Source organism: Pantoea sp. B270 (assembly GCF_018726825.1).
Taxonomy (GTDB): Bacteria; Pseudomonadota; Gammaproteobacteria; order Enterobacterales; family Enterobacteriaceae; genus Pantoea; species Pantoea dispersa.
On the sequence record NZ_JAHCSX010000001.1, the window covers coordinates 2,341,999 to 2,399,669 of the forward strand.

The following is a 57,671-nucleotide window of genomic DNA, read 5'->3' on the forward strand; positions in this document are numbered from 1 at the left end:
GTTGTATTTAAATGTAAGGGCGTAAATATGGGAAAGGAGATTCCAGTGAAAGCAGGCAGTGATAATAAGCCGAAGAGAATCATTATTGCGCTCAGCTGCCATTTTGCGCTGACCGGTTTACGTGAGTTGTGCCAGCCGCTGACGGATTGCAGCGTACAAACGCTGCAGATTGCGCCGGAAACGGTAGCGGAAGAGTTGATGTTCAACCACGCCGATTTACTGATTACCGAACTGCCGCGTGACGCCGCCGGCCTGGCCGAGCTGCTGCTGATTCCGGAGTGGTTTAAAGGCCATACGCTGATTCTGCTGGATGAAGAGACCGAGCCAATGCGTCAGACGCTGGTGGCCGCCGGGTTCTCAACAGTGATGAGCAAAAACGATCGGGCTGAGGTACTGCAGCGCAGTATTGGCCAGCAGCTGCAGCGCAGACCGTCGCGCTACGATTACGCCGCACCGGGCCGCAATGCGCTGGCACGCGAAAAACGCGTAATGTGCGCCCTGCTGCGCGGCATGAAGCCAGCGCGCATTGCGCGTGAAATGGGCCTGCACCCGCGTGAGATCAGCCGCAGCAAGGTCAACAGCCTGGCGCGCAGCGGGTTTCCCACGCTGAACGCGATGCTGGCCTGCACCGGCCGCCGCCCGATTTAAGCAGTGGGAAAGCGCACGTCGTTAAAGCGTATATGAATTCGTAGGGTGCGCATTCATGCGCACCTGGACAGCGCAGCAACAACACGCACCAACCGTAGCGGCGCAATTCATTGCGCAATCTACTACGGTGCGGCTGGCGGATTCGCGCGATAAATCGCGCCGCTACGACACCTGCGGTCTGGAAACCGGGCATCTGAATGGCGCAGCCATAACACCGCTTCGCCACCTGCGGTCTTGAAACCGGGCACCTGAATGGCGCAGCAATAACACCGCTGCAACCGCTGCACTGAACACTCTGCCACCCGGACGGTAGAGCACTGACACTTTGCACCAACCGTAGCGGCGCAATTTATTGCGCAACTGACAGCGATGCAACAGCCAGATTCACGCAATAAACCGCACATCGCAAAGCGGTTATGAATCCGTAGGGTGCGCATTCATGCGCACCTGGACAGCGCAGCAATAACACCGCGCACCAAACAACGCGGCGAAATAATTAAACAACCATTAATTCACAAGGTAATAAAAATTACAGACCGGTCTTAATTGACACGCAACCATTAAAATATTAACCGCTGTCTCAGATGTTTTTTAATTTAATTCTTAAGACAGGGACTACAGAACACCGATGAACATTCGCATAGTGACACAGGAACTTTCGCTCTATTATAACTTCATCGCTTAGCAGCCACACCGCTAAAAGATAATAAAGCAATAATCTGATTACCTGCGCTGTTATCACTAATAGCCTGTAAGAGAAGACAGCTACATTATTTTTAAAGGACATTAACCCAGCGCACTACCGGGATAATGCCCATCGCCTTCTCCGTTTTATTTATCAGGGAAGAAGGTTATTAAACACAACGAAGGAAATAAACCATGATGAACAAAATGATGAAAACTGCCTGCGCCCTCGCTGTGCTGGCGGCCTCGGCCAACGTAATGGCCGAAAGCGTGGAACTGAAACTGATTGGCACCATTTCGCCACCATCCTGTAAGCCAACCCTGAGCGGCAGCGGCACGGTTGATTACGGCAGCATCCTGTCCGACTCGCTGAACCCAACCGGCTACACCACGCTGGCCGACAAAGAGAGCACTCTGACCATCGCATGTGATGCACCAGCCAAAGTGGCCATTCAGGCGGTAAGCGGTCGTAAAGACTCAACGGTTTCTGACGGTGCCGAAGGTACCAGCGGTGCTGCCGCACCGGTGAGCGCAGTGGGCCTGCCAGCCGGGTTTGGCGTAGTCGGTCTGGGCATCTCCAATGAGAAAAAAGTCGGCGCTTACGGCGTAGCAATCAGTGACGTTACTCTCGACAGCACCGCAGCAAAAGCTATCCAGTCTGATGACAAGCAAAGCTGGAACGACAGCAACGCCAGCTCGCTGTACAAAGCGGACGGCAGCACCAGCTATCTGAGCTGGAGTCAGGCCGGTGAGGTAGCGCCTGCCGCCTTTGAAACCATGAACGCCAAGCTGACGGTGAAAACCTATCTGAACAAAACGTCAGATCTGGATCTGTCCAAACCGGTACAGCTGGACGGTCTGACCACTATTGAGCTGGTCTATCTGTAATTAACCAGACGTTAATACGTACTGCTGACACGAAAATAATCATTCGTCTCGCTGTGGCGTAATAATTCATTCGTTCCTGTCGCTCTTGCAGCGAAAGGAAATAAAAGATTAATGGAAAAGTAATGATGAATAAAATGATCAAAACCACCTGCGCGCTGGCCGTGCTGGCTGCCTCCTGCAACGTAATGGCTGAAAGTGTTGAAATGCGTGTGACCGGAGCGGTTACGCCGATTGCATGTAAACCCGTTCTGGCTAATAACGGAATAGTTGATTTCGGTATGGTAAATGCCAACGTTTTAAGTGATGACGCCCTAACCTGGTTACCCCAAAAGGAAGTAGTATTAAATATTAGCTGTTCAGCGCCAGCAAAAATTGCCCTTCTGGCAACAAATGGTCGTCCCGGCACCACTCTTTCCGATATCGATGAAGGGGTAACCGGTGCATCTATGCCAATGGTACGTGGCAGCATCCCCACTTGGGGAGGTGTTATTGGACTTGGCAAGGATAATGAGAAGAAAATTGGCGCATTCACTCTTGTAGTAAATGACGCAGATATTGATGGTGAAACAGGTCAGAGAATCGCATCGGCAGACAGAATTGGATGGACCAATTCCAACGCCAAAAACTCATTCTTTGACGAAAAGGGTGCCATTCGTCATATATCGTGGGGTAAAGATGATATTAAAGAGCCAGCTGCGTTTAAAAATCTGACAACAACCATCAAAATATATAGCTACGTAAACAAGAAATCCGAACTGGATTTAACCAAGCCAATTAAGATTGATGGACAGGCTAACTTTGAAATGTTTTATCTTTAATCAACTCAATCATTTCCTCCAAAGGGAAAGTCACAAAAATTGAGATAAAGAACGCATTAATTTATAGGAATATACTCGTGAAAAAATACATCAAAACGCTTTGCACCCTGGCCATTCTGGCCTCCGTTAATCAGGCTAGTGCTGAAACCTTCCAGTTGGGCGTTACCGGCAATATCGCACCAACCGCTTGTACGCCTGTTATTGCCAGTAATGGCGTAGTCGATTATGGCACTATTAAAACTGAATCACTGAATAAAGATGACATTACCTGGCTGGATGAAAAAAGTGTTGACCTGAATGTCACCTGTAATGCCCCCGCTAAAATTGCGCTTTACGCGACCAGCGGTCGTAAAGGCAGTGCGTTAATTACAAATACTGAAGGTAAAACCGGCTCTGGCATCCCAATCGAACAGGGCACTTTGCCTGTTTACGCAGGTGTTGCAGGTTTCGGCATGGACGGTGACAAAAAAATTGGTGCTTATGGCATCACTTTTAACATCAATACTAAAGATGGGGCCAGGGCAAGCGGTACAATCTCAGGTGACAAAAGCAACTGGACCACTTACAACCCATACACCTTATATTCCAGATCCGGTGTTGACCAATATTTTTCTCTGCGCGACGGTTCGGATCCTGCACCAGCGGCCTTCACCACTGCCACCTTTTCATTACGTATCATGGGCTACGTTAACAAAGCTTCAGAACTCGATATTTCCAAGCCAATCAAACTCGATGGCCTGACCAATATCGAAATGGTTTATCTGTAATAACTGCTGTAATAACCCAGGCCGGAATAAACTCCGGCCTTATTCACCCACTTTATGATTCTTATATTGAATTAATAACCAAACTAGCCGGGAAACACATTATGCTGAATTTATTTACCCGCCGCACGGCATGCGCGGCCGCCCTGTTATTATCTGCCTCTCAGGCTTATGCCACCGGTATGGTACCGGAAACCTCGGTGGTGATTGTCGAGCAGGCCGACGGTGAAGGCGCACTGAATATTCAAAACACCGATCCAACGCCGGTATTACTGCTGACCACGCTGCAGGACACGCCGGACGATAAAGAACCGCTGCTGACCGTTACGCCGCCGGCGGCGCGCGTCGAGCCAGGTAAATCACAGCGCGTGCGTTTTATTCTTACCACCAAAGAGCCGCTGAAAACCGAACGCCTGAAGCGCGTGGTGGTGGAAGGCGTGCCGCCGCAGAAAAAAGACTCCAGCGAAGTCCGTATGACGGTGCGGCAGAACCTGCCGGTGATCATCCGTCCGGCCGGTCTGGCCAAAGAGATGGCACCGTGGAAACGCCTGAACTGGAAAATGCAGGGCGACCAGTTGACCGTCAGCAATGACTCACCGTACGTGGTGCGCCTGAACCAGGCGGTGCAGACGCTGCCCAACCGCAACGTCTACATGCTGCCGAACAGCTACGTGCTGCCGGGCCAGACATTTACCCTGACGGCGCAGGACGGCAAAAAAGCCGGCAATGCACAACAGGTACGCATCTCTCCGGCCACCACCTGGGGTTACAGCGTCGACACCTACGACGCGCCGCTCGCGCGCTAATGGAGTGAGCCGTGCCTGGAATTAACACGACACGACGTCTGCTGCCGCGCCCGCGCCTGCTGTGCGCGGTACTGTTCCCGGCGCTCTGCTGCTTCTCCGCTTACGGTGCTGAGGAGCTGGAGTTTGATAGCGCCGCGCTGGCCGCGCGCGGTATCGACCCGAAACTTGCGGCGCTGTTTAAAAATGCGCCACGCTTCCTGCCTGGCACGACCACGGTGGCGCTGCGCGTCAACGGCGCTGAACGCGGTCGGGTGCGCGTCACCTTCGATGAGCAGGGCGAGCCTTGTATCGATCGCACCTTCCTGAAAGCCGCCGGCCTGCTGGTGCCGCGCGGCGTCAGCGACGACGGCTGTTTTGATCTGAAAAGCGCCTGGCAGCAGGCGGAAATCAGCGCCGATCCCGGCGAAGAGCGGCTGTCGCTGCTGGTGCCACAACAGGCGCTGGCCGCGCCGGATCAGCATGATAGCTGGCAGCACGGCGGCGCCGCCGGCATGCTGAGCTACGACGCGCAATACCTCGATTCGATTGGCAAAAACGCCGGACTCAACTTTATGCAGGTCGGGCTGGAAGGCGGTTTTAACGTCAGCGACTGGATTGTGCGCAGCCGTCAGACGGTATCGCGCTTCAACGGCGAAGTCTCACTCAACCACCAGGGTGCCTATGCCCAGCGCAGCTTTACCCAGACTAAACAGGTGCTGCAGGTTGGCCAGATTAACCTGCAAAACTCGCTGTTTGGCACCGGCCAGGTGCTGGGGGTGCAACTTTTTCCTGAGCTCGGACTGGAGAAGCGCGGCGGCGCCGGGCTGGTGGAAGGCATCGCGAACAGCGCGTCAGTGGTCGAAGTGCGCCAGGCGGGCGTGCTGGTGTACAGCACCAGCGTGCCGGCCGGTCCGTTCAAACTGCAGGGTTTCTCCCTGCTCAATACCCGCAACGATTTACAGGTAACGCTCACGGATACCCAGGGCAATAAGCAGGAGTTCGTGGTGCCAGCTGCGTCGCTGCCAATGAGCAGCGGCAGCGCACCGGGCCTGTCGATTGGCGTGGGCAAAATGACGCAGCTGGCGGGCAACGCCGGTTCGCCGTGGGTGGCAACGCTGTCGCGCGGCTGGGAACTGAACGCGCGCAATATCTTTACCGCCGGCCTGATGACCACCGCGCAGTGGCGCGCCGCCGCCATCAGCCTCAACAGTCAGCCGTTCAACCGTACGCAAACCCAGCTGCAAATCACCGCCAGCCAGGATGCGCGCCACGGCGATCGCGGCGTGTCGGTGTATAGCGCAGTGAGCCAGAAAGTCAGCGAGCGCATCAGCCTGAGTCTCAACGCCTCCACCCAAAGCAAGGGTTACAGCGATATGGGCGATGCGCAGCAGGAGGAACGTCGTAAGCGTGATTACAGCAGCCGCGACCAGATCGGCGCTGGCATCAGCTGGGCCGGTGGCGATGTCGGTACTTTCTCGCTCGGCTGGGCGCGCAGCCGCACGTTCAACGGCGACAGCATCTCGTATCTGCGCGGCGGCTGGAGCAAATCGTTTGACCGTGCTTACCTCAGCCTTAACGTCGAACGCAGCGGTGGTGGACGCAACAACACACCAGAGCAGCGCGTTTATATGGCGCTCAATGTGCCATTTGGTGATTCAAAAACCGTCAGCAGCTACCTCAACCACAGCGATAAAAATGGTGCCCGCGCCGGTGCGCGTTACAACGATCGGCTGTCGCAGGATCGCAGCTGGAGTCTGTCGGCCGAACGCGACTTCCGCCAGCAGCGCGACAGCCTGAGCGCCGATATGGATATGGTGACGCCGGTCAGCCAGCTGAGCGGCAGTCTGAGCCGTTACGCGGAAGACAGCACCAGCTGGTCGCTGCGTGCCAGCGGTGGCGCAGTGGTGCACGGCGGTGGCGTCACGCTGTCGCCGTATCGCATCGGCGATACCTTCGGCATTGCCAAAGTTGGCGACGAGCGCGGCGTGCGGCTGGATACGCCAGGCGGCCCAACCTGGACGGACGGACGCGGCTACGCGGTCATTCCATCACTCAGTAGCTATCGCCGTTCTCAGGTGCAGATTGATGCACGTAGCCTGAAGAAGAACGTTGATATCGCCAACGGCGTACAGGAAACCAGCGCCGCACGCGGATCGGTGAGTTATCTGGCATACGATATCGTACGCAGCCGCCGCGTACTGGTGGACGTGAAGGATAACGTCGGCAAAGTCCTGCCGTATGGCGCCAGCGTGTTCGACGCCAAAGACAACTTCGTGACGGCAGTGGGCAGCGACGGCAGCATCTTTATTTCGGATGCCGGTGACGGTGGCCGCATGGAAGTGCAGCTGGGCGGCAAAACCATTTGCAGCTTCGACCTGAAGTTGCCCGCGAAGCCGCAGGACGCCGGACTGTTTGAAAACGCCAGCGCGCAGTGCAGCTAACAGGAGAGAAGAAGATGAAGCATCTGTTTTACCCGCTCGGACTGGCGCTGCTGCTTTGCCAGAACGCACTGGCCAGCCTGCCCACACTGCCTCAGGTGGCGCAGGATACGCCCTGCTCGCTGTCGCTCGGCACGCAGGAGGTGAATTATGGTCGCCAGACGCGCTATCAGCTGGCTGACGCTGGCGGCGGTCAGCTTACGCCAGGCAAGCGTGAGCTGCTGCTCGGCGTGGTGTGTCCGTATAGCCAGCCTATGAAGCTGGCATTGCGTGGCGATCGCGCGCTTGATGGCGCACTGCGCTGGGGTGAGCGCGGCAGCGTGCGGCTGCGGCTGTATGACGCGCGGCTCGACGGCCAGCCGGTCGCGCTGCTTCAGGAGCAAAATGGCCAGAGCAGCGAAAGCCTGCTGCTGCGTCCCGGCGAGCCGTTCAGCGCGGTGCAGAACGGCAACGTGGTGGAAGGTAAAGCCTTTACCGCGCAGCTGGAAATTGTGCCACTGCTGCCGGAGAGCGCCTCACGCGTGGCGCTGCAAACCGACAACGAAGCACGACTTACCCTGGAGCTGCTGCGCTAACCCCGCGCTGCACCGCTCCGCCATTCCCGCAACGGGCGCACTGATGCGCCCGTTTTTTACGCCATCACAAGGAGAACAGACATGGCACACTTCCGACTTTCCCCTCTCTCTTACAGCTGCGCGCTGGCGCTACTGGTTGCCAGCGGTGCGCAGGCGGCCTCGGCGTGGCAGGCGCTCGACGGTGCCAAAGTCGCGGCGACCAGCGGCTACGAATCACGCAGCGCGCGTGACTATCCGCTGCTGGCCAGCGGCGCCGGCAGCCTGCTCACCACCGCCGTGCCCGGCCTGAACTTCGTCACCACCGGTAGCCTGCTGTATGCGGCGCAGGCACTGAACGGCGGACGCATCGAACTGGATGGTGCTCATCTCGCCACTGACGGCGTGATGGCGCACGGCGCGAACCTCAGCGACGGACAATTCATCATGCGCGGCGGCAGCATCAGCACGCTGGGCGACAGCAGCGCCGGCGTGATGGCCAGCGGCGACAGCGAGGTCACCCTGACGGATGTCACGCTCAGCAGCCGCGGGCGCGATGCCACCGGCGTTACCCTCAGCCAGGGCCAGCTGACGCTGCGCGACAGCCGCATCAGCGCCAGCGGTCAAAATGGCGGCGGATTAGCGCTGGGCGGTGGCGGACGCGGCAATGCGCGCGCGACGCTCAGCGATGTCACCATTGAACTGAGCGGTGCCGGCACACGAGCGGCAATCGAGCTGGGCAACGGTACGCTGAACGGCAGCCAGGTGGCGATCAACGTCAGCGACCGTCATCGCGGCATCGAAATCTATAACCCGCAGGGCAGCAGCGGACGCGGCAGCGTGACGCTGAGCGACAGCCAGATCGTGACTGACGCCGGTGACGGCGTGTACACGCTGGGCGGCGATGTGCTGCTCAATAACGTTACGGTCGACACGCAAAGCGGTATGGCGGTCAACGTCAACAATCGCTCGACCGCCACGCTGCTCGGCGGCAGCTTTAACACGCACGGTGATAACGCGCACACGCTGTGGATCGCCTCGGAGAGCGCCTCCGCCCACGCACAGGACAGCCGATTCAGCAGCGAGGGCAACAACGCACATGCGTTTCACGCGCAGTTTGGCAACGCCACGCTGGATAATGTTGCGCTCAGCACGCAGGGAGCCGGCAGCTATGGTCTGTACAGCGAAGCGCAGGTTGATGCGCAGCATCTGACGGTTGAAACCCACGGCTCCGGCGCCATCGGCGTGTTTGCCGCGCGCGGCGGCAACATCAATCTGGCCAACACTCAGGTGCGCACCGCCGGTGATTCTGCCACCGGCCTGCTGGCCTATCCGGGCTCGGCGATCAGCGGTAAGCAGGTCGATGTTAAAACAGAAGGCGCTGGTGCGCACGGCGCCTGGGTGCGCTCTGGCAGTATGCAGCTGCAGCACAGCACGCTCAGCACCGCAGGCCAGCAGGCGGCGGGTTTGCTGGTGAACGCTAACAGCAACGGCGACAGCAGCACGGTAACGTTTGACAGTACGCACATCGTCAGCCAGCAGGGTGCGGCCATCAAAGTGACCAACAGCAACGCTGACATCACGCTGACCAACGGCAGCCAGCTGCAGGGCGGCGACGCGCTGCTGGACGTGGCGAGCGGTACGCTGCCGTCAGAAGTGACGCTGAACGCGGATAACCATGTAAGCCTGCAAGGCGACGTGCGCGCCGACGCCGCCAGCCGGGTGGCGCTGGCGCTAAGCAACGCCTCACAGCTGAGCGGCAGCGTTCAGGGCGCCGATAGCCTGACGCTCGACGCCAGCAGCAGTGGCAGCTCCGCGCCAGCTCAACGCTTAATACGCTGCACAGCGACGGCAACGTGAGCTTTGCCCCGCAGGCCAGCGGCTTCAGCACGCTGGATGTGCAGACGCTGAGCGGCCACGGCAGCTATCACCTGAACACCGATCTGGCAGCATTGCAGGGCGATCTGATTCGTGTCGCGGGTGCTGCCAGCGGCGATCATCGGCTGGGGATTAGTAACAGCGGGCGCGAACCGCAGCAGAGCGACGCGGCGCTGACGGTGGTGACTACCGGCGGCGGCGATGCCCACTTTGCGCTGGAGCACGGCGTGGTGGATGCCGGCGCGTGGCAGTATCAGCTGGAGCAGCGCGGCCAGGACTGGGTGCTGGCGCAGAAGCACGATGAGGACGAGCAGCCGCTGCCAACGCCTTCCGCCGCCACAGTCACCGCACTGTTTAACGCTGCGCCGATCGCCTGGTACAGCGAGCTGACCAATCTGCGTACCCGTCTTGGCGAAGTGCGCGACAGCGCAGCGCAGGGCGGCGCCTGGACGCGCGTCATCGGCAATGACTGGCGTATCAACGCGCGCAGCGGCGTGGCGTGGCGCCAGCAGATGCAGGGCGTGGCGATGGGCGTCGATAGCGCCAAAACCACCGGTTATGGCCAGCGCCTGCTCGGCGTGTTCAGCGGCATCAGCAAAAGCCGGCTGGCCTTCAGCGGCGGCAGCCAGGGCACCATCAACAGTTTCTATATTGGTGGCTATCACACCTGGCTGCTGAATGATGGCTGGTTCGCCGATGCGGTGGTGAAAGCCAACAACTTCAGCAACCGCGCCGACGCGCGCATGTCCGATGGTAGCAAGGCCAGCGGCAGCTATCAGACCGCCGGATTTGGTGCCTCGCTGGAGCTGGGCCGCAAGTTTAACTATCAGAACGGCTGGTTCGCCGAGCCATCACTGCAGTTCTCCTCGCTGTGGGTGCAGGGCAAAGCATATCGCCTGAGTAACGATCTGGCGGCAAAGGCGGCGTCTGGCGGATCGCGCCTGGCAACGCTGAACCTGACCGGTGGACGCGAGATGGCGCTGGAGAACGGCGGCAAAGTGCAGCCGTGGCTGCGCGCCGCCCTGGCGCAGGAGCTGGTGCGCGATAATGCCGTCAGCGTTAACGATCAACGCATGAACAGCAACCTGGCGGGCCAACGGCTGGAGCTCGGCGCGGGCGTTAACATCTCACTGACGCGCGATGTTGCGCTGTATGCGGACGCCAGCTGGAGCCACGGCGATAAGCTGGCATCACCGTGGAGCGGCAGCGCGGGCCTGCGCTGGCAGTTCTGATCCTCATCTGGCACGCGTTCAGCGTGCCTTTTGCTGCGGCGCCACTGTCTGGCTGACAGGGTGCCGCAGCGCGTTAAGCGACACGCCCTACGCGTCCACCGCCCTGCGGCTGAAACAGAAAGAACAGCCCGGCGCCGGGACTGATCACCAGCATACGCCCTCCCTTTTGCGGCTGCAGTTCCGCCAGCGCCAGCGTGCGCGCGTCATTGAAATCCGTCACCAGCGCCGGAAAATGCGCCATGCCGTTAATCTGCGCCCGGTACTCGCGCATCATACCGCGTCGCAGATGCAGCACATCATTATTGAGCCAGCGCGGCAGGCTGTTCGCCAGCTGATGCGCTGCCACCGGCCCGCCGGTATAAGCCAGTAAACGCACGCGGGCCTGGCGCGGCGGCTGAATAAAGTGGTGAATGAACCAATCCATGTATGCGTCTTTCATCCCTGCGCTTCCCCTGTGCTGACCGGCTGGCCTCAGGCTATTTTAAGGACTGGCAGGTTTAAGGTTAATGAGACCTGGCCTACGCGCCGGTCAGTGCAGTCTGACAAATGGGGGAGATTCTTAGTCGTTTGGGATTATCAGGCGTGCGCAAAGCAGTACCAGCATCAATACCGCTAAAAATGTACAAAAAAAACGCTATGCAATACACCCTTCACATCCGATAATGTTAACTTAACTTAACCCATGACTGACTTAAACACATCTCATGGTTAATTAAAGGTGACACATGGATATCACTCAACATATCGCCAGGCGCTTGCTGGAAGCCAGAACTGAAGCGGGACTCAGCGTCATAGCCGTGGCAGACGCAATCGGTGTGGTGCGGCAAACTTACAGCAAGTTCGAGCAGGCGCAAGGGGTTCCCAGCATTTCGCAACTGATCGCGCTTTGTAAGCTTTATGACAAACCGATTGGCTATTTCTCCGATCCGGATGAAGGCGAGTTTCGCTTTGCCATGCGCGCCGATGCACCGGATTTGCTTGATGCAAAATTGCGTAATGAACTGATTAATAAACTGAAAAATATTCACGCAATTGAAGACGCCGCAGCCGCTAAACAGCCGGAAGACCTGCCTAACTCGTTGCCCATTTTTTCCGCCAGAGATGAGGATTTATTGCGGGTTGAAGATAAAGCCAGCGAAGAGAGACGTCGCCTCGGCATCGGCGATGCGACCTGTGTCGGTGATATCGTCGCACTGCTGGAATCGTTCGACATCCGAGTTATTCCATTCAGTCACCAGGCTGATGAGGAGACTTCGGGGCTGCTGTCGGGTTTTTCTGCCTTTAGTAATAAGTACGGCACTGCAATTTATGTCAATAATCATCCTTCTATCTCGGTCGAGCGACAGATTTTCAGTATTTGCCATGAATATGCGCACATCATTTTTCACCGCGATGATTACACCGGACCGGCTAAGAATTACAAAACCCGCGGGAAAGCAGTCTCGCCTGAAGAAAAAGTGGCAAATCATTTTGCTGCCTGTTTCCTGATCCCTGAACATGCGTTGCGTAAACAGTTTCAGATGCAGGGAGGTGGATGGGCCTACGAAGAGACGGTGTTGCGGCTGAAAAGCATCTACAGGGTTTCTTTTGCCTGCATGGTCGACAGGCTAAGCAAATGCCGCCTGATTTCCCAGAAAAACGCTGGTTACCTGTGGGCCATCGTGAACCGTAAAGGCTGGAATCGCCATGAACCGCACCCGATTGCTGAGAAGCTGGAATATAAAGGGCGTTTAAAAGTACTGTCACGTAAGGCGTGGGAAGCGGGTTCGGCTTCCGAGTCATTTATTTCGGATTTACTTGAACTCAACAGAAAAGAGTTAAGCGTGCTCCTCGCAGGATGGTATGAAGAGCAGGAGGCGGGAGAGGATGCCTTTTGAATGCCCGCGCTGCGTTATTGACACCAATGTCCTGTCTGATTTTTACGAATGTGAATGCATCCAGTTGATATGGTCCCTGTTCCCCGGCGGAGTATGGATCGATCCTTACGTTTGCGAAGAGCTCAAGGCTAAATACGATCTGGATGTACAGCAGGAGCTGGCCAGATTGCAATTGCCTTACAACTTCACCAACGACTTTGAGCCTGAACATTATGCTGAAATGCAGGAAATCAAAGCGCGCAGGCGGGCATTGAAGCATGCGGATATCAGTTGTGTGATCAACGCGCGTGTCAATCAGGCAACCTGTCTCTCAGCAGACAATGCGGTTTATAAAACATGTCAGGAAAGACAAGTGCGTGTTGCCAGACACGGTGGCATTTTGCTTGAGGCCGTCAAAAGAGAAATGATTACAAAAACACAGGCGCTGGAGTTTTTTCAGGCTTTTCTTGATCGCGGCCTGACGATGAAGCCTTCAGTGCGCGAAGCACTAATGGTGCAATTTAGCTGAACCTGTGTGTAGATGATTATTTATCGAGCAGAAATTTGCCCTCACCCCGGCCCTCTCCCGCAAGCGGGAGAGGGAGCGGTCCGCTGCGGGTGGGGAATGCAGTGCATCACATGAGTTAACCAGGAGGGCGCAGCGGGTGAAAAGTATGCACCGCCCAGTTCCCTCTTCCCAACCGGCACTGGTCAGTTCCCTCTCCCGCTTGCGGGTGTACAGTCCGGGGACATCGTGAACACTTGTTCGGGGACATGGTAGACACTTACAACTAAGGCATAAGAACCCGTTTATGGAGTCGCTTATGCCCTGGGATGCGAGAGATACCATGTCATTACGTACTGAGTTTGTTCTGTTCGCCTCGCAAGACGGGGCGAACATCCGCGAGCTGTGCCGCCGCTACGGCATATCTCCCGCCACCGGCTACAAGTGGCTTCGCCGCTGGGATGAGGAAGGATCGTCCGGCCTTCAGGACCGCTCCCGCGCGCCCCGTCACTCACCCAACCGCTCATCTGACGACATCACTGAGCTGCTGCGTATGGCGCATGAGCTTCATCAGCACTGGGGGGCCCGCAAGATTAAGCGCTGGCTCGAAGACCGCGGGCACGGCATGCCGGCCTTCAGCACCGTCCACAACCTGATGGCCCGCCACGGCCTGCTGCCGGGCGCAGCGCCGGGCGTCCCGGCCACCGGCCGGTTTGAGCATGCGGCCCCGAACCGGCTCTGGCAGATGGATTTTAAGGGCCACTTTCCCTTTGGCGGAGGCCGCTGCCACCCGCTTACCCTGCTGGACGACCACTCCCGGTTCTCGCTGTGCCTGGTGCACTGCGCTGACGAACGGCGTGAGACGGTACAGGAGCAGCTGGTCAGCGTCTTTGAGCGCAACGGCCTGCCGGACCGGATGACGATGGATAACGGCTCGCCGTGGGGCGACACCACCGGCACCTGGACGGCAGTGGAGCTGTGGCTGATGCGCCACGGCATCCGGGTGGGGCACTCGCGGCCGTATCATCCGCAGACGCAGGGCAAGCTGGAGCGCTTTCACCGCAGCCTGAAGGCGGAAGTGCTGCAGGGGAAGTGGTTCGCGGACAGCGGTGAGCTGCAGCGCGCCTTCGACCACTGGCGGACGGTCTACAATCTCGAGCGCCCGCATGAGGCGCTGGAGATGGCGGTGCCGGCGTCGCGCTATCAGCCCTCATCGCGGCAGTACAGCGGGCGCGTAGCGCCACCGGAATACGACGAGGGCGTGATGGTCAGGAAGGTGGATATCAGCGGGAAGCTGAGCGTAAAAGGACTCAGCCTGAAGGCGGGCAAGGCGTTCAGGGGAGAGCGTGTGGGGCTGAAGGAGACGGGGGAAGACGGTTATTACGAGGTGTGGTGGTACAGCACAAAAGTGGGGGTGATCGACCTGAAGAAAAAGTCGATCACCATGGGTAAAGGATGTTAAAAGTGTTCACTATGTCCCCGAACACCTGTCTGCCATGTCCCCGGACTGTACAGCGGGAGAGGGTTAGGGTGAGGGAAAAACCACTATGAATTCAAACCATTAAACCGCCTGCGCGCACGCCCACGCTGAGCTCCACGCCCACTGGAAATTGTAGCCGCCGAGCCAGCCCGTCACGTCCACCACTTCGCCGATGAAATAGAGCCCTGGCACGTCGCGCGCTTCCATGGTCTTTGACGACAGCTGCGTGGTATCCACGCCGCCCAGCGTCACTTCGGCGGTGCGATAGCCTTCGGTGCCGTTTGGCTGCACGCGCCACTGGTGCAGCGTGGTCACCAGCTCGCTCTGCTGCTTGCTGTTAAGCTGCTTCAGCGTCACGTCCGGAATCTGCTGCAGCTCCTGCAATACTTCCACCAGCCGCTTCGGCAGGATCTTCGCCAGGCTGTTTTTCAGGCTGAGGTTGGGATGCGCCGCGCGCTGCACGTCAATAAAATCGTCCAGCGCGGTCTCCGGCGACAGGTTGACGGTGACAAACTCGCCCGGCTGCCAGTAGCTGGAGATCTGCAGCACCGCCGGGCCGGACAGGCCGCGGTGGGTAAACAGCATCGCCTCTTTAAACAGCGTGCCGTCCTGAGCGGTGATGGTGGTCGGCAGCGCCACGCCGGAAAGCGTGTTCAGCTGCTCCAGCAGCGGCTTATGCAGCGTAAATGGCACCAGCGCGGCGCGCGTCGGATGGACGCGCAGGCCAAACTGTTCCGCCACCTTATAACCGAACGGTGTTGCCCCCAGTCCCGGCATCGACAGACCACCGCTGGCGATCACCAGCTTGTCCGCGCGAACCGCCGAGCCATTCAGCTGCAGCGTGTAACCGTCGTCGTCGCGCGCCACGCTCAGCACTTCGCTGCGCAGCCGCAGCGTCACCTGGCCGGCTTCACACTCTTTCAGCAGCAGATCAACAATCTGCTGCGCCGAATCATCGCAGAACAGCTGGCCGAGAGTTTTCTCGTGCCAGGCGATGCCGTGACGATTAACCAGATCGATGAAATCCCACTGGGTGTAGCGCGCCAGCGCCGATTTGCAAAAGTGCGGATTATGCGACAGATACGCCGCCGGTTCGGTGTACAGATTAGTGAAGTTGCAGCGGCCGCCGCCGGACATCAGGATTTTACGCCCTGCCTTCTTGCCGTTATCCAGCAGCAGCACGCGACGGCCCAATTGCCCGGCCTGCGCCGCGCAGAACATGCCGGCCGCGCCTGCACCAATGATGATAACGTCAAACTTTTCCACTGCCTTAACCCACCTGATTTAAAGGCGCTGATTGTAGAGATCTGCGGCTTTTCGCGCCAGCGACAAAAAATTGCCGTAAATGTGTCATATTGTAACTTGCTCATTTTGCGGTCTTTTTGCCATTAATTACCTGCCGGATGACAAATTTAAGACAAAAAAGAGCTATATTTTTCTTTCCCATAGCGCACGTTGTCGCAGATAATGCGCCGCGTTCATGTCCTCCAAAATGGCGTAACGTTTATGCTACATCTGTTTGCTGGTCTTGACCTAAGCACCGGCCTGTTATTGGTTCTTGCTCTGCTGTTTGTGTTGTTTTACGAAGCAATCAACGGCTTTCACGACACTGCCAACGCGGTCGCTACAGTCATTTACACCCGTGCGATGCGGGCGCAACTGGCGGTTGTGATGGCCGGTGTGTTCAACTTCTTAGGTGTGCTGCTCGGCGGTTTGAGCGTGGCTTATGCCATCGTGCATATGCTGCCAACCGATTTGCTGTTGAATGTCGGTTCGGCGCATGGGCTCGCCATGGTGTTCTCCATGCTGCTGGCGGCGATTATCTGGAACCTCGGTACCTGGTATCTCGGCTTACCGGCGTCCAGTTCGCACACGCTGATCGGCGCCATCATCGGTATTGGTCTCACCAATGCGCTGATGACCGGCACGTCGGTAGTGGATGCGCTGAACCTGCCGAAAGTCATCAATATTTTCCTCTCCCTGATTCTGTCGCCGATTGTTGGTCTGATCATTGCGGGTGGCCTGATTTTCCTGCTGCGTCGCTACTGGAGCAGCACCAAGAAACGGGCTCGCATCCACATGACGCCTGCTGACCGCGAGAAGATCGACGGCAAGAAAAAGCCGCCGTTCTGGACGCGTATCGCGCTGATTGTCTCCGCCATTGGCGTGAGCTACTCGCACGGTGCCAACGACGGTCAGAAAGGCATCGGCCTGATCATGCTGGTTCTGATTGGCGTCGCGCCGGCGGGCTTTGTGGTGAATATGAATGCCTCCGGTTATGACATCACCCGTACGCGCGACGCGGTGAACCATCTGGAGCAGTATTACCAGCAGCACGGCCAGTCGCTGACGCACATCGTGCAGATGGCGCCACCGGCGGTGCCGACGCCGGAAGAGTCGCTCGGCGGCCCGCAGGAGTTCCATTGTGATAGCTCCCGTGCGCTTGATGCGATTAACCGTGCGCAGGGTCTGCTGGGTAATCTGCAGAGCTACAGCGATCTCACGCCTGACCAGCGCGGTCAGATGCGCCGTCTGCTGCTGTGCATCTCCGACACCGCGGACAAAGCCGCTAAGCTGCCGGAGACCAGCGCCGACGATAAGCGCTTCCTCAATAAGTTGAAAGGCGATCTGCTCGGCACCATCGAGTATGCGCCGGTATGGATTATCGTGGCGGTCGCGCTGGCGCTCGGCATCGGTACCATGATTGGCTGGCGCCGCGTGGCGACCACCATCGGCGAGAAGATTGGTAAAAAAGGCATGACGTATGCGCAGGGCATGTCGGCCCAGGTAACGGCGGCGGTGTCGATTGGTATCGCCAGCTACACCGGGATGCCGGTTTCGACCACGCACATTCTGTCATCGTCGGTTGCCGGTACCATGCTGGTAGATGGCGGCGGTCTGCAAAGCCGCACCATCAAAAATATCGCGATGGCCTGGGTATTCACCCTGCCGGTGTGTATTTTGCTGTCTGGCTCGCTGTACTGGATTGCGCTGAAGCTGATTTAACGCTTCAGAGTTGCAGGGTTCTGTCTTGGTGCGTTGCGAATACAACACAGCGCGCCGCGACAGAACCCGCTCCCCTTCTCAGTGCCAAATCGCTAAGGCGATCAGGCTCACCACCACCAGAAAACACAGCCCGCTGGTCAGAACAAACTGACCGCGCACCCGCTCGCAGCGACGAATAAATTCATCGTCGTGATGATCGCGATAGCGTTTCTCCCAGATATAGCGTACCAGCCGCACCTGCTTGCTCGGCTGACCGTGGGACGTAAAGAAACCGGCACCATCAACATACTGATACAGCAACGGATCGCACCCGCGCAGCACCGCCAGCAGTGAGCGCAACGATGAGAAGTAACGCGCCATATTCACCAGACAAACCACACACAGAGCCCAAAAAAGCGCGATAGTGCTGATCATGTTCCCCTCCCGGCTGGAGCCGCAATGACGTTACGTGCAGCGGGGAAAAGCTGCAGACGCCCCACGGGAAATAAGCCAGCCACAGATGAATCGAATTGCATTGTTGTTATGCGGACCTGAGCGCGCTACCCGGACGGGAGTGGCCCTCATTTTCAGTGTAGGAGATCTGTTTAAATTTTTTCCAGCGATGATTTTCGTTCAGCGCGAGCGAAAAAAGCGATAAGCCATGATCTGACTCACAGCCGGGCTTCGGTTTGCAGCATTTGCTACCTACTCTGGCTATACTCGGGATATAACAATTATTCGCCTGCGTGGCTGACATTGTGGTTGGTGGCGCTTCATCGCCGTTACGCGCAAAGGATTACGCCAGCCGAACGGCACAAATTCGGGTTGCCCCAGAATCTTGAGAAAGGAGTTTTATCATGGCTTATAAACACATCCTGATTGCAGTAGACCTTTCCCCGGAAAGCCAGTTACTGGTTGATAAAGCGGTATCACTGGCCCGTCCTTATGATGCAAAAATCTCGCTGATTCACGTTGATGTGAACTATTCAGATCTCTACACCGGGCTGATTGACGTCAACCTCGGCGACATGCAGAAGCGTATTTCGGAAGAGACACACACCGCGCTGCGAGAGCTCTCCACCAACGCCGGTTATCCGATTAGCGAAACCCTGAGCGGCAGTGGCGATCTCGGCCAGGTGCTGGTGGACGCGATTAAAAAATACGATGTCGATTTGGTGGTGTGCGGCCATCATCAGGATTTCTGGAGCAAGCTGATGTCGTCGGCGCGCCAGCTGATCAATACCGTGCATATCGATATGCTGATTGTGCCGCTGCGCGACGAGGAAGAGGAATAACCGCGAGGCGTGGGGTCGCCGGGACCGGGTTCGGTCGCCATCAATGGCGACCCTGCAATGAACATTAACGCTGTAGGGTCGGCATTGATGCCGACCTGTTTTATTGCCGCACCGCCTGAACCAACGGCGGATAAATATCAAAACGGTGGCTTTTGGTCACCACCGCCGATTGAGTGGCGACGCCGGCCAGCGGCGGTGCGTAATCCGGGCGCTTCACCACGATGCGCTTCTTCGCCAGACGGCGCGCCGGTTCGAGCAGCGCATCGGCATCCTCGTCCGGCCCCACCAGCGACTGAAACACCCGCATCTCCTTCTTCACCAGCGCGCTTTTCTGCCGGTGCGGATACATCGGATCGAGATACACCACGTCCGGTGCCGGCGTGATATCACTCAGTGCCTGCTGGCTGACCACATGCAGCAGCGTCAGGCGCTCGCGCAGCCAGCCGCCGATCTCCGCATCTTCATAGCCACGCCGCAAACCATCTTCCAGCAGCGCCGCGACCACCGGATGACGCTCCAGCATACGCACGCGACAGCCCAGCGCGGCCAGCACAAAGGCATCGCGCCCCAGTCCTGCCGTCGCATCCACCACGTCGGGCAGGTAATCCCCTTTGATGCCCACCGCTTTCGCCACCGCTTCGCCGCGTCCGCCGCCAAATTTGCGCCGGTGCGCCATCGCGCCGGAAACGAAATCGACAAAGATGCCGCCGAGCTTCGGCTCATCCACTTTCCGCAGCTCCAGATGCTGCGCTGTCAGCACCAGCGCCAGCGTGGCGCTGTCGTCCTGCTCCAGCCCCCAGCGCTGCGCCAAATGTAATAAGGCGCCGTCTCCGGCGCCTGTTTCATCCACTAAACCGATCTTCACAAGCAGGCTTATCCCTGAATTCCGTAGTGTTCCAGCATCGCATCCAGCTGCGGTTCACGGCCGCGGAAGCGTTTGAACAGTTCCATCGGCTCTTCGGAACCGCCGCGCGTCAGGATGTTGTCGAGGAACGACTGACCGGTCTGACGGTTGAAGATGCCCTCTTCTTCGAAGCGCGAATACGCATCGGCAGCCAGCACGTCGGCCCACAGATAGCTGTAGTAACCCGCCGCGTAGCCACCGGCAAACACGTGGCTGAAGGCGTGCGGGAAGCGGCCCCACTCCGGACTCGGCACCACGGCAACCTGTTTTTTCACTTCACGCAGGGTTTCGAGGATTTGCGCGCCCTGCGCCGGATCAAACTCGGTATGCAGACGGAAATCGAACAGGCCGAATTCCAGCTGACGCAGAATGAACAGCGCCGCCTGATAGTTCTTCGCCGCCAGCATTTTATCCAGCAGCGCTTTCGGCAGCGGCTCACCGGTTTCGTAATGGCCGGAGATGAACGCCAGCGCTTCCGGCTCCCAGCACCAGTTTTCCATAAACTGGCTCGGCAGCTCGACTGCATCCCACGGCACGCCGTTGATGCCGGACACGCCCGGCGCTTCGATGCGCGTCAGCATGTGGTGCAGGCCGTGGCCGAACTCATGGAACAGCGTGGTCACTTCATCGTGAGTGAACAACGCCGGTTTGCCCTGGACCGGACGGTTGAAGTTACAGGTCAGGTACGCCACCGGCTTCTGCAGGCTGCCATCGGCTTTACGCATCTGCCCGACGCAGTCATCCATCCACGCGCCGCCGCGCTTGTGCTCGCGCGCGTAAAGGTCGAGGTAGAAGCTACCACGCAGCTCGCCGCTCTCGTCGAACAGGTCGCAGAAACGCACGTCCGGATGGTAAACATCCACGTCGGTACGCTCTTTGGCAGTGATGCCATAAATACGCTTCACCACTTCAAACAGGCCGTTCACCGCGCGTGATTCCGGGAAGTACGGACGCAGCTGTTCGTCGCTGATGGTGTACAGATGCTGTTTCTGCTTCTCGCCGTAATAGGTGAGATCCCACGGATTCATGTCATCCACGCCAAACTCTTTTTTGGCGAAGGCACGCAGCTGCGCCAGCTCTTTTTCACCCTGCGGGCGCGCGCGTTTGGCGAGGTCGTTCAGGAAGTCGATCACCTGAGACGGGCTTTCCGCCATTTTGGTCGCCAGCGATTTGTCGGCGAACGAGTCAAAGCCCAGCAGCTCGGCCAGCTCGTGGCGCAGCGCCAGCTCTTCCGCCATGATTGGGCCGTTGTCCCATTTACCGGCGTTCGGGCCCTGATCGGAGGCACGGGTGGAATAGGCGCGATACATCTCTTCACGCAGCGCGGCGTTGTCGCAGTAGGTCATCACCGGCAGATAGCTCGGGATATCCAGCGTCAGCAGCCAGCCTTCCTGCTGTTTGGCTTCCGCCTGCGCTTTGGCCGCAGCCAGTGCGCTCTCCGGCATGCCCGCCAGCTCGGCTTCGTCGGTGATCAGTTTGCTCCAGCCCATGGTGGCGTCCAGCACGTTGTTGCTGTAAGCCGATCCCAGTTCGGAGAGGCGCGCGGCGATCTCGCCATAGCGTTTCTGTTTCTGTTTATCGAGGCCGATACCGGACAGCTCAAAGTCGCGCAGGCTGTTATCCACCGCTTTCTTCTGCGCGGTATCCAGCTGCGCGTAGCTCTCGCCCTCACGCAGGTTGCGATACGCCTGATACAGGCCTTCGTGCTGGCCCACCCAGGTGCTGTATTCGGACAGCAGCGGCAGCGTCTGCTCGTAGGCTTCGCGCAGTTCCGGGCTGTTTTTTACCGAGTTGAGATGGCTGACCGGCGAGAAGATGCGGCCCAGGCGATCGTCCACTTCTGCCAGCGGCTGGACTAAATTTTCCCAGGTGTAAGGCGCGCCCTGCGCCACTACGCGCTCCACCGCTGCGCGACAGTCGTTCAGCGCTTCAGTTACAGCGGGAACCACGTGCTCAGGTTTGATGGCGGAAAAAGGCGGTAGCGTAAAAGGCGTGAGTAACGGATTGGTCATAAGCGCAGTCCTTTCATCATGGAGTGGGGCCGCGCGCAGGGGCGCGGCGCAATTTTACTAACATGCGGCCAGACGAGGGGAAAATCAATGCCACCCGCAAGGGCAGAGAGAAAAACGCGCGATGAATCGCGCCGCTACAATAAGTGCACGTATCAGTAGCGACGCGATTTATCGCGCATTGTTGAAAAAAAAGCCCGCCAGACGGCGGGCCAGAGGTTATTTGATGGTCAGCTGATAATGGATCACATCATACGGCGCGACCCACGGTGGCAGCGGCTCGCGCTCGTAAATATCTTTCGCCAGCGCCCAGCCTTCCACTGCGCCGCCTTTACCGGTCAGTGACATGCCCTCCTGCAACAGTGGCGGCAGGCTGTCGTTGAACGGCACCTGATCGTGCGAAAAATCATTGATTACCTTGCCGCTCAGGGTGGTAACGCGGACGCTGACCGCCGCCTGCTGGTCCGGCAGCAGTTTGCCTTTCACGCTTTTCACCGCAAACCACTGCATGCCGAGATCTTTCTTCAGCGCTTTACGCTTCGCCACTTTCTTGTCCAGCTGCGCGTAACCTTTTTCAATCAGTGCGTTCAGTCCTTTGCCAATGGAAGCCTGCATGGTGGCGTAACGGCGCGCCATCTCTTCGCCATCAAGCAGCGAATCACCGCTTTGCAGCTGGGTGGTTAAGCCGGCAATCAGCTGATCCATACTGATGCTGAGGCCGATGTCTTTGACCATCTGCAGCTGCACCACCGCATTGCTGGCGATGAACTGACCCAGCGTGTAACCATCGCGTTCAGCATCGCTTTTCGGGGCAGAAAGTTTTGGCGCGGCGGCCGGTTGCTGCTTCGCCGCCTCCAGTTCCCGCGTCAGCTGCGCCAGGTTGTGCGCCTGCTGCTGTTTTTCGCTATCCAGCGCAGCGAGTTGTTTTTCACGCTCGGCCTGCTGCGTCTGCAGGGCGGTGAGCTTCTTCTCGCTTTCCGTCTGCTGAGACTGTAACGCTTTCAGCTGTTTGTCGCTTGCAGTCTGCTGCGCGGCCAGTTGTTGGGCGCTCTCAGCCTGTTGTGCGCTGAGCTGCTGTTTGCTTTCAGCCTGTAATGCCGCCAGCTTTTTATCGCTTTCCGCCTGCTGGGCGCTGAGCTGCTTTTTGCTCTCAGCCTGCAGCGCCGCCAGCGCCTTGTCGTTTTCTGCCTGTAGCGCCGCCAGCTTTTTGTCGCTTGCCGCCTGCTGGGCGCTGAGCTGCTTTTTGCTCTCTGCATGCAGCGCCGCCAGCGCTTTCTCGTTTTCGGCTTTCAGCGCTTTCAGCGCGTCGGCGCTCTGGGTGGCCGCTGCACGCGCGTCGCTGAGCTGTTTCGTCAGCTGGGCGCTGCCGGCACTTTGCTGCTGCTGAGCCTCTTTCAGCGCCTGCTGCAGCGTGGCGATGTTTTTCTCCTGCTGCTGCTTCTCCGTGCTAAGAGCCGCCAGCTTTTTGTCGCTTGCCGCCTGCTGGGCGCTGAGCTGCTTTTTGCTCTCTGCCTGCAGCGCCACCAGCGCCTTGTCGTTTTCTGCTTTCAGCGCCTTCAGCGCGTCGGCGCTCTGGGTGGCCGCCGCGCGCTCGTCACTGAGCCGTTTCGTCAGCTGGGCGCTGCCGGCGCTTTGCTGCTGCTGTGCCGCTTTCAGCGCCTGCTGCAGCGTGGCGATGTTTTTCTCCTGCTGCTGCTTCTCCGCGCTGAGCGCTGCCAGTTTTTTGTCGTTCCCGGCCTGCTGGGCGCTGAGCTGCTGTTTGCTTTCAGCCTGCAGCGCCGCTAGCGCCTTGTCGTTTTCCGCTTTCAGCGCTTTGAGCGCGTCAGCGCTCTGGGTGGCCGCCGCGCGCGCGTCGCTGAGCTGTTTCGTCAGCTGGGCGCTGCCGGCGCTTTGCTGCTGCTGAGCCTCTTTCAGCGCCAGCTGCAGCGTGGCGATGTTTTTCTCCTGCTGCTGCTTCTCCGCGCTGAGCGCTGCCAGCTTTTTGTCGCTGGCAGCCAGCTGCGCCTTTAACGCATCATCCGCTTTCACCGCAGGTGCCGCAGAAAGCTTTTCGAGTTCCGCCACGCGGAGGCGCAGACGCGTCAGTTCCGCACTGTGATCGGGCGCTGTGGCTGCTTTTTTCTCTGCCTTGCTGACGGTTTTCGCCGCCGGTTTTGCGGCCGGTTTTGCAGGTGGCTGTGGTTTTGCTGCCGGTGCCGGCGGCAGGGTGCGCGCTGCTTCGCTGAACGCGCGCAGCATGTCATCATCAGCCGCTGACGCGGCCTGTCCGGGTAGCAGTAAGGCCGCGCTAATCAGCACCGCCAGCAGATGACGCTGTGTCATCAAAACCTCCAGTCGCGGCTCCTTGCCGCTAAGAAAACAAAAGGCCTCATCTCAATATGTTAATTGAGATGAAGCCATCCACCGCGCGAGGTTGTCGCGCTGTTAAAAAAGGGGTCGGCTTACGCCGTTATTGTTAACCGGCCTGGCGAATAATCAGCTGTGACAGACGGGTTTTAATGCGGAAGCACAGTTCACGGATCTGGAACTGATAGCGCGGCATGACTAAATCGTTAATATCCGCGCCGATCGAATCTTTAATCTGCAGATATTTGTTGGTCTGCGCACCAATTTTCTGGAATTCCGCCTGGTAGCTGTCATAAGACGCCTGGCTGTAGAGGCGCATCGCATCCAGCTCTTTACGGCACTGCTGAATGTTGCTGGCGCGATCGTCAGCGAACGAGGCAGCGGCCGGCTGGGCTGGCGCTTCGGTTACAAACGGCTGGCCGTCAGGCCGTGCAGCGGATTCAGCCATCGGCTGAGCGTCGGCGGCGGGCGGCGTTACCAGGCTATGAACAGGCTGTTGTTTCGCGCAGCCGGCCAGTGCCAGCAGGCTTGCCACCGCGATACCAGTCATTTTTTTCATTATTGTCACCAGGAGTTATTAAGGATGCTTGAAGCAAAAAATTATACGGCCATGGCCGAAAAGTTTCCTTGCCAGAGACGCATTCCTGGCATTTCGCTCGCGACCGCTTCGTTTTCGGCTACTAACTTACTTAATCTGCGGTAAAATTTCGAGAGTCGAATTATCCCTAAGTGAAATTAGTTCTCTACCAGACCGGTCGCATTCCGCTAAAGCGACCCGGGCGCTGAAAACTTAAGCGGATGGTAAAACGTCAGCAATTTTTATGCGGCGCGGCTATAATCGCGCCACACACGATCTATTCGACTTCATTGATCCAACCGCGGACCCCTCTTTTTTATGCTGAGTTATCGCCACAGTTTTCATGCCGGCAACCACGCCGACGTGCTGAAACACACCGTTGAAAGCCTGATCCTCACCGCCCTGATGGAGAAGGAGAAACCTTTCCTCTATCTGGACACCCACGCCGGTGCCGGACGTTACCAGCTGAGCGGTGAGCACGCCGAACGTACCGGCGAATATCTGGAAGGCATTGCGCGTATCTGGCAACAGCCGGACGCACCGGCGCTGCTGAAGCCCTATCTGGCGGCGATTCGCAACCTCAACCCAACCGGCACGCTGCGCTATTACCCTGGCTCGCCGCTGATCGCCCGCCATCTGCTGCGCGACGAGGATAAGCTGCAGCTCACCGAACTGCATCCGACCGATTACCCGCTGCTGCGCAGTGAGTTCAGTAAAGATGCGCGCGCCCGCGTTGAACGCGCGGATGGCTATCAGCAGCTGAAGGCCAAACTGCCGCCACCGACCCGTCGCGGCCTGATCCTTATCGACCCGCCGTACGAAATGAAAAGCGATTATCAGGATGTGGTGAAAGGCATTCAGGAAGGTCACAAACGTTTCGCCACCGGCGTCTATGCACTGTGGTATCCGGTGGTGTTGCGCCAGCAGATCAAGCACATGCTGAAGGATCTGGAAGCCACCGGCATCCGCAATATTCTGCAGATCGAGCTGGCAGTGCGTCCGGACAGCGATCAGCGCGGCATGACTGCGTCCGGGATGATTGTCATCAACCCGCCGTGGAAGCTGAAAGCACAGATGGAAGAGCTGCTGCCGTGGCTGCACCAGAAACTGGTGCCCGCCGGCACCGGTCACTACAGCGTGACGCAAATCGTGCCGGAATAAGCGCTACACCTCAAATATCGCAAAATCATGCGCCAGTTCGGTGGCCGGAAACACCGACTGGCACTCTGCCAGCAGCCTTTCACGATCCTGCGATAAATAGCGCGAGCTAAAGTGCGTAGCGATCATGCGTTTTGCGCCAGCGCGCTGTGCCACGCTGGCCGCCTGCACCGTAGTGGAGTGGCCGCGCCCGTTGGCTTTTTCCGCCATCGCCGCTTCCAGCGTGGTTTCATGCACCATCACATCGGCGTTCGCCGCCAGCTGCAACGCCACCTCGGTGGGGCCGGTATCGCCGAAGATCGCCAGCACTTTGCCTTTGGTGGCCGGGCCAAGATAGTCGGCGCCGTTGATCTCGCGGCCATCTTCCAGCGTGATGCGTTTGCCCTGTTTCAGATCCTGATACCACGGGCCGCGCGGCACACCTTCCGCCTTTAGGCGCGGTGCGTCAAGGAAGCCCGGCTTATCATGCTGTTCGATGCGGTAGCCATAGCACTCGACCACGTGGTTCAGCGCATAAGCAGTGACGCGAAACTCACCGTTATCCAGCACCGGACCGGCCTCGATCTCGACAATCTCCAGCGGATAGCCGGTATAAGAGCCGCTCAGGCTGAGCGCAGTGTCGACAAACTGGCGCAATCCTTTCGGACCGTACAGCGTCATCGGCTCGGTCAGGCCCGCCATCGAACGGCTGGTCAGCAGACCCGGCAGGCCAAAGATGTGATCGCCATGCAAATGGGTAATAAAGATTTTTTCCAGCTTGCCGGGCTTAAGCGCCGATCGCATAAACTGATGCTGCGTCGCTTCACCACAGTCGAACAGCCAGGTCTCGCCGCGTTTCGATAGCGTCAGCGCAATGGCCGTAACGTTGCGCTGCAGGCTGGGCGCGCCCGCGCCGGTACCAAGAAATGTCAGGTGCATGATAAGTTCCTTTGAGCCAACCCCTTGCCGGCATTCAACCCTATTACATACATAGGTGCAAACTTTGCGCCGGTAACTGAAGCGGCGTTACACTCTATGCCAGTTTTCCTCCAACAGATGGACACAACGGATGACCAGACATTTTGATTACCTCGCCATTGGCGGCGGCAGCGGCGGTATCGCCTCCATTAACCGTGCGGCGATGTATGGCCAGAAGTGCGCGCTGATCGAAGCGAAAGAGCTGGGCGGCACCTGCGTCAACGTCGGCTGTGTACCGAAGAAAGTGATGTGGCATGCGGCGCAAATCGCCGAAGCAATTCACCTGTACGGTCCGGATTACGGCTTTGATACCACCGTTAATCGCTTTGACTGGTCAACGCTGGTGAAAAATCGCAGCGCCTACATCGACCGTATCCACACCTCCTACGACAACGTGCTGGGTAAAAACCAGGTGGAAGTGATCAAAGGGTTCGCGCGCTTTGTCGATGCCCACACGGTGGAAGTGAACGGCGAGACCATTACCGCCGACCATATCCTGATCGCCACCGGCGGTCGTCCCAGCCATCCGCAGGTGCCGGGCGCAGAGTATGGCATCGATTCCGACGGCTTCTTTGAGCTGGAGGCGCTGCCAAAACGCGTTGCGGTGGTAGGCGCAGGCTACATTGCGGTAGAGCTGGCCGGCGTGGTGAATGCGCTGGGCGCAGAAACTCACCTGTTTGTGCGTCAGCATGCGCCGCTGCGCAGCTTCGATCCGCTGATTGTAGAAACGCTGGTGGAAGTGATGCAGGCGGAAGGCCCAACGCTGCACACCGAATCGATCCCGAAAGCGGTGATCAGGAACGCTGACGGCAGCCTGACGCTGCAGCTGGAAAACGGCCAGCAGCAGACGGTGGATTGCCTGGTATGGGCGATTGGCCGCGAGCCCGCCACCGATAACCTCAACCTGGCGGTGACCGGTGTGGCGCTGAATGACAAAGGCTACATTCAGGTCGACAAGTTCCAGAACACTAACGTCAAAGGCATCTATGCGGTAGGTGATAACACCGGTGCGGTCGAGCTGACGCCGGTGGCCGTGGCGGCAGGCCGTCGCCTGTCTGAGCGCCTGTTCAACAACAAGCCGGACGAGCATCTCGACTACAGCAACGTTCCCACCGTGGTGTTCAGCCATCCGCCGATTGGCACCGTCGGTCTGACCGAGCCGCAGGCGCGTGAGCAGTATGGCGACGATCAGGTGAAAGTGTACAAATCGTCGTTCACCGCCATGTATACCGCGGTAACCCAGCACCGTCAGCCGTGCCGCATGAAGCTGGTATGCGTGGGGCCGGAAGAGAAGATTGTGGGTATTCATGGTATCGGCAACGGCATGGATGAGATGCTGCAGGGCTTTGCGGTGGCGCTGAAAATGGGTGCCACCAAAAAAGACTTCGACAACACCGTGGCGATTCACCCGACGGCGGCGGAAGAGTTCGTCACCATGCGCTAACACCGCCTCAGCGCCATCACCACAGCCCCCGCATGGGGGCTTTTTTGTTTGCTGACTACTCAACAGCGCGCATACCCGCTATGATTTTTGCTTTGCTGGCCCGGCGGCCAGCGTTTTGCGGTAACGGGATGACGTCAGCGCGTGAATATCATCAGCATAATTATGGAATCGGGCAAAGCCGCGGTCGACGTCGCGCTTTACACCCTGATTCCCATCATGGTGGTGATGCTATTCATCATGAAATACCTCGAAGTGAAAGGCGTGCTGGATTTTGTCGTGCGCCACGCCACGCCGTTACTGAAGCCGCTGGGGATTACCGGCCTGGCGCTGTTCGCACTTATCCAGTTAAATTTTGTCAGCTTTGCCGCACCGCTCGCCGCGCTGGCGATCATGGAGAAGCGCGGCACGTCAGACCGCCACATGGCAGCCACGCTGGCGATGCTGTTTGCGATGGGCCAGGCCAACGCCTTTTATCCGCTGATTCCTGACGGGCTCAACTGGAGCGCCGCGCTGCTGTTCTCCATCAGCGGCGGCGTGCTGGCGGCCGCCTCAACCTATCACTTTTTTGCCCGTAAACTTTCCGACATCGCGCTGCGCGATGAAGATCAGGGCGTGGAGAACAGCGACGCGAAGCCGGGGCTAATCGCCATCATCAACACCTCGGGTGCCGACGCCATTCGCCTTGCGCTCGGTTCGCTGCCGATGCTGATCCTTTCCTTGTCGGTGGTGGGCATCCTGAAGAGTGCCGGCGCCATTGAGCTGCTGACGCAGCTGCTGGCACCGCTGTTACACAAACTGCATATCGCCGAGGTGTATGTGCTGCCCGCGCTGACCAAATGCCTGGCCGGCGGCACCGCCTATTACGGCGTGGTTGCCGGTCTGGTCGAACAGGGGCAGTACAGTGCGCACAACATCAACGCCTCGGCAGGCCTGCTGATTCAGACCTTCGATCTGCCTGGCATCGGCATTTTCCTCGGTCTCTCCAGCCGTTTTCCGCGCCTGTTCCGCTTCGCCGTGCCCGGCATTTTGCTCGGCATTGCGCTGCGCGCCACGGCGCACAGCCTGCTGTTCTGATGCCCAACGCTTAATATTGACGTGATTCAGGCCGCTTTGAAAGCGGCCATCCCGACTCACGTAGCGAAAAATGACAATATTACATCCAGAGCAGCTCAGGCTTATTGAAGGTAACAAATTTCTCGGTAAAGAACCGACACTCATCAATAGCCAGATTAATTTTCATGGTAAGAACAATATTCTGGTATGTGAGGAGGGCGTAGTCCTGCAGGATTCCGTAGTGGATTTTCGGGCGGATAATTCAATCATTTATTTGAGCCAAAGTGCGATACCCTATATCGTTAAAATAATTGCATTCTCAAATTCGGTCTGCTTCATTGGCAGACATAATTACTTCAATGAAAAGTTAACGCTGATTCTCTCAGAAGAAAAAAATATCATCATTGGCAATCATTGTTGTCTCTCCTTTGGTATCTGGATGCGAACCGCCGATCCTCATCTGATATATAACATTGCGGATAATCAGCGCATCAATCATTCCTGTAGCATTTATATCGGCGATCACGTGTGGATCGGACAAAACGCTATAATTTTAAAAGGTTCATCGATCCACTCCGGCAGCGTAATTGGTGCCATGAGTCTGGTGGCGGGGAAAACGATACACTCCAATAGCTGCTGGGGCGGTAACCCAGTGAGAATGCTTAAAGAGAATATTGCCTGGTCCGGAGAAAGCGTTCATCACTGGACAGAAGCGACAACGCGTGCCTGGAACATGTGCGATACCGAACCAATGCAGTTTAACCATGACGACCATGCATTAAATATTGCCGTGATTGAACAGGGGTTTAAAGATGCCCGCACTGTTGTTGATAAATGCCAATATCTATTGAAGCATATCGTTAAAAACGAAAATAAAAATCGTTTTTATGGTTAAGGTAAATATTAGGGCTAACGATGTCAGCCAGTCCGTATTAACCAGCCGCAGACCGCCATTATTAACGGTCTGCGCAACCAGGTTACACGGCAAAGTTACGCATCCGCGCCAAACGCCAGCGCTTTCTGCGTTCGCAGTTCTGCCAGCCGGGCTTCCAGCGCGGCTTCGATGTGCTGATAGGCCGTGCTGCCGAGCGCCAGCCGCAGCGGCATCGTTTCCTGATCCAGCGTCGCCAGCGTGGCCGCCACGCATTTTCCGGCATCACCCAATATAGCAAAGTCACCCGCTTCAATCGCCCGACGGAACTGACCGGATGCGTTATCACGATAGGCGTCGAGCGGCGCGGCGATATCCAGCCCGCTGGCGAAGTTGGTGACGGTCGGGCCCGGCTCCACCAGCAGCAGCTCAATACCAAAGCTGGCCACTTCCTGGCGCACCGCTTCGACAAAACCTTCAATGCCCCATTTGCTGGCGTGATACAGGCTGAAATTGGGATACGCCACCTGGCCGCCCTCAGACGAGATCTGCGCAATGCGGCCCCCGCCCTGCTGGCGCAAATGCGGGATGACGGCGCGAATCAGCTGGATCGATCCGGTGAGATTGGTGGCGATCTGGCGTGCAATCTGCGCGTCGCTGAGCTCTTCCGCCGCGCCAAACAGACCGTAAGCGGCGTTGCTTACCACCACATCAATACGCCCGACACGGGCAAAGGCGGTGGCGATGGCGGGTGCGATACTGGCCGTTGCGGCCAGATCCAGCCGCATCACCAGCAGACGATCGCCATATTGCTGCTGCAAATCTTCCAGCGCCTGCTCGCGGCGCACCATTGCCACCACGCGATCGCCGCGCTCAAGTAAACGTTCACTCATCAGTCGGCCCAGTCCGCTGCTGGCACCGGTAATTAACCAGGTTTTCATTTTGCGCTCCTCATGTTGAAAACCTGATAATAGATCGCTTTACTGGTGGTCATAATCTCCCCAATTGCACATGACCTGGTGAGGAAATACCACCAATGAAACGCCCTTCCTGGCACGAACTGCAGGCGATCAAAACGCTGGGCGAGCAGCGCAGCTTTCGGCGCGCCGCCGAGCTGCTTGGCCTGAAGCGCTCTTCGCTCAGCCACCTGGTGAAAACGCTGGAGCACAACCTCGGCGTGCAGCTGTTTCAGCGCACCACACGCAGCGTGTCGCTGACCGACGTCGGTGAGCAGCTATTACAGCGCCTCGGGCCGCTGCTCAATCAGATGGATGAGGTGCTGCACGACGTCAGCCTGAGCCGCCAGCAGCAGTGCGGTACGCTGCGCATCAGCGCCAGCGATGTGGTGATTGGCCTGCTGCTGGATCAGGTGGTGCCTGAGTTCAGCGCGCGCTATCCCGGCATTCAGCTTGATTTCGCCGCCCAGGGCGCGCTGGTGGATATTACCGCCGCCGGGTTTGATGCCGGTATCCGGCTGATTGAAGATGTGCCGCAGGATATGGTGGCTATTGCGCTCGGCGGCCCGCTGACCTTCGTTACCGTAGCCTCGCCTGACTATCTGGCGGTGCACGCGCCGGTGCGTCAGCCGCAGGATTTACTGCAGCAACAGTGTATTCGTCATCGCCTGCCCGGGGGCAAACGCTATCGCTGGGAGTATCAGAGTGCGGAGGAAAGTCTGGAGATTGACGTGCCGGGTACGCTGACGTTAGACAATAACGCGCTGATGGCGCGCGCGGCCATCAACGGTTCAGGGATTGCGTTCGTGCCTTCGCTGTACGTTAGCGAGGCACTGCAGCAGGGGAAATTAGTGGAGCTGCTGGCCGACTGGCGCATTCAGTCGGCGGGAATCGCGCTGTGGTTCCCGCCGAACCGGCATCAGTCGATGGCGCTGCGGCTGTTTATCGACGCATTGAAAACCCGCCTGCCGCACTACCGCTGAATCAGCCCTGACGCTGCGGCGCTTTGTGCACCATGGTGTAGGCGTAGTCGACACCCATGCCGTAGGCACCGCTGTGCTCACGCACCAGATCCATCACCGCATCATAGGTCTCTTTGCGTGACCAGTCGCGCTGGTACTCCAGCAGCACCTGCTGCCAGGTCACCGGCACCGCACCCGCCTGCACCATGCGCTGCACGGAACGTTCGTGCGCATCAACACTGGTGCCGCCGGAGGTATCGGTCACCACATACACTTCGTAACCGGCTTTCAGCGCCATCAGAGCCGGGAAAGTCAGGCACACTTCGGTCCACAGCGCCGAGATGATCAGTTTTTTGCGGCCGGTTTTCTCTACCGCCTCGACAAATTTCGCGTCTTCCCAGGAGTTCATGGAGGTACGCTCAATCGGCTTCGATTCCGGGTGTACCGCCAGCAGTTCTGGCCAGATGTAGCCGCTGAAGCTTTCCGTTTCTACCGAGGTGTAAATCACCGGCACGTCGAAAATTTTCCCCGCTTTCGCCAGGGCGACGGTGTTATTTTTGAGCTGCTGGCGGTCAATATTGGCGACACCAAACGCCATCTGTGGCTGGTGGTCGATAAAGATCAGGGTTGAGTTCTGTGGGTCAAGCAGGTCGAGTTTAGACATGATATTTTCCTCTAAAGTGGTTTTAAATTTGTGTGTTGTGCTGCTGGAATAAACTTTAGAGAAAGCGCGGACAAAGAGATAACGCAAAGAATTTTACAACTTGTTCAAAGCGTTTTTAGAAGCTTGATTTAAATAGATTAATTAGTCAAAGCGCAGCGTTTTTGCTGGTAAAACAGCGGCTCACCGGCGTTGATTCTGCGCCTGCGACGGGCGTAATCTGTGCCGACAAAATCATAAAAACACCATCGCAAAATGATCGTACGTCCTCATCAACACTGGTTTCTCCGGTTGTTTGACTGGCACGGCTCAGTGCTGTCTCGCATTGCGTTCCGCCTGTCGCTTAACCTGCTGATGTCAGTGATCGCCATACTGGGTTATCCCTGGTATTCCACGCTCGGCATTCACCTGACCACCGCACCGTTCAGCCTGATTGGCGTGTCGATCGCCATCTTTCTTGGCTTTCGCAATAACGCCAGCTACGCGCGCTTTATCGAGGCGCGCACGCTGTGGGGCAATATGCACATTACTCAGCGCTCGCTGCTGCGCCAGGTGAAAACGCTGCGCGGACTGCGTGCGGAACAGGTGCAGGAGTTTATCGGACTGCAGCTGGCGTTTAGCTGGAGCCTGAAACACCGGCTGCGTAAAACCGATGCGCAAGCCGATCTGCAGCGGCTGCTGCCGCCCGCGTGGCACGCCGCGGTGCTCGGCCATCCGATGCCGACCTCACAAATCATGTTATGCATGGGCGAATGGCTGGCGCAGCGGCGTGATGAGGGATTAGTGACGGATATCGTCTGGCAGAGTATTGATGACAACCTTAACCATCTGTCGGCGTATCTGGGTGGCTGCGACCGGCTGGCCAGCACACCGATTCCCTTCGCCTACAGCCTGATTCTGCACCGCACGGTGTATCTGTTCTGCACCCTGCTGCCGTTCGCGCTGGTGGCCGATTTGCACCTGATGACGCCGCTGGTGTCGGTGTTTATTTCGTATACCTTTTTGTCGCTGGAGTCGCTGGCGGAGGAGCTGGAAGATCCGTTCGGCACCGCGCCCAATCACCTGCCGCTGGACGCGCTGTGCGTGAATATCGAACGCAATCTGAAAGCGATGAACAACGATTTCCCGCTGCCGGCAGCGAGCCAGCCGGACCGGTATTTTAATCTGACGTGAACAAGGTGCGCATGAATGCGCACCCTACAAAACAGCGCGCCACGCTGCTGTAGGGTCGCCATTCATGGCGACCGCAGCCCATCACACCTTATCCCAGCTTATCCAGCCAGCGGACATACGCCTGGTCCCACAGCGCGGCGGGGGTGCCGGCTTTACCGAGGCCAAAGCCGTGGCCGCCGCTGCTCAGTTCGATCAGCTCAACCGGCACGCGCATACGGCGGCAGGCGTCGCGCATCAGTTCGGTGTTATGAGGGTTGGAGGTATGATCGTCCTCCGCCTGCGCCAGAAAGGTTGGCGGGTAGGCGCGGGTGACGTAATTTTGCACTGACCAGTTGGCTTCCTGGGTCGGCGTGGCGTCATTGCCCACGATCATCTGGTGAGTACGGGTGTGCTGATACGGCGCTTCAAGGGTGATAACCGGGTAAATCAGCCCGACGCTGTCTGCGGTTGGCCGGATGTCATCCAGCGAATCCTGCGGTGAATAGGTGACGAAGTCAGGCCGCGCTGCCGCCATGCCGAGCAGATGGCCGCCGGCCGAAAAGCCCAGCAGGTGCACCTTGTTTTCCATCGCGCGCACCATGCGAATCGCGCGCTGCGCATCCTGCAGCGGCGCCATTCTGCCGGCCTGCCACTTTTCACCCGGCAGACGATAGCTCAGTACATAGGCGGTATACCCGTTGGCATTAAGCCAGCGCGCGACCGGCCAGGCTTCGCGCCCCATGCCGATAAAACGGTAGCCGCCACCAGCCGCAACGATCACCGCTTCGCCGTTGGGATTCTCCGGACGAAAGCGCTGAATGGCGGGAGAAACAATATTGGTCCACGAACCGTTAGCGCTGACTTTCAGCAGGCCAGACGGACCGCCGCCGCCCGGTGGGTCGTCCGGCCAGAGCGGAATAATATCATCCCGGGCAAACAGTTTGCCCGCCGTCATGGAGAGTACGGTTGCTCCGCTAGCCAACAGAAAACGACGCCGTGTAATCATCTTGCCCAGTAGCCGGTATGGAAAATGCGCCAGCCCGGAGGCGGCGTCTCATTATGTGATGCAGGTCCTGTTTCAACCTGGCGATAATGTACGCATTTCGTACAAAAAAGCCATAAAAAAACGCGCCAGAAAAGGCGCGTATTCACGAAGAGAAGGGAAAATTAATCCTGCTGCTGGAATTGAGTCATCACCGTCTGCTCACACTGCTGCTGATCGTGACGCAGCTTCGCCCGCTCTTCTTCGCCCAGCTCCAGCCAGCCGTTGACCACTTCCTGCGCGGTTTCCTCATTGAAGGAGGGTTTGTTCATGGCCGACGGTGACTGGCTGGCCGCCAGCTGTGACTTCATTTTCTCAGTGTAGCTCTGCATGGCACCGGTTTTCTGTTCTCCGCTAACAATGTGGCACAGCTGGCTGGCGTAGATATTCTCCTGCGCGTCGGCATCCGTATCATCCGCCAGCGCGCTAGCAGACAGCGACAGCCCTACCAGGGCGATAAGCAATGCTTTCATAATAAGCTCCCGTTATTTCCAGAAAATCACGTTTCGTCTTGCTGCGCGCGTGCCGCTTGCCGGGCAGCACGCCAGTTCAGTAGCGGCGTCACCGTGATGCCGTGCAGCACAATGCTGCATACTACCAGCGTCAGCGCCATGTCCATCATCTGTTCCGCCTGCGGGCCCTGCAGGCCGTGCACCCAAGCATAAGCAATATAATTGATACTGCCGATGCCGCGAATCCCCAGCCAGCCAATCAGCATCCGCCGCATAAACGGCATTTCGCAGCGCCAGGTGGTCAGCCATACCGCCAGCGGCCGCACCACCACAAACAGCAGCAGCGCCAGGCCGATGCCGGTGAGATTCCAGTGATGCGCCAGCGTGATGCCCAGCACCACCATCATCGCTGCCGCCAGCAGGCGTTCGATAGTATCACCAAACGACAACGCATCGCCGACCACCAGGCCGACCGATTTTACCGGGCTGCCGCCCTGCTGCTTCAGACGCTGGTTAGGATTGACCAGCACCTCTGCCGGCAGGTAGCGCTTCTCTTCCGGTAAATCTTCCAGTGGAAAGCGTTTAGTCACGCGCAGCTCGGCGCGACGTAAGCCGACGCCTGCTGCAAAAGTAGCGAGGAAGCCAGACGCATCCACCGACTGCGCCGCCGCGTAGCTCAGGGCGATCAGCGCCAGCGCGAGGAAATCATTGGGCGCCACGTCGTGATGCGCGCTGCGCAGATGGGTCGCCAGCTGGCCGATCAGCCGGCCGAGCAGGTAACCAATCGCCAGCCCGCCGCCAATCGCCCACACCACATCGCGCGCTGCCCAGCCACCCAGCAGCTCCAGACTGAAGGCGCCCGGATGCATCAGCAGCAGCGCTAGCATCAGCAGCGGCAGCGCCGAACCGTCGTTCATGCCGGCCTCGCTGGAGAGCGCCACGCGCAGCGCATCGTCATCGCGCGCATCGTTAACGGAGATCAGGCTGGCAAGCACCGGGTCGGTCGGGGCAACAATGGCACCAAACGCCAGCGACAGCGGCCAGCCAAAGCCGGTAATCCAGTGAATCAGGCAGGCCATGCCGCCGACGGTCAGCAACATCGCCGGGAATGCCAGCCGCAGCCCGACGCGCCACGCGTGCGCGCTCATCGGCAGACGCAGCTTGAGCCCGGTGATAAACAGCGAGGCGGCCATGGTGATTTCGGTGATATGGGCGGCGAGCTCGGCGTGGCCGATAATGTCGATTTGCAGCAGATTAAGCATCCACGGGCCGCACAGAATGCCCGCGAACAGGTAGAGACCAAACGACGTCACCGGCCCCCGGTGAATCCAGCCGGAAGCCAGTGACATCAAAAGTAGCAGACCGCCAGTGAGGGCGGTCCAGGCCAGGAAGTTCATAACGCTCCGTTTTTAAATAACATTCTCCTTTAAGCCTGGCACAGGATCGTGAATTAGTTTTGCAGATGGCGACTGGCGAGACGAATCAGCAGCGCAAGCACAGCGGCAGCCGTCGCAAGGCTGACCACGCCATTCCAGCCGAAATGGGCCAGCGCCAGGCTGCCGAGCGCCGCGCCGGTCGCCATACCGATAAACACCACGGTGAACATCAGCGCATTGAGGCGGCTGCGCGCTTCCGGCGCCAGGCTGTAGACCAGCGTCTGATGCGCCACCAGCGTGGCCTGCACGCCAAGGTCAAAGCCGATGGTGCTGAGGATAATCAGGCCAAGCTGCGCCGGCACCGGCAGCACCGGCAGCAGGAACATCAGGGCAAACGACACCATCACCAGCGTGGCGCCATACTGGGTGACACGCGCCGGGCCGATGCGGTCGGCAAAACTGCCCGCCAGCGGCGCGGCCAGCGCCCCGGCGGCACCGGCCAGACCGAAGGCCCCTGCCACGGCGCTGTCGAGATGGAAGCGATCGCTCAGCATCAGCGCCAGGGTAGACCAGAAGGCGCTAAAACTTACCGACAGCAGGCCCTGCGCCAGCGCCGCACGGCGCAGCGTCTGGTGATGCTGCCACAGATGCGCCAGCGACAGCAGCAGACGCGGATAGCTCACCGTGGTGCCCGGCGTAAAGCGCGGCAGCGCGCGCCACAGCGCCAGACTGCTCAGCAGCACCGCGGCCGCCGCCATCATGTACATGGTGCGCCAGCCCAGATACTCCGCCACCACGCCGCTCACCACGCGCGACAGCAGAATGCCGACCAGCAACCCGGTCATCACCGTGCCGACGGTTTTGCCACGGCTGCGCTCCGGTGCCAGCGCCGCCGACGCCGGCACAATGTCCTGCGCCACGGTAGCGGTTAATCCGGTAACAAAGCTGGCGATCAGCAACGCATTGATGCCGCCGGAAAAGCCGCACAACAGCAGCGCGGCGACCAGCAGCAAGCCTTTAACCAGAATGATGGTGCGGCGATCGTGGCGGTCACCGAGTGGGGCCAGCAGCAGAATCCCCAGCGCGTAACCGGCCTGGGTCAGCATCGGCACCATACCAACGCTGCCGATGCCGACATTGAACTGCTTACTGATGATATCCAGCATCGGCTGGCTGTAGTAAATCGATGCCACGCTGAGACCGGCACCGGCCGCCAGCGTAAACACCAGCGGCGCCGGCAGCTTTTCAGCAGGCATGGCAGAAGATTGAGACATGGCAGACATAGTGGTTTTCCCCCGTGATAATGCGCTTATTAAAGCGCGTTGCGGCCATACGCGGTAGACTGCTATGACACAGAACTGTTATGCATGGTACGTATGAGCACACTCACCAGCGTTGACCGCATCGAACTGATGCAGACGTTTATCCGCATTGTTGAAAGCGGCTCGCTGTCGGCGGCCGCGGCGCAGCTCGGCACCACCCAACCCACCGTGAGTCGCCGTCTGCAGGCGCTGGAACAGCGGCTCGGCCTGAAACTAATTTTACGCACCACCCATGCGCTGAAACTCACCGACGACGGGGAACGCTGCTATGCCCAGGCACGGCAGCTGGTGGCGACCTGGCACGCGCTGGAAGATGAGTTAACCGGCGCGAATGACGACCCGATCGGCACGCTGCGCGTGCGTGCGCCGCATGCGTTTGGTCAGGATCAGTTGATTGCACCGCTGATGGATTATCTGCAGCGCTATCCGCGCCTGTCAGTGGAGTGGATGCTCAACGACCGCACGCCGGACTTTGTCAGTGAAAACGTTGACTGCGCCATTCAAGTCGGCGCGCCCACCGATCCGTCGGTGGTGGCGGTGCTGCTGGCGGAAGTGCCGCGCTTTGTCGTTGCGGCACCGGCGCTGCTGGCGGCTCATGCGCCGGTGAAAGAGGTTACCCAGCTGACACAGCTGCCGTGGCTGGCGCTGACCAGTTTTTATCGTAACGAAATTGCGCTACAGCGTCTCAGCGACGGCCAGCCGATCAACCTGGCGATTGCCCCGCGCCTCGCCAGCGATAGCCTGTACGCGGTGCGCAAAGCCGCGCTGGCGGGCATGGGCGCCGCGATTGTGTCGTCATGGGTGGTGCAGGAGGATTTAGCCAGCGGCGCGCTGGTGCAGCTGGTGCCCGACTGGCAGGCGCCGCCGCTGCCGGTGTGGCTGACCTACCCGTGGGCCAGTTATTATCCGGCCCGCCTGCAGCATTTTTTCGCGATGATCAGGGACGTGATGCCGCAGCTGACCGGCACGCAGCCGGTGCGGTAAGGGGCCAGGTCGCCATGAATGGCGACCCTACGGGGCACTGCGGTTTTTTACAGGGTGCGCATTAATGCGCACCTGGTGCAATGGGTCAGCTCATGCGTGAAGGTCACGATTTCTTTTCAACCTTCGACATATTATCCAGCCAGCCCATCACAAAGGCCGACAGCACGAAGGTCAGGTGGATGATTACGTACCACATCAACTTTTCGTTGGCGACGTTACGCGCGTCCATAAAAATACGCAGCAGGTGAATCGATGAGATCGCCACAATCGAAGCTGCCACTTTGTTTTTCAGCGAGCCGGAATCCATCTTGCCGAGCCAGCTCAGCTTCTCTTTGCTTTCATCGATATCCAGCTTGGAGACAAAGTTCTCATAGCCGGACAGCATCACCATGACCAGCAGGCCACCAACCAGCGTCATGTCCACCAGCGACAGCAGCAGCAGAATCAGATCGTTTTCCGCGATGCTGAGAATGTTGGGCAGCAGGTGAAAAATTTCCTGAAAAAATTTAACCGTCAGCGCCAGCAGCCCCAGCGAAAGTCCAATGTAAACCGGTGCCAGCAGCCAGCGCGATGCATACATCAGGTTTTCGGTAAAACGTTCCATAAGTTCCCATTTATCAACAGACAAGCCATCGAGTATAACCGAACTTATGTGAAGTTATTTCAGTGCTTCTTCAGAAATTTCAGGCGCGGCCGGCAGCGGCAGCGACAGGCGAAACACCGCCCCGCCCTGCGGCCGGTTTTCCGCCCAGATGCGACCGCGATGCGACTCAATGATGGTTTTGCTGATGGCCAGCCCCAGCCCGACGCCCGGCACGGCCGACTCCTTGTCGCCGCGGGCAAACTTGTCAAAAATGCGCGTCAGATTCTCCGGCGCAATGCCCGGTCCGTTATCCCATACGGCGATCTCCAGCCGCGCTTTATCGCGCCAGGCACGAATGCCGTGCTGCGCGGCATTGCCGGCATACTTCAGGCTGTTTTCGATCAGGTTAGTAAACACCCGCTCCAGCATCGCGCTGTCGCCTTTGATCAGCACCAGCTCCGGCGGTAAATCCAGCGTAAAGTCGTGCCCTTTCAGCGACGGTCCCATGCTGCTTAGCGCGCCGCCAATCACCTCGTCCAGCGCCACCCACTCTTCGCGCAGATTCAGCCCGCCGGACTGAATGCGCGCCATATCCAGCATGTTACTCACCAGCCGGATGGTGCTCAGCGTCTGTTCGCGGATCTGATTGGCCTGGCCAACGTATTTCGACTGCTCGCTGGCGAGGTCCAGCATCAGCATCTCAGCCTGGCCAAACAGCACCGTCAGCGGCGTGCGCAGATCGTGGGACAGCGCCGATAGCAGCGCATTACGCAGCTGCTCGCGCTCGGCGGCCAGCCGTGACGCGGCTTCGCTGTGCGACAGCGCCATGCGTTCCAGCGCGTTGGCAATCAGCACCGTAAAGGTCTCCACCAGCCGCTGCTGTTCGGGAATCATCAGCTGGCGCAGGTTGTCCGGCTCAACCACCAGCAGGCCGCGGCAGTGTGCCCCGCTTTTCAGCGGCAGAATCTGGTACGGCACCGCCGGTAACGTATCGGTGCCGGCACCGGCCGGTTGCCCTTTGCTGTAGCTCCATTTGGCGATGCCGAGGTCGGGCGGCGTCCCGATGGTGCTTTCACCCGCCGACTGCAGCTCGCCCTGTTCGTCGGGCAGCAGCAGCTGGCTGCGCGCCTGCAGCGTCACCTCAATGACGCGCTGGCTGGTGGCAGCGATATCCTGCGGCGTCAGCGCGCTGCCAAGCGATTTCGCCATCTCATACAGATGGCGCGCGCGCTGTTCACGGTAGCGCGCCACCCGCGCCTGATAGCGCACGCCGGCGGTGAGATTGCCGACAATCACCCCGACCGCCAGCATCACCGCAAAGGTCACCAGGTATTGCAGATCCGATACCGCCACCGTGCCGGTGGGGGCCACAAACACCAGGTCGAAGGCCAGAATATTGATTACCGTGGCGAATACCGACGGCCAGCGGCCAAAGCGCAGCGCCACCAGCACCACCGCCAGCAGATAGATCATTACCGCGTTGGCGGTATCAAACTCCACCAGCCACCAGCGGCCGATCAGCGTCACCAGCACGCACAGCGCGATCGCCATCAGACACCCGCGCAGGTGCAGCCGCCATTTCTCGCCGCTGGCACGCTGGCCGCTCAGGGCCGCTGGCACATCGCGCACCGGCTCATCCAGCGCCACTACCAGCAAGTCAAGCTCCGGCCCCAGCTCGCCGAGACGCTGGGCAAAGCTGTCGCGTCGCCAGCGCCGCTGCGGCTGCCGGCCGGTAACAATTTTGCCGAGATTGTGCTCGCGCGCATAGCGCAGCACCGCGCGCGCCTCGTCCGGATCGGACAGCGTGGCGGTTTCCGCGCCCAGCTCCTGCGCCAGCTGCAGCGTGCGCAGAATGGCGCGCCTCTGCGCTTCCGGCAGTCGGTTGAGGCGCGGCGTTTCCACATACACCGCATGCCACTCGCTGCCGAGACGGGCAGCGAGACGGGCGGCGGTGCGTACCAGCTTTTCACTGCCGGTGTCGTCACCGATGCACAGCAGAATCGCGTCGCGCGTGTGCCACACTTTGTCGCGCCCCTGCTGATCGCGCCAGGCGCGCATCTGATCGTCTACCCGGTCGGCCGTGCGTCGCAGCGCCAGTTCACGCAGCGCGAACAGGTTGCCTTTGCGGAAGAAATTTTCGATGGCGCGCTCGGCGCGGTCGCCGACGTACACTTTGCCCTCTTTCAGCCGCTGACGCAGATCGTCCGGCGGCAGATCCACCAGCACCACTTCATCGGCGCTGTCGAAAAAGGGATCGGGTACGGTTTCGCGCACCTGAATGCCGGTGACGCCGCCCACCACATCATTCAGGCTCTCCAGATGCTGCACGTTGACGGTGGTAATCACGTCGATACCGGCATCCAGCAGCTCTTCAATGTCCTGCCAGCGCTTGGGATGGCGCGAGCCCTGTACGTTGGTGTGCGCCAGTTCATCCATCAGGATCACCGCCGGATGGCGCGCCAGCGCGGCGTCGAGGTCGAACTCCGCATGGCGCGACCGACCGGTGGCGCGCCGCGCCAGCACCGCCAGCCCCTGCAGCAGCGCGGCGGTCTCTTCACGGCCGTGGGTTTCGACCACGCCAGCCAGCACGTCCAGCCCCTGCGCACGCAGGCGCTGCGCCTCCTGCAGCATGGCGTAGGTTTTCCCTACGCCCGCACAGGCGCCGAAGTAGATTTTCAGTTTACCGCGATGGCTGTCGCTGTGATTGAGCAGCAGGGCATCGGGATCGGGGCGCGGTAATTCGTCGTGTATGTCGTTCAAAAATTGAGTTCCGTACGAACAATGAAACGGTCGCCATAAATGGCGTTACGCTGTGGTGCGGGCATCGAAACGGTCGCCATGAATGGCGACCCTACGTTTGTAGGGTGCGCATTCATGCGCACCGAATTCACCTCATCCCTGCAAATCATCCAGCGCCATATTCAGCCGCAGCACGTTCACCGTTTCTTCGCCGATAAACGGCAGCAGCGGGCGCTCGGTGTTGCGCGCAATCAGCGCCTCGACGTCTTTCAGCGTCATGTTGCGCGCTGCCGCAACGCGCGGTGCCTGCCACAGCGCCGCTTCAGGGGAGATATCCGGATCCAGGCCGCTGCCTGAAGCGGTTACCAGCTCCACCGGCACCGCTGCCGGCGCCTGCGGATTGGCAGCGCGCAGCGCAGCCACCCGCTCCGCCACCGCTTTATCCAGCGCCGGATTACTGGCGGCAAGGTTGCTGCCGCCTGACGCCTGCGCGTTGTACGGCGCGTCACTGGTGGCCGATGGACGGCCCCAGAAGTGCCCCGGCTGGCTAAACGCCTGACCGATCTGCTCTGAGCCACGCACCGCGCCGTCGCGCTTAATCAGCGAACCGTTGGCCTGTGACGGAAACCACCACTGCGCCAGGCCGGTGGTCAGCAGCGGATAGACCGCGCCGGTCAGCAGGGTAAGCAGCACTAACAATACTACAGCCGGACGTAACTGACTCATTTCTCTTCTCCTTACACCAGGCCCGACAGCGTCAGCAGCAGGTCGATCGCTTTAATGCCAATAAACGGCACCACTAAACCGCCTACGCCATAAATCCACAGATTGCGCCGCAGCAGCGCCGCCGCGCTCATCGGCCGATAGCTCACGCCTTTCAGCGCCAGCGGAATCAAAAACACAATTACCAGCGCGTTAAAGATCACCGCCGACAGAATCGCCGAGGCCGGTGAATGCAGCGCCATCACGTTCAGCATATTGAGCTGCGGATAGGTCACGGCAAACGCCGCCGGGATGATGGCGAAGTATTTCGCCACATCGTTGGCGATACTGAAGGTGGTAAGCGAACCGCGCGTCATCAGCATCTGTTTGCCGATGTGCACCACTTCCAGCAGTTTGGTCGGGTTTGAGTCAAGATCGACCATGTTGCCCGCCTCTTTCGCCGCCTGGGTACCGGAGTTCATCGCCACCGCCACGTCGGCCTGCGCCAGCGCGGGCGCATCGTTGGTGCCGTCGCCGGTCATCGCCACCAGGCGCCCTTCCGCCTGATACTGACGAATCAGCGCCAGCTTGGCTTCCGGCGTCGCTTCCGACAGGAAGTCATCGACACCGGCTTCTGCCGCAATCGCCGCGGCGGTTAACGGGTTATCACCGGTGATCATCACCGTTTTGATGCCCATCTTGCGTAGCTCGGCGAAACGTTCCTTGATGCCGCCTTTAACGATGTCCTTCAACGCCACCACGCCCAGCACCTGCGCGCCTTCGGCCACCACCAGCGGCGTACCGCCGGCGCGCGCCACCTCTTCCACCCGGGCATTAACCTCAGCCGGGAAGCTGCCGTGGCTGGCTTCGATATGACGGCGTACCGCGTCGACCGCGCCTTTGCGGATCAGGCGATCCTGTACGTTGACGCCGCTCATGCGCGTCTGCGCGGAGAACGGGATAAAGCTGGCGCCCATGCTGCTGAGATCGCGTTCGCGCAGGTTAAATTTCTGCTTCGCCAGTACCACGATGCTGCGCCCTTCCGGCGTCTCATCGGCCAGCGATGCCAGCTGCGCCGCATCGGCCAGCTGCTGCTCGCTGACGCCCGGCGCGGGCAGGAACTGCGTTGCCTGGCGGTTACCGAGCGTGATGGTGCCGGTTTTGTCCAGCATCAGCACATCGACGTCACCGGCAGCCTCCACGGCGCGCCCGCTGGTGGCGATCACGTTGGCTCCCAGCATGCGGCTCATGCCCGCCACGCCAATCGCCGACAGCAGTCCGCCGATGGTGGTGGGAATCAGGCACACCAGCAGCGCCACCAGCACCGTCACGCTAACCGGCGTGCCGCCCCAGGCGGAAAACGGCCACAGCGTGGCGGTCGCCAGCAGGAACACGATGGTTAGCGACACCAGCAGGATGGTCAGGGCGATTTCGTTGGGCGTTTTGCGACGTTTCGCGCCTTCCACCATGGCGATCATGCGGTCGAGAAAGGTTTCGCCCGGATTGACGCTGCACTGAATCACCAGCCAGTCCGACAGGATGCGCGTCCCGCCGGTCACCGAGGCAAAATCCCCGCCGGATTCACGAATCACCGGTGCCGATTCGCCGGTGATGGCGCTCTCATCCACTGACGCGCCGCCCTCCAGCACTTCACCGTCGCACGGGATAATGTCCCCGGCTTCCACCAGCACCACATCGCCTTTGCGCAGCGTATCGGCCGCCACCGGCCGCCACTGCGCACCATGAAACGGTTCCGCCAGTTTCTTCGCATCGCTGTGCTTGTTCACCCCTTTCAGGCTGTTGGCCTGCGCCTTGCTGCGCCCTTCCGCCAGCGCCTCGGCGAAGTTAGCGAACAGCACGGTAAACCATAGCCAGATGGCGACCGCCGCGGTAAAGCCGGCGCTGCCGTTCAGCTGACCCGCCGCCATACCGATGGCCAGCAGCGAGGTGAGCACGCTGCCGATCCACACCAGAAACATCACCGGGTTGCGAAACTGTACGCGCGGATCGAGTTTTTTCACCGCATCCAGCATCGCGGTGCGCGTCAGCGCCGCATCAAACAGCGCCAGTTGTTGACGACTCATGATTCCGTTATCCCTGAATAAGTTGCAGATGTTCCGCCACCGGGCCAAGCGCCAGCGCGGGAACGAAGGTCAGCGCACCCACCAGCAGCACGGTGCCCACCAGCAGTGCGATAAACAGCGGGCCGTGAGTCGGCAGCGTGCCGTTGCCCACCGGCTGAATTTTCTTCGCCGCCAGCGAACCGGCAATGGCCAGCACCGGAATGATGATGCCGAAGCGGCCGACCAGCATGCAGAAGCCCAGCAGCAGGTTCCAGAACGGGGTGTTGGCGCTGAGACCGGCGAAGGCGCTGCCGTTGTTGTTGGCCGCCGACGACACCGCATACAACACCTCGCTGAAGCCGTGAATGCCAGGGTTGGCCATACCGGCGCGTCCGGCTTCGGTCATCATCGCCAGCGCAGTACCCAGCAGCACCAGCGTCGGCGTCACCAGAATCGCCAGCGCGGTCATTTTCATCTCCCACACATCGATCTTTTTGCCCATGTACTCCGGCGTACGGCCAATCATCAGACCGGCGATAAACACCCCAAGCAGCACGAACAGCAGCATGCCGTACAAGCCGGCACCGACGCCGCCAAACACCACTTCGCCCAGCTGCATCAGCCACATCGGCACCATGCCGCCCAGCGCAGTGAAGGAGTCATGCATGGCGTTAACCGCACCGCACGACGCCGCGGTGGTGATCACCGCAAACAGGCTGGAGTTGAGAATGCCGAAGCGTGTTTCCTTGCCTTCCATGTTGATCGCGCTGTCGGCACCCAGGGCCAGAAAGTGTGGATTGCCGCGCAGCTCAGCCCACATCACCGCGACCACTGCCAGCACAAACATGATGCTCATCGCCCACAGCAGCATATGGCCCTGACGGCGATCGCCCAGCTGCTGACCAAAGGCAAAACACAGCGCGGCCGGGATCAGGAAGATGCTCAGCATCTGCACAAAGTTGGTCAGTGCCGTCGGGTTTTCGAACGGATGCGCCGAGTTGGCGTTGAAGAAACCGCCGCCGTTGGTGCCGAGCATTTTGATCGCTTCCTGCGAGGCCACCGGCCCGAGCGGCAGCGTTTGCTGCGCGCCTTCCAGCGTGGTGAAGGCATGATAGGGTTCAAAGTTCTGAATGCTGCCCTGGCTGACAAAAAACAGTGCCATCAGCAGGCTAATCGGCAGCAGCACGTAGACGGTGATGCGCGTCAGGTCGCGCCAGGCGTTGCCGAGCGTTTCCAGCGAACGGTTGGCAAAACCGCGCATCAGCGCAAACGCCACCGCAATACCGGTTGCCGCCGAGAGGAAGTTTTGCACCGTTAAGCCCGCCATCTGGCTGAAGTAACTCAGCGTGCTCTCGCCCGCGTACGCCTGCCAGTTAGTGTTGGTGACAAAACTGATCGCCGTATTGAGCGCCAGATCCCAGCTCAGGCCAGGCAGATGCTGAGGATTGAGCGGCAGCGCGCCCTGCCCCATCAGCATCGCCAGCAGCAGCACAAAGCCGAGCGCGTTAAACAGCAGAATGGCCAGCAGATAGTGCGGCCAGCGCATCGCCGCGCCTTCAACGCCGGCCAGACGCCACAGCACACGTTCACTGCGCGCCAGCAGGGGCTTATCCGCCACCATCAGCGCCAGCAAGCGGCCCAGCGGCTGCGCCAGCACCATCAGCACCAGCAGATAGCACGCAATCAGTAAAAACGCATTCGCCGCCATCAGAATGCCTCCGCATTAAGCAGGGCATAAATCAGGTAGCCCAGTAATAAAAATACCAGCACGATGCCGGCTATCACGCCCACACTCACAGCAACCTCCAGAGGATTTGGTAGTGCAGCAAGCATGCGCGGCGCGGCATAAAGAAGGGGTAAAAAGGCGCAGAGCGGGCGTAAAGAAAGTATAAAAACGCGGGCAGATCAGGCGCTTTCCAGCGCCCAGATGCGGTTCAGGTCAACGTTGTGCCACAAGCCGCTGTCCTCAGCGCCGGTGATGGTATCGGTGCAGAAGCTATCGCCGAGGTCCAGCGCTTCCGGCTTTACCTCGCGCTGCGAATGCAGCGACCAGAACACATGCACTTTGGGCTTCAGCAGCGATTTTTCTCCGGCCTGCACCACCAGCGCCACGCGCCCGGAGGCCAGCCGTACCAGCGAGCCCACCGGATAAATACCGATGGTGCGCACAAACGCGTGCAGCAGCGCACTGTCAAAGTGGCCGCGCCAGCTCAGCATATTGTGCATCGCCTCCGCCGGCGTCCAGCCTTTGCGATACGGGCGATCGGAGGTCACCGCGTCGTAGACGTCACACACCGCCGCCATGCGTGCGTACAGCGAGATCTCCTCGCCCTGCAGCCGATGCGGATAGCCGCTGCCATCGAATTTTTCATGGTGATGCAGCGCAATATCCAGCAAATCTTCATCCGCATGGGCTTCCATCAGCATTTGCGCACCGACGATTGGATGCTGGCGCATAATCGTAAACTCTTCGTCGGTGAGCTTATCCGGCTTGTTGAGGATGGTCAGCGGCACCGCGGCTTTACCGACGTCATGCAGCAATCCGCCCATGCCCACGCGACGCAGCTGCTGCTCATCCAGCCCCATTTTCTTGCCCAGCGAAATCATCAGACCGCACACCGCCATGGAGTGCAGGTAAGTGTAATCGTCATGATTTTTCAGCCGCGCCACGCTGAGCAGTGCGGTCGGCTCGCGGGTAATCGATCCGGCAATTTCATCGACCAGCTCAAGGGTAAAGGCAAGATCGAGGCCCTGCCCCATGCGCGCCTCGTTGAACATCGCCAGCACCTGCGGCTTGCCCTGATTGAAGATGCACTGCGCCTGATCCATCTCGCGGAAAAACGGCGTCTGCGGAATGTCTTTTTTCGGCTGCGGCGTGGCAGGCGCGCGCACCGACCGCTCGGGATCGATCCATACCTGCTGGATCCCCTCGTTACGGATCAGGGCGATCTGACGCTTATCGGTGATCAGCATCTGGTTGCGAATGCGTTTGTCCTTGATCCACCAGACCTCAAGCTTGTGGATAAACATGCCTGGCCGCAGCTCGTCAACGGTAATCAGCTTTATCACGATATCGCTCCTTAATATCAGTGGATGGTAAGGAGTGATATCGGCAGCTGAGCAAAAAATCTTCAGGGCGGCGTGACTGGTCGGGTCAGGCAGGAACGTTTAAGCATTGCGCAATAAATTGCGCCGCTACCGCGCAGTGCATTAAGCCACTTTAATGCCAGCCTTTTGCGCCGTTTTCTCTTCTGTGGCAACGGCAGCGTTGTGCCGATCGCCTACGCGTTCAATCGGGCCCATCACCAGCAGGAACAGCAGTGCCGCGACGACACAGTGCGCGCCGACGAACACCAGGCCAATGCTGTAGCTGCCGGTCAGGCCAACGATCACGCCAAACAACAGCGGCGTAATAAAGCCCGCCATGTTACCGATGCCGTTGAAGATCGCGCCGGCGAGGCCAACCGCTTCTTTGGGTGCCGTATCGCTGACCACGGTCCAGGTGCCCGCGCCCGCCGCCACGCCTTTGCCGAAGAAGGCAAACGACATGATGGCGATAATGCCGGCGTTGGAAGGGATCACCGCCGCCAGAATCAGCGAGGCGGCCATCAGCATGCCAACGATGTACGGCGTTTTGCGCGCCCACGACAGGCTCCAGCCGCGCGCCAGCAGCTTATCTGAGATGTAGCCACCGCTGATGCCGCCCAGAAAGCCAAACAGCGCCGGTGCAATGGTGGCGAAACCGGCATCCAGAATGTTCATGCCGCGCGCCTGCACCAGATAGATCGGGAACCAGGTAATGAAGAAGTAGCTAAGCGCGATGGTGCAATACTGGCCGAGGTAGGCGCACCACAGCATGCGGTTGGTGAGCAATGTTTTGAACATCGCTTTGCTGACCGGCGGCCGTGCGCGCAGCGTTTGCGCGGCGTCGATATCCACCAGCGCGCCGCCCTGTTCAATGTAATGCAACTCGCTGGCGGAAACGTGCGGATGCTGACGCGGGCTGCGCATATAGCCCGCCCAGACAAACACCGCCAGCACGCCGATGCCGCCGAGCACAAAGAATGGCCATTCCCAGCCATAACGCGACACCAGCCAGCCGGAGAGCGGTGAGAATATCGCCACGGCAAAGTATTGTGCTGAGGCAAACAGCGACGATGCGCGTCCGCGCTCTGCGCCCGGGAACCACATGATGACTGCGCGGGCGTTGGCGGGAAAGCTCGGCGCCTCAATCAGGCCCAGCGCGAAGCGCAGTGCAAACATCAGCGTCAGCGCCATGGTCATGCCACTGGAAAACTCACCGACAAATCCCATCAGCAGGGTCGAAACCGACCACAGCGCCAGCGTCACGCCGTAAACCTTTTTGGTGCCGAAGCGATCGAGAATCAATCCGCCGGGGATCTGGCCGATGACATACGCCCAGCTGAAGGCCGAAAGGATCAGGCCGAGCTGGATCGCCGACAGGCCAAACTCCTGTTTGATCGCCGAGCCGGAGATCGACAGGATCGAGCGATCGGCATAAGCGACCACTGACAGGAACAGAATCAGGCAAAGGATCCAGATACGCACATGGCTGTTCTGGCTGCGGTTTTTGCGTTGCAACATAGGCTGAATTCCTTGATGGAGGAGCATCCTGCCCCGAAGCGATGATGGTCAGGAATACCGCGCAGATTTCCCTGTTCAGCAACTATAGGAAGCCAGTGTTGCTCTGGTCATTGTGCGAATGAAGGAATCCGCGCGGCGAAACGGCGCGGGTTTTGGTCGCTGACACAAAGCCGGGTGCGGTAGCGCACAAAATCTTTAATCCGTGCTGGCTTTCGCCGCGGAATGTGCGCCAGCGCTGAGAAAAGAGTTTGCGCGATCACTATGAGCAGGCAAAGCATCCATGCGCGTCGGGCAAATTGTGCGCTGCACAGCAAATTACCACGCAGCAGATTGCCAGCTCTGCTGCCGGCTCGTAGGCTGAAAATGATTTCATTGAGCCATTTTCAACACCAATGAAAAATTTATTCTAATAAACAGCTTACTCTGGAGTCTGCGATGAAAACCCTCAAGGCGATACTGTTACTTGGCCTGCTGACCAGTTCAGCCTCCGCGCTGGCGGAGAAGATTGGCGTGTCGATGGCCTATTTTGACCAGAACTTCCTTACCATTATTCGTCATGCCATCGATAAAGAAGCCAAAGCGCGCGGACTGGATGCCCAGTTTGAAGATGCGCGCGGCGACGTTGGCCGCCAGACCGACCAGGTGCAGAGTTTTATCAGCGCCGGCGTGGATGCCATCATCGTCGATCCGGTGGATTCTGCCAGCACACCACAGCTGACCAGACTGGCGCAGCAGGCGAAAATTCCGCTGGTGTACGTCAACCGCACGCCAGGCGATAAAACCCTACCGCCCGGCGTGGTGTTTGTCGGTTCGGACGAACGCGAATCCGGCACGCTGCAAATGGAGGCGCTGGCTAAACTGGCGAATTATAAAGGTAACGTGGCGATCATGATCGGCAACCTGACCGATGCCGGCGCGCTGCAGCGCACCAAAGATGTCGAGCAGGTGGTGGCGAAATACCCGGGCATGAAAGTGGTACAGAAGCAGCCAGCAAATTATGCGCGCAACGAAGGCATGGACCTGATGCTCAACTGGATTGGCAACGGTGAAGCGATCGATATCGTCGCGGCCAATAACGATGAGATGGCGATTGGCGCGGCAATGGCGCTGGCAAAGAGCAATAAAAAGATTCTGGTGGGCGGCATCGACGCCACGCCGGACGGCCTGAAGGCTCTGGCGCAGGATAAGATGCAGGTGACGGTGTTTCAGGACGCCATCGGTCAGGGCAAAACCTCGGTAGACGTGGCGCAGAAGCTGATTAAAGGCGAGAAAGTGGCTTCACACGTGTGGATCCCGTTCGAGCTGGTGACCAAAGAGAATATGCAAAAGTACGTCGAGCGCAGCCAGTAGCAGACGGACACTGCCGGGGCGCGATTATGGCGAGCTGAGTTGCCTGGTGCGCATCAATGCGCACCCTACAGATATTCTGTGAACACTGTAGGGGCGCCATTTATGGCAACCTGGATTGCCTGGTGCGCATCAATGCGCACCCTACGGGTAGCCTGTGAAATTGCAGGGGCGCCATTTATGGCGACCTGGGTTGCCTGGTGCGCATGAATGCGCACCCTACAGATATTCTGTGAACACTGTAGGGGCGCCATTTATGGCGACCTGGGTTGCCTGGTGCGCATCAATGCGCACCCTACAGATATTCTGTGAACACTGTAGGGGCGCCATTTATGGCGACCTGGTTACCGGGCGCCCTGGTTCCAGAGCGACGCAACCATTACTCGCGCAGTATCGCCATGACGATGATGTCGTGGTACTCGCCCTCGCGCAGGCAGGCTTTGCGCTTCACGCCTTCCTGCTCAAAGCCCAGGCGCTGATACAGACGCAGCGCGCGCTGATTGTCGTGAAACACTTCCAGCTCAACGCGGATCACGCCCAGCCAGTTAAAAGCATAGTCGATACCGGTGCAGATCAGCCGCTCGCCGATGCCACGACCGCTAAACGCCGGATCGACGCCAATACCAAAACTGATGCTGTGACGCGTACGCGGCCGCTGTTCGGTAAACAGCGTCAGCTCGCCCACCATCTGTCCGTCGATTTCCGCCACAAAACCGATATAACCTTCGCTGTCCATACGCTCGAATTTTTTCTGCCAGGTGGCGACGCTGGGAAACGGCAGCTGCGTGGTCCAGCGATACACCTCGGGATGACTGTATAAACGTTGATAGGCGGCGGCATCGCCCGGTTCGCGTCCGCGAATCTGCAAATCCATGTCGATAATCCCTGTTCAGTTGCACTAAGCTGTTAACTCTCACCGATCGGAAAGAGTGGCCTTATGTTGTATCGTCGTTTTGAACGTTTTATCAATATTTTTCAGGATGCCCCCACCGATTCCCCACCCGCCAGCGTGTGGCCGTTTTACCTCTATTATCTGCGTCAGGTGTGGCCAAGTTTTGTCGCGCTGCTGATTGTCGGGCTGGCGCAGGCGCTGATCGAAGTGGCGCTGTTTAGCTATCTCAGCCGTATTATCGATCTGGTCAATCACACCACGCCCGCAACGCTGTTCAGCGATAACTGGCCGATTCTGCTGTGGATGGCGGCGGTGGCGCTGGTGCTGCGGCCGGTGGTGATCGCACTGCATGATATGCTGGTGCATCAAAGCATTAACCCCAGCATGACCAGCATGATTCGCTGGCAGCATCACAACTATGTGCTGCGGCAGAGCCTCAATTTCTTCCAGAACGATTTTGCCGGCCGTATCGCCCAGCGCATCATGCAAACCGGTAACTCGCTGCGTGACTCGGCGGTCCAGCTGGTGGATGCCATCTGGCACGTGGTGATTTACGCCGTGACCTCACTGGTGCTGTTCGCGGAAGCCGACTGGCGCCTGATGATTCCGCTGATCATCTGGATTGTGGCGTACAGTTTGTCGCTGCGCTTCTTTGTGCCGCGCGTTAAGCAGCGCTCGGTGGTGTCATCCGAGGCGCGCTCGAAGCTGATGGGCACCATCGTTGACGGTTACACCAACATCGCTACCCTGAAACTGTTTGCCCATAACGATCTGGAAAAACGCTACGCGCGCGACGCCATTCAGGAGCAGACCGACAAAACCCAGCAGGCCAGCCGCATGGTGACCAGCATGGATATCACGCTGTCGACGCTCAATGGCCTGCTGATTGTCAGCACCTCCGGCCTCGCGCTGTGGCTGTGGAGCCAGTCGCTGATCAGCGTAGGCGCCATCGCGCTGGCCACCGGGCTGGTGATTCGCCTGGTGAACATGTCCGGCTGGATCATGTGGGTGGTGAACGGCATCTTCGAAAACATCGGCATGGTGCAGGATGGCCTGAACACCATTGCGCAACCGCTCAGCGTGCAGGATGCGCCGCAGGCGAAAAAGCTGCAGGTGACGCGCGGCCAGATCCGCTTTGAGGATGTGCGTTTTGACTATGGCGGCGGCCGCCAGGTGATTAACCGCCTGAATCTCAACATCAAGCCTGGCGAGAAAATCGGTCTGATTGGCCCGTCCGGCGCCGGTAAATCGACCCTCGTGAACCTGCTGCTGCGGCTGTATGACATCAACGGCGGGCGCATTCTGATTGACGATCAGGACATCGCGCAGGTCACACAGGCGAGCCTGCGCAGTCAGATTGGCATGATCACCCAGGATACGTCGCTGCTGCACCGCTCGATTCGCGAAAACCTGCTGTACGGTCGTCCGGATGCCAGCGAAGCCGAGCTGCAGACGGCGATTGTGCGCGCCCGCGCCGACGAGTTTATCCCGCTGCTCTCCGATCCGCAGGGCCGTACCGGGCTGGATGCGCACGTCGGCGAGCGCGGCGTCAAACTCTCTGGCGGCCAGCGCCAGCGTATTGCCATCGCCCGCGTGCTGCTGAAAGATGCGCCGGTTCTGATCATGGATGAAGCCACGTCGGCGCTCGACTCTGAAGTGGAAGCGGCGATTCAGGAGAGCCTGGAGACGCTGATGCAGGGCAAAACGGTGATCGCCATCGCCCATCGCCTGTCGACCATCGCGAAAATGGACCGGCTGGTGGTGCTGGAGAACGGCGGCATTGTTGAGATGGGTAACCATCGCGAACTGCTGGCGCACGGCGGGCTGTACGCGCGTCTGTGGCAGCATCAGACCGGCGGATTTGTCGGCGTCGATTAATCACCGCGCCGGTAAGGCAGGGCGTCGCGCGCTTCCTGAGCCCAGGCGCGCACCCCTGCCCGCTCCTGCTGCAGAAAATCCCCGACCGCATCACGCAGCCCCGGATGGCACAGATAGTGCCAGGAATGGGTGAGTTGCGGTTCAAAGCCGCGCACCAGCTTGTGCTCGCCCTGCGCACCGGCATCAAAGCGCTGCAGCCCTTCAGCGATGGCGAAATCCATGCCCTGGTAGAAACAGGTCTCGAAGTGCAGCCGGTCAAACTCCGCCAGACAGCCCCAGTAGCGGCCATACAGCGTGTCGTCATCCACCAGACAGAAGGCCATGGCGGCGGGCTGCTGCTGTAGCGTGGCGATCACCACGCGAATCGCCTGCGGCATCCGCTCCGCCAGCAGGCTGAAGAAGGAGCGCGTCAGATAGGGACGCTGGCCGCGCACCGCGTAGGTGTTGGCGTAGCAGGTATACACAAAATCCCACTGTTCTTCACGCAGCTCATCGCCACGATACCAGTTAAACGCAAAGCCGCTGCTGGCCACCTGTTCGCGCTCTTTGCGCAGCTGCTTGCGTTTGCGCGACATCAGCGTGTCGAGAAAGTCGTGAAAATCGCGGTAGCCGCGATTGTGCCAGTGATACTGCACGCCGAGGCGCGCCAGCCAGTCCGGCTGGGTTGCCAGCAGCGCGTTGGCGTGCGGCGTGGTGAAGTTGATATGCGCCCCGCTTAAGCCGTGCCGCTGCAACGCATCGGGCAGCGCTTCCAGCATCGGGATGATGGCCGTCTCGTCGCCCAGCAGACGCGCACCGGTCACCGGGCTGAACGGAATGGCGCCGAGCCATTTGGGGTAATAGGCGATGCCGGCACGCTGGCAGGCATCGGCCCACGCGTGATCGAACACATATTCGCCCCACGAATTGCGTTTACGGTAGCCCGGCAGCGCCGCCCGCAGCCTGCCGTCTTCGCGCCACAGCAGATGATCCGGCTGCCAGCCGTTTTCCGCGCGCACGCTGCCACTCTCTTCCAGCGCGAGCAGGAAGGCGTGACGCAAAAAAGGCTGATTGTCAGGTAACAGCGCATCCCATTCGGCAGCGGTGATCTCCGCCAGCGATGACAGGTGAAGCAAAGGCATTGGTGGCTCCCGGCCAGCTTAAGGCGAATGCCTAGTTCAGCAGGTTTTGCCGCCGTGCGAAAGGTGCGGCGCACTGAATGTAAAGCGGATCGTTGCGCCATGCTGCGCACATTGCTGCCGCGGCCCGTGCCACGATTTTTCACGTCGCCTGTGTATACTCACCCTTTTCTCTTGCAGGAAATGCCATGGATCGTCTTGATTGTGATCGCATGTTTGTCGCCGTACTCGAAGTCGGCAGTTTTGCCGGTGCCGCCGCCCGGCTCGGCACCAGCAGCGGCCAGGCGTCAAAGCTGGTGTCGCGTCTGGAGCAGCAGCTTGGCGTGCAGCTGTTCAAGCGCAGCACACGGGCGCTGTCGCCCACCGAGATCGGCCGCGCCTATTATGAGCGGGTGAAAACCCTGCTGGAGGCGTTCGACGCGCTGGATGCCACGGTGCAGGAAAATGCCCGCTCACCCACCGGTCGCCTGAAGATTAGCGCACCCGGCACCTTCGGCACCGCGGTGCTGGCCAGCGTGCTGGTGGCGTTCGCGCGTCACTATCCGCTGATTGAGCTGGACGTCAACTTCTCCGACCGCGCCGTGAATATCGTCGATGAAGGCTTCGATATGGCGATCCGCATCGGCAAGCTGGACGACAGCAGCCTGATTGCGCGCCGTCTGGGCGAGGTGCCAATTCGCCTCGCCGCCGCGCCCGGCTATCTGCTGCAGCACGGCACGCCGCAGCACTGGCGCGATCTGGCGACGCATCAGTGCATCAGCGACACCAACTTTCGCGATCCGTGGCACTGGCCGTTCGTCACGCCGTGCGGCGACAGCGTCAGCATGCCGATTCGCGGCCGCCTGTGCTTCTCCAATACCGAAGCCTGCCTGCAGGCGGCGCTGGCCGGCCTCGGCATTGCGCGTCTGCCCGGTTTTATCGCTGCACCGGCGCTGCAGCGAGGCGAAATCGTCACGCTGCTGGAGGACTTTGCGCCGCCAGCCATGGGCCTGTTTGCCCTGTATCCGCCCGCGCGCCATCTGGCGCAGAAAACCCGCCTGCTGATCGACTTTCTGGCCGAGCACTTCCGCCTGCATCCGCCCGGCTGATTCCTTCCATTATGGAAACAATCAAAGCCGTTTTGCCCGGATTATCAGCATAACGGCAGCACGGTAAGCTGCTGACATCACTTCAGAGGAGCAGAGCGATGTTGGTAAACGGTAAGTGGAGCGCAGAGTGGCATCCGGTTCAGGCCACCGATAAACAGGGTGGCTTTGTACGCCAGACTTCCAGCTTTCGTCACTGGATTAGCGCCGATGGCAGCAGCGAATTTGCCGCCGAGCCGGATCGCTATCATCTGTACGTCGCGCTGATCTGCCCGTGGGCCTCGCGCACGCTCATTGCACGCAGCCTGAAAGGGCTGGAGCAGATTGTCAGCGTGTCGGTGGTTGAGCCGCAGCTTGGCGCGCAGGGCTGGCGCTTCGGCGATTATCCCGGTACCGATCGCGACCCGCTGAACAACGCTGAGTATCTCCACCAGCTGTATACCCGCGCCGACGCCGACTTTACCGGGCGCGCGACCGTGCCGGTGCTGTGGGATAAAAAAACACAGACCATCGTTAACAATGAGTCGGCGGATATTCTGCGCATGTTCAACAGCGGCTTTGGCGAGCTGGCTGACAACCGGCTCGATCTCTACCCTGAGGATCTGCGGCCGGAGATCGACGCGCTGAACGCAACGATCTATCCGCGACTTAATAACGGCGTTTATCGCACCGGTTTCGCCACCACCCAGGTGAGCTATCAGCAGGCGTTTAATGAGGTATTTGAGCAGCTGGATGAGCTGGAGCAACGGCTGAAAGATGGCCGCACTTTTCTGCTGGGTGAACGACTGACCGAGGCCGATATCCGCCTGTTTGTGACCCTGATACGCTTTGACGTCGCCTATCACGGCCTGTTCAAATGCAACCTGCGCCGCCTGCGCGATTACCCGCTGCTCGATCGTTATCTGAAGAGTGTGCTGGCGGTCTCCGGCGTGCGGCAAACGGTGAATATCGACCACATCAAACAGGGCTATTATTCGATTAAAGCGCTGAATCCCAACGGCATCGTGCCGGCGGGACCGGATATGGCGGACTACGGTTTTTAAGGAGCAGGACAATGGCAAAAGCGTTAGTGGTGTTTTTACATGGCGTCGGCAGTAATGGCGCGGATTTGGCGGTGCTGGGGCAACACTGGTCAGCGCTGCTGCCCGACGTGGCATTTGCCGCGCCCGATGCGCCCTTTCCCTTTGAGCACGCCATGGGCTATCAGTGGTTCAGCCTGACCGGCATCACGCCGGAAAACCGTCCGGCACGCGTACGGGCTGCGCGCGACGCCTTTGACGCCACGCTGCAGCAGCTGATGGCGCAGCACGCGATGGCCGGCGCGTGGCAAAAGGTGATTCTGGTGGGATTCTCGCAGGGCTCGATCATGGCGCTGGATGCGCTGGCCTCCGGACGCTATCCGCTGGCTGGTGTGGTGGCCTTCTCCGGTCGCCTGGCCTTTGACGAGGCGCTCACGCCGCCGCCGCATGCCTCCGCGCTGCTGATTCACGGCAAAGCCGATGAGGTCATCCCATTCAGCGAAACCTCTCCGCCGCGCAGCGCCTGCAGAGCGCGGGCGTCGCGGTCACCGCACAGTATGAACCCGCCACCGGTCACACCATTTCCAGCCACGGCGCGATGCAGGCA

General features: G+C 59.3%; 50 protein-coding genes and 1 pseudogene (1 of these 51 running past the window's edge). 27 read left to right on the plus strand and 24 right to left on the minus strand.

Annotated elements, in window-relative coordinates:
* Positions 1-45: 45 nt before the first annotated feature.
* From KOL70_RS11280 to KOL70_RS11325, 10 genes are all read left to right on the plus strand, one after another.
* A complete protein-coding gene (locus KOL70_RS11280; protein ID WP_215480660.1) occupies positions 46-648 on the plus strand; it encodes a hypothetical protein in 603 nt (200 codons plus the stop codon).
* A 55-nt stretch (positions 649-703) separates the two neighbouring features.
* Entirely contained in the window at positions 704-886 is a 183-nt protein-coding gene (locus tag KOL70_RS11285) for a hypothetical protein (RefSeq protein WP_215480661.1), read from the plus strand.
* Positions 887-1,527: 641 nt separating this feature from the next.
* A complete protein-coding gene (locus tag KOL70_RS11290; protein WP_215480662.1) occupies positions 1,528-2,220 on the plus strand; it encodes a DUF1120 domain-containing protein in 693 nt (230 codons plus the stop codon).
* Positions 2,221-2,342: 122 nt separating this feature from the next.
* Entirely contained in the window at positions 2,343-3,038 is a 696-nt protein-coding gene (locus tag KOL70_RS11295) for a DUF1120 domain-containing protein (RefSeq protein WP_215480663.1), read from the plus strand.
* Positions 3,039-3,115: 77 nt separating this feature from the next.
* A complete protein-coding gene (locus KOL70_RS11300) occupies positions 3,116-3,805 on the plus strand; it encodes a DUF1120 domain-containing protein (RefSeq protein WP_215480664.1) in 690 nt (229 codons plus the stop codon).
* Positions 3,806-3,906: 101 nt separating this feature from the next.
* A complete protein-coding gene (locus KOL70_RS11305; protein ID WP_211724977.1) occupies positions 3,907-4,608 on the plus strand; it encodes a fimbria/pilus chaperone family protein in 702 nt (233 codons plus the stop codon).
* Between the two features lie 11 nt (positions 4,609-4,619).
* Positions 4,620-7,028 carry a fimbria/pilus outer membrane usher protein gene (locus tag KOL70_RS11310; protein WP_215480665.1) on the plus strand — a complete coding sequence of 803 codons (2,409 nt, stop codon included), beginning with the start codon at positions 4,620-4,622 and terminating at the stop codon, positions 7,026-7,028.
* A gap of 14 nt (positions 7,029-7,042) precedes the next feature.
* Positions 7,043-7,600, plus strand: a complete 558-nt coding sequence (locus tag KOL70_RS11315; RefSeq protein WP_215480666.1) for a hypothetical protein — start codon at positions 7,043-7,045, stop codon at positions 7,598-7,600.
* Positions 7,601-7,681: 81 nt separating this feature from the next.
* Positions 7,682-9,436 carry a right-handed parallel beta-helix repeat-containing protein gene (locus KOL70_RS11320; protein WP_215480667.1) on the plus strand — a complete coding sequence of 585 codons (1,755 nt, stop codon included), beginning with the start codon at positions 7,682-7,684 and terminating at the stop codon, positions 9,434-9,436.
* A complete protein-coding gene (locus KOL70_RS11325) occupies positions 9,433-10,686 on the plus strand; it encodes an autotransporter outer membrane beta-barrel domain-containing protein (protein ID WP_215480668.1) in 1,254 nt (417 codons plus the stop codon). The genes KOL70_RS11320 and KOL70_RS11325 overlap by 4 nt, the downstream gene beginning before the upstream one ends.
* Before the next feature lie 73 nt (positions 10,687-10,759).
* Here KOL70_RS11325 and KOL70_RS11330 read toward each other — a convergent pair whose 3' ends face one another.
* Positions 10,760-11,110: a hypothetical protein gene (locus KOL70_RS11330; protein WP_215480669.1), complete on the minus strand. Its 351-nt coding sequence runs from the start codon at positions 11,108-11,110 to the stop codon at positions 10,760-10,762.
* 301 nt (positions 11,111-11,411) lie between these two features.
* On the opposite strand from KOL70_RS11330, the gene KOL70_RS11335 reads away from it, so the two are divergent.
* The 3 genes from KOL70_RS11335 to KOL70_RS11345 all read left to right on the plus strand — a co-directional run bounded on the left by KOL70_RS11335 (position 11,412) and on the right by KOL70_RS11345 (position 14,509).
* Positions 11,412-12,563, plus strand: a complete 1,152-nt coding sequence (locus KOL70_RS11335; protein ID WP_215480670.1) for an ImmA/IrrE family metallo-endopeptidase — start codon at positions 11,412-11,414, stop codon at positions 12,561-12,563.
* A complete protein-coding gene (locus KOL70_RS11340) occupies positions 12,553-13,071 on the plus strand; it encodes a hypothetical protein (RefSeq protein WP_215480671.1) in 519 nt (172 codons plus the stop codon). The genes KOL70_RS11335 and KOL70_RS11340 overlap by 11 nt, the downstream gene beginning before the upstream one ends.
* A 283-nt stretch (positions 13,072-13,354) precedes the next feature.
* Positions 13,355-14,509: an IS481 family transposase gene (locus KOL70_RS11345; RefSeq protein ID WP_215480672.1), complete on the plus strand. Its 1,155-nt coding sequence runs from the start codon at positions 13,355-13,357 to the stop codon at positions 14,507-14,509.
* Positions 14,510-14,608: 99 nt separating this feature from the next.
* Here KOL70_RS11345 and KOL70_RS11350 read toward each other — a convergent pair whose 3' ends face one another.
* Positions 14,609-15,793 carry an NAD(P)/FAD-dependent oxidoreductase gene (locus KOL70_RS11350; RefSeq protein WP_072209711.1) on the minus strand — a complete coding sequence of 395 codons (1,185 nt, stop codon included), beginning with the start codon at positions 15,791-15,793 and terminating at the stop codon, positions 14,609-14,611.
* Between the two features lie 240 nt (positions 15,794-16,033).
* Between KOL70_RS11350 and pitA the strand changes: the two genes are divergently transcribed.
* Positions 16,034-17,533, plus strand: coding sequence for an inorganic phosphate transporter PitA (gene pitA / locus KOL70_RS11355; RefSeq protein ID WP_021508108.1), 1,500 nt, complete (start codon positions 16,034-16,036; stop codon positions 17,531-17,533).
* A gap of 78 nt (positions 17,534-17,611) precedes the next feature.
* Here pitA and uspB read toward each other — a convergent pair whose 3' ends face one another.
* Positions 17,612-17,947, minus strand: coding sequence for a universal stress protein UspB (gene uspB / locus KOL70_RS11360; protein ID WP_010618665.1), 336 nt, complete (start codon positions 17,945-17,947; stop codon positions 17,612-17,614).
* Positions 17,948-18,369: 422 nt separating this feature from the next.
* Here uspB and uspA point away from each other — a divergent pair, with 422 nt between their 5' ends.
* Positions 18,370-18,807 (plus strand): universal stress protein UspA, encoded by a 438-nt coding sequence (gene uspA / locus KOL70_RS11365; RefSeq protein ID WP_021508107.1) that lies wholly within the window; start codon positions 18,370-18,372, stop codon positions 18,805-18,807.
* 100 nt (positions 18,808-18,907) lie between these two features.
* Here uspA and rsmJ read toward each other — a convergent pair whose 3' ends face one another.
* The 4 genes from rsmJ to KOL70_RS11385 form a co-directional block, all read right to left on the minus strand.
* Positions 18,908-19,672 carry a 16S rRNA (guanine(1516)-N(2))-methyltransferase RsmJ gene (rsmJ, locus tag KOL70_RS11370; protein ID WP_058770936.1) on the minus strand — a complete coding sequence of 255 codons (765 nt, stop codon included), beginning with the start codon at positions 19,670-19,672 and terminating at the stop codon, positions 18,908-18,910.
* 8 nt (positions 19,673-19,680) lie between these two features.
* Positions 19,681-21,723 (minus strand): oligopeptidase A, encoded by a 2,043-nt coding sequence (gene prlC / locus KOL70_RS11375; RefSeq protein ID WP_215480673.1) that lies wholly within the window; start codon positions 21,721-21,723, stop codon positions 19,681-19,683.
* 216 nt (positions 21,724-21,939) lie between these two features.
* Positions 21,940-24,042, minus strand: a complete 2,103-nt coding sequence (locus tag KOL70_RS11380; RefSeq protein WP_215480674.1) for a hypothetical protein — start codon at positions 24,040-24,042, stop codon at positions 21,940-21,942.
* Positions 24,043-24,175: 133 nt separating this feature from the next.
* Positions 24,176-24,625 carry a hypothetical protein gene (locus KOL70_RS11385; RefSeq protein WP_021508101.1) on the minus strand — a complete coding sequence of 150 codons (450 nt, stop codon included), beginning with the start codon at positions 24,623-24,625 and terminating at the stop codon, positions 24,176-24,178.
* 336 nt (positions 24,626-24,961) lie between these two features.
* Between KOL70_RS11385 and KOL70_RS11390 the strand changes: the two genes are divergently transcribed.
* Positions 24,962-25,804 (plus strand): 23S rRNA (adenine(2030)-N(6))-methyltransferase RlmJ, encoded by an 843-nt coding sequence (locus KOL70_RS11390; RefSeq protein WP_021508100.1) that lies wholly within the window; start codon positions 24,962-24,964, stop codon positions 25,802-25,804.
* 3 nt (positions 25,805-25,807) lie between these two features.
* On the opposite strand, the gene rnz is transcribed toward KOL70_RS11390, so the two are convergent.
* On the minus strand, positions 25,808-26,719 hold the full coding sequence (rnz, locus tag KOL70_RS11395) for a ribonuclease Z (RefSeq protein WP_059012345.1): 912 nt from the start codon (positions 26,717-26,719) through the stop codon (positions 25,808-25,810).
* 130 nt (positions 26,720-26,849) lie between these two features.
* On the opposite strand from rnz, the gene gorA reads away from it, so the two are divergent.
* The 3 genes from gorA (at position 26,850) to KOL70_RS11410 (ending at position 30,150) form a co-directional block, all read left to right on the plus strand.
* A complete protein-coding gene (gene gorA / locus KOL70_RS11400; protein WP_058770933.1) occupies positions 26,850-28,202 on the plus strand; it encodes a glutathione-disulfide reductase in 1,353 nt (450 codons plus the stop codon).
* Between the two features lie 141 nt (positions 28,203-28,343).
* Positions 28,344-29,276, plus strand: coding sequence for a nucleoside recognition family protein (locus KOL70_RS11405; protein WP_215480675.1), 933 nt, complete (start codon positions 28,344-28,346; stop codon positions 29,274-29,276).
* 70 nt (positions 29,277-29,346) lie between these two features.
* Positions 29,347-30,150 (plus strand): hypothetical protein, encoded by an 804-nt coding sequence (locus KOL70_RS11410; protein ID WP_215480676.1) that lies wholly within the window; start codon positions 29,347-29,349, stop codon positions 30,148-30,150.
* A 95-nt stretch (positions 30,151-30,245) separates the two neighbouring features.
* Here the strand turns inward: KOL70_RS11410 and KOL70_RS11415 are convergent, their stop codons facing one another.
* On the minus strand, positions 30,246-31,067 hold the full coding sequence (locus KOL70_RS11415; RefSeq protein ID WP_215480677.1) for an SDR family oxidoreductase: 822 nt from the start codon (positions 31,065-31,067) through the stop codon (positions 30,246-30,248).
* A 95-nt stretch (positions 31,068-31,162) separates the two neighbouring features.
* Here KOL70_RS11415 and KOL70_RS11420 point away from each other — a divergent pair, with 95 nt between their 5' ends.
* On the plus strand, positions 31,163-32,065 hold the full coding sequence (locus KOL70_RS11420) for a LysR substrate-binding domain-containing protein (RefSeq protein ID WP_215480678.1): 903 nt from the start codon (positions 31,163-31,165) through the stop codon (positions 32,063-32,065).
* 1 nt (position 32,066) lies between these two features.
* On the opposite strand, the gene KOL70_RS11425 is transcribed toward KOL70_RS11420, so the two are convergent.
* Positions 32,067-32,708 carry a hydrolase gene (locus KOL70_RS11425; RefSeq protein WP_021508093.1) on the minus strand — a complete coding sequence of 214 codons (642 nt, stop codon included), beginning with the start codon at positions 32,706-32,708 and terminating at the stop codon, positions 32,067-32,069.
* Positions 32,709-32,960: 252 nt separating this feature from the next.
* On the opposite strand from KOL70_RS11425, the gene KOL70_RS11430 reads away from it, so the two are divergent.
* Positions 32,961-33,878: a bestrophin family protein gene (locus tag KOL70_RS11430; RefSeq protein ID WP_031279808.1), complete on the plus strand. Its 918-nt coding sequence runs from the start codon at positions 32,961-32,963 to the stop codon at positions 33,876-33,878.
* Between the two features lie 88 nt (positions 33,879-33,966).
* On the opposite strand, the gene KOL70_RS11435 is transcribed toward KOL70_RS11430, so the two are convergent.
* The 4 genes from KOL70_RS11435 to KOL70_RS11450 form a co-directional block, all read right to left on the minus strand.
* Entirely contained in the window at positions 33,967-34,863 is an 897-nt protein-coding gene (locus tag KOL70_RS11435; RefSeq protein ID WP_058770928.1) for an alpha/beta hydrolase, read from the minus strand.
* Between the two features lie 161 nt (positions 34,864-35,024).
* Positions 35,025-35,372 (minus strand): hypothetical protein, encoded by a 348-nt coding sequence (locus KOL70_RS11440; protein WP_215480679.1) that lies wholly within the window; start codon positions 35,370-35,372, stop codon positions 35,025-35,027.
* Between the two features lie 26 nt (positions 35,373-35,398).
* Positions 35,399-36,748, minus strand: coding sequence for a sodium:proton antiporter (locus KOL70_RS11445; protein WP_058770927.1), 1,350 nt, complete (start codon positions 36,746-36,748; stop codon positions 35,399-35,401).
* A gap of 53 nt (positions 36,749-36,801) precedes the next feature.
* Entirely contained in the window at positions 36,802-38,010 is a 1,209-nt protein-coding gene (locus tag KOL70_RS11450) for an MFS transporter (protein WP_031279767.1), read from the minus strand.
* A 93-nt stretch (positions 38,011-38,103) separates the two neighbouring features.
* Between KOL70_RS11450 and KOL70_RS11455 the strand changes: the two genes are divergently transcribed.
* Complete coding sequence (locus KOL70_RS11455; RefSeq protein WP_104094185.1) at positions 38,104-39,033, plus strand: LysR family transcriptional regulator; 930 nt, start codon at positions 38,104-38,106, stop codon at positions 39,031-39,033.
* A gap of 103 nt (positions 39,034-39,136) precedes the next feature.
* Here KOL70_RS11455 and KOL70_RS11460 read toward each other — a convergent pair whose 3' ends face one another.
* From KOL70_RS11460 to KOL70_RS11495, 8 genes are all read right to left on the minus strand, one after another.
* A complete protein-coding gene (locus tag KOL70_RS11460) occupies positions 39,137-39,637 on the minus strand; it encodes a TIGR00645 family protein (RefSeq protein ID WP_021507874.1) in 501 nt (166 codons plus the stop codon).
* 54 nt (positions 39,638-39,691) lie between these two features.
* A complete protein-coding gene (gene kdpD / locus KOL70_RS11465) occupies positions 39,692-42,367 on the minus strand; it encodes a two-component system sensor histidine kinase KdpD (RefSeq protein ID WP_059012530.1) in 2,676 nt (891 codons plus the stop codon).
* A gap of 141 nt (positions 42,368-42,508) precedes the next feature.
* Positions 42,509-43,081 (minus strand): potassium-transporting ATPase subunit KdpC, encoded by a 573-nt coding sequence (kdpC, locus tag KOL70_RS11470; RefSeq protein WP_104094186.1) that lies wholly within the window; start codon positions 43,079-43,081, stop codon positions 42,509-42,511.
* An 11-nt stretch (positions 43,082-43,092) separates the two neighbouring features.
* A complete protein-coding gene (kdpB, locus tag KOL70_RS11475; RefSeq protein WP_021507877.1) occupies positions 43,093-45,141 on the minus strand; it encodes a potassium-transporting ATPase subunit KdpB in 2,049 nt (682 codons plus the stop codon).
* Between the two features lie 7 nt (positions 45,142-45,148).
* Entirely contained in the window at positions 45,149-46,828 is a 1,680-nt protein-coding gene (kdpA, locus tag KOL70_RS11480) for a potassium-transporting ATPase subunit KdpA (RefSeq protein WP_215480680.1), read from the minus strand.
* On the minus strand, positions 46,828-46,917 hold the full coding sequence (gene kdpF, locus KOL70_RS11485) for a K(+)-transporting ATPase subunit F (RefSeq protein ID WP_021507879.1): 90 nt from the start codon (positions 46,915-46,917) through the stop codon (positions 46,828-46,830). Before kdpF ends, kdpA begins: the two co-directional genes overlap by 1 nt.
* 108 nt (positions 46,918-47,025) lie before the next feature.
* Positions 47,026-48,189, minus strand: a complete 1,164-nt coding sequence (locus KOL70_RS11490) for an HD-GYP domain-containing protein (protein ID WP_021507880.1) — start codon at positions 48,187-48,189, stop codon at positions 47,026-47,028.
* A 141-nt stretch (positions 48,190-48,330) separates the two neighbouring features.
* A complete protein-coding gene (locus tag KOL70_RS11495) occupies positions 48,331-49,725 on the minus strand; it encodes an MFS transporter (protein ID WP_104094189.1) in 1,395 nt (464 codons plus the stop codon).
* 435 nt (positions 49,726-50,160) lie between these two features.
* On the opposite strand from KOL70_RS11495, the gene KOL70_RS11500 reads away from it, so the two are divergent.
* Positions 50,161-51,075 (plus strand): sugar ABC transporter substrate-binding protein, encoded by a 915-nt coding sequence (locus tag KOL70_RS11500; protein ID WP_021507882.1) that lies wholly within the window; start codon positions 50,161-50,163, stop codon positions 51,073-51,075.
* 376 nt (positions 51,076-51,451) lie between these two features.
* On the opposite strand, the gene KOL70_RS11505 is transcribed toward KOL70_RS11500, so the two are convergent.
* Complete coding sequence (locus tag KOL70_RS11505) at positions 51,452-51,946, minus strand: GNAT family N-acetyltransferase (RefSeq protein ID WP_215480681.1); 495 nt, start codon at positions 51,944-51,946, stop codon at positions 51,452-51,454.
* 63 nt (positions 51,947-52,009) lie between these two features.
* Here KOL70_RS11505 and KOL70_RS11510 point away from each other — a divergent pair, with 63 nt between their 5' ends.
* Entirely contained in the window at positions 52,010-53,842 is a 1,833-nt protein-coding gene (locus KOL70_RS11510) for an ABC transporter ATP-binding protein (RefSeq protein ID WP_215480682.1), read from the plus strand.
* Here the strand turns inward: KOL70_RS11510 and KOL70_RS11515 are convergent.
* Positions 53,839-54,963, minus strand: a complete 1,125-nt coding sequence (locus KOL70_RS11515) for a GNAT family N-acetyltransferase (RefSeq protein ID WP_215480683.1) — start codon at positions 54,961-54,963, stop codon at positions 53,839-53,841. The two genes, KOL70_RS11510 and KOL70_RS11515, sit on opposite strands and share 4 nt — an antisense overlap.
* A gap of 185 nt (positions 54,964-55,148) precedes the next feature.
* On the opposite strand from KOL70_RS11515, the gene KOL70_RS11520 reads away from it, so the two are divergent.
* From KOL70_RS11520 to KOL70_RS11530, 3 genes and pseudogenes are all read left to right on the plus strand, one after another.
* The gene (locus KOL70_RS11520) at positions 55,149-56,048 is read left to right on the plus strand and encodes a LysR family transcriptional regulator (protein ID WP_058759361.1); all 900 of its coding nucleotides are present in this window, start codon (positions 55,149-55,151) and stop codon (positions 56,046-56,048) included.
* Between the two features lie 98 nt (positions 56,049-56,146).
* Positions 56,147-57,088, plus strand: a complete 942-nt coding sequence (locus KOL70_RS11525) for a glutathione S-transferase family protein (protein WP_104189760.1) — start codon at positions 56,147-56,149, stop codon at positions 57,086-57,088.
* An 11-nt stretch (positions 57,089-57,099) separates the two neighbouring features.
* Positions 57,100-57,671, plus strand: a pseudogene (locus KOL70_RS11530) (alpha/beta hydrolase); it runs 33 nt beyond the window's last position.

Bases quoted from the DNA above. Each gene is read 5' to 3' on its own strand.
- rnz (WP_059012345.1), bottom strand. From the start codon at position 26,719: ATGCACCTGACATTTCTTGGTACCGGCGCGGGCGCGCCCAGCCTGCAG.
- KOL70_RS11440 (WP_215480679.1), bottom strand. From the start codon at position 35,372: ATGAAAGCATTGCTTATCGCCCTGGTAGGGCTGTCGCTGTCTGCTAGC.
- KOL70_RS11455 (WP_104094185.1), top strand. From the start codon at position 38,104: ATGAGCACACTCACCAGCGTTGACCGCATCGAACTGATGCAGACGTTT.
- KOL70_RS11425 (WP_021508093.1), bottom strand. From the start codon at position 32,708: ATGTCTAAACTCGACCTGCTTGACCCACAGAACTCAACCCTGATCTTT.
- pitA (WP_021508108.1), top strand. From the start codon at position 16,034: ATGCTACATCTGTTTGCTGGTCTTGACCTAAGCACCGGCCTGTTATTG.
- KOL70_RS11420 (WP_215480678.1), top strand. From the start codon at position 31,163: ATGAAACGCCCTTCCTGGCACGAACTGCAGGCGATCAAAACGCTGGGC.
- kdpC (WP_104094186.1), bottom strand. From the start codon at position 43,081: ATGAGTCAGTTACGTCCGGCTGTAGTATTGTTAGTGCTGCTTACCCTG.
- KOL70_RS11500 (WP_021507882.1), top strand. From the start codon at position 50,161: ATGAAAACCCTCAAGGCGATACTGTTACTTGGCCTGCTGACCAGTTCA.
- kdpB (WP_021507877.1), bottom strand. From the start codon at position 45,141: ATGAGTCGTCAACAACTGGCGCTGTTTGATGCGGCGCTGACGCGCACC.
- KOL70_RS11525 (WP_104189760.1), top strand. From the start codon at position 56,147: ATGTTGGTAAACGGTAAGTGGAGCGCAGAGTGGCATCCGGTTCAGGCC.
- KOL70_RS11450 (WP_031279767.1), bottom strand. From the start codon at position 38,010: ATGTCTGCCATGTCTCAATCTTCTGCCATGCCTGCTGAAAAGCTGCCG.
- KOL70_RS11460 (WP_021507874.1), bottom strand. From the start codon at position 39,637: ATGGAACGTTTTACCGAAAACCTGATGTATGCATCGCGCTGGCTGCTG.
- KOL70_RS11305 (WP_211724977.1), top strand. From the start codon at position 3,907: ATGCTGAATTTATTTACCCGCCGCACGGCATGCGCGGCCGCCCTGTTA.
- KOL70_RS11330 (WP_215480669.1), bottom strand. From the start codon at position 11,110: ATGGATTGGTTCATTCACCACTTTATTCAGCCGCCGCGCCAGGCCCGC.
- KOL70_RS11320 (WP_215480667.1), top strand. From the start codon at position 7,682: ATGGCACACTTCCGACTTTCCCCTCTCTCTTACAGCTGCGCGCTGGCG.
- uspB (WP_010618665.1), bottom strand. From the start codon at position 17,947: ATGATCAGCACTATCGCGCTTTTTTGGGCTCTGTGTGTGGTTTGTCTG.
- prlC (WP_215480673.1), bottom strand. From the start codon at position 21,723: ATGACCAATCCGTTACTCACGCCTTTTACGCTACCGCCTTTTTCCGCC.
- KOL70_RS11380 (WP_215480674.1), bottom strand. From the start codon at position 24,042: ATGACACAGCGTCATCTGCTGGCGGTGCTGATTAGCGCGGCCTTACTG.
- KOL70_RS11340 (WP_215480671.1), top strand. From the start codon at position 12,553: ATGCCTTTTGAATGCCCGCGCTGCGTTATTGACACCAATGTCCTGTCT.
- KOL70_RS11510 (WP_215480682.1), top strand. From the start codon at position 52,010: ATGTTGTATCGTCGTTTTGAACGTTTTATCAATATTTTTCAGGATGCC.
- KOL70_RS11505 (WP_215480681.1), bottom strand. From the start codon at position 51,946: ATGGATTTGCAGATTCGCGGACGCGAACCGGGCGATGCCGCCGCCTAT.
- KOL70_RS11445 (WP_058770927.1), bottom strand. From the start codon at position 36,748: ATGAACTTCCTGGCCTGGACCGCCCTCACTGGCGGTCTGCTACTTTTG.
- KOL70_RS11295 (WP_215480663.1), top strand. From the start codon at position 2,343: ATGATGAATAAAATGATCAAAACCACCTGCGCGCTGGCCGTGCTGGCT.
- KOL70_RS11390 (WP_021508100.1), top strand. From the start codon at position 24,962: ATGCTGAGTTATCGCCACAGTTTTCATGCCGGCAACCACGCCGACGTG.
- KOL70_RS11410 (WP_215480676.1), top strand. From the start codon at position 29,347: ATGACAATATTACATCCAGAGCAGCTCAGGCTTATTGAAGGTAACAAA.
- KOL70_RS11345 (WP_215480672.1), top strand. From the start codon at position 13,355: ATGGAGTCGCTTATGCCCTGGGATGCGAGAGATACCATGTCATTACGT.
- gorA (WP_058770933.1), top strand. From the start codon at position 26,850: ATGACCAGACATTTTGATTACCTCGCCATTGGCGGCGGCAGCGGCGGT.
- KOL70_RS11415 (WP_215480677.1), bottom strand. From the start codon at position 31,067: ATGAAAACCTGGTTAATTACCGGTGCCAGCAGCGGACTGGGCCGACTG.
- kdpA (WP_215480680.1), bottom strand. From the start codon at position 46,828: ATGGCGGCGAATGCGTTTTTACTGATTGCGTGCTATCTGCTGGTGCTG.
- KOL70_RS11290 (WP_215480662.1), top strand. From the start codon at position 1,528: ATGATGAACAAAATGATGAAAACTGCCTGCGCCCTCGCTGTGCTGGCG.
- KOL70_RS11285 (WP_215480661.1), top strand. From the start codon at position 704: ATGCGCACCTGGACAGCGCAGCAACAACACGCACCAACCGTAGCGGCG.
- KOL70_RS11430 (WP_031279808.1), top strand. From the start codon at position 32,961: ATGATCGTACGTCCTCATCAACACTGGTTTCTCCGGTTGTTTGACTGG.
- KOL70_RS11520 (WP_058759361.1), top strand. From the start codon at position 55,149: ATGGATCGTCTTGATTGTGATCGCATGTTTGTCGCCGTACTCGAAGTC.
- KOL70_RS11315 (WP_215480666.1), top strand. From the start codon at position 7,043: ATGAAGCATCTGTTTTACCCGCTCGGACTGGCGCTGCTGCTTTGCCAG.
- KOL70_RS11515 (WP_215480683.1), bottom strand. From the start codon at position 54,963: ATGCCTTTGCTTCACCTGTCATCGCTGGCGGAGATCACCGCTGCCGAA.
- uspA (WP_021508107.1), top strand. From the start codon at position 18,370: ATGGCTTATAAACACATCCTGATTGCAGTAGACCTTTCCCCGGAAAGC.
- KOL70_RS11435 (WP_058770928.1), bottom strand. From the start codon at position 34,863: ATGATTACACGGCGTCGTTTTCTGTTGGCTAGCGGAGCAACCGTACTC.
- KOL70_RS11385 (WP_021508101.1), bottom strand. From the start codon at position 24,625: ATGAAAAAAATGACTGGTATCGCGGTGGCAAGCCTGCTGGCACTGGCC.
- KOL70_RS11335 (WP_215480670.1), top strand. From the start codon at position 11,412: ATGGATATCACTCAACATATCGCCAGGCGCTTGCTGGAAGCCAGAACT.
- KOL70_RS11495 (WP_104094189.1), bottom strand. From the start codon at position 49,725: ATGTTGCAACGCAAAAACCGCAGCCAGAACAGCCATGTGCGTATCTGG.